Annotated in this window: 49 protein-coding genes, 2 tRNA genes, 2 rRNA genes and 1 other RNA gene (2 of these 54 only partly in view); 18 read left to right on the top strand and 36 right to left on the bottom strand. The window is 68.2% G+C overall.

Translation table 11 applies throughout. From position 1 onward, the window contains the following. The 13 genes from tkt to FHQ07_RS11100 all read right to left on the bottom strand — a co-directional run. On the bottom strand, positions 1-1,604 hold the 5' portion of the coding sequence (tkt, locus tag FHQ07_RS11160) for a transketolase (RefSeq protein WP_139716876.1). Its footprint begins 382 nt before the window's first position; the window shows 1,604 of its 1,986 coding nt (coding positions 1-1,604); the start codon lies at positions 1,602-1,604; the stop codon falls past the left edge of the window. Positions 1,605-1,695: 91 nt separating this feature from the next. Then, positions 1,696-3,033 (bottom strand): dicarboxylate/amino acid:cation symporter, encoded by a 1,338-nt coding sequence (locus FHQ07_RS11155; protein WP_139716875.1) that lies wholly within the window; start codon positions 3,031-3,033, stop codon positions 1,696-1,698. A 50-nt stretch (positions 3,034-3,083) separates the two neighbouring features. Continuing rightward, on the bottom strand, positions 3,084-4,712 hold the full coding sequence (locus tag FHQ07_RS11150; RefSeq protein WP_240703476.1) for a BatD family protein: 1,629 nt from the start codon (positions 4,710-4,712) through the stop codon (positions 3,084-3,086). Further along, positions 4,709-6,499, bottom strand: a complete 1,791-nt coding sequence (locus FHQ07_RS11145) for a VWA domain-containing protein (RefSeq protein WP_139716874.1) — start codon at positions 6,497-6,499, stop codon at positions 4,709-4,711. Before FHQ07_RS11145 ends, FHQ07_RS11150 begins: the two co-directional genes overlap by 4 nt. Continuing rightward, positions 6,496-7,497 carry a vWA domain-containing protein gene (locus tag FHQ07_RS11140; protein ID WP_139716873.1) on the bottom strand — a complete coding sequence of 334 codons (1,002 nt, stop codon included), beginning with the start codon at positions 7,495-7,497 and terminating at the stop codon, positions 6,496-6,498. Before FHQ07_RS11140 ends, FHQ07_RS11145 begins: the two co-directional genes overlap by 4 nt. Beyond that, positions 7,494-7,946, bottom strand: a complete 453-nt coding sequence (locus tag FHQ07_RS14585; protein WP_139716872.1) for a DUF4381 domain-containing protein — start codon at positions 7,944-7,946, stop codon at positions 7,494-7,496. The genes FHQ07_RS11140 and FHQ07_RS14585 overlap by 4 nt, the downstream gene beginning before the upstream one ends. Next, positions 7,943-8,866: a DUF58 domain-containing protein gene (locus FHQ07_RS11130; protein ID WP_139716871.1), complete on the bottom strand. Its 924-nt coding sequence runs from the start codon at positions 8,864-8,866 to the stop codon at positions 7,943-7,945. The genes FHQ07_RS14585 and FHQ07_RS11130 overlap by 4 nt, the downstream gene beginning before the upstream one ends. A gap of 8 nt (positions 8,867-8,874) precedes the next feature. Continuing rightward, positions 8,875-9,882: an AAA family ATPase gene (locus FHQ07_RS11125; RefSeq protein WP_139716870.1), complete on the bottom strand. Its 1,008-nt coding sequence runs from the start codon at positions 9,880-9,882 to the stop codon at positions 8,875-8,877. A 152-nt stretch (positions 9,883-10,034) separates the two neighbouring features. Continuing rightward, positions 10,035-12,005: a type IV pilus secretin PilQ gene (locus FHQ07_RS11120; protein WP_139716869.1), complete on the bottom strand. Its 1,971-nt coding sequence runs from the start codon at positions 12,003-12,005 to the stop codon at positions 10,035-10,037. A gap of 15 nt (positions 12,006-12,020) precedes the next feature. Further along, the gene (locus FHQ07_RS11115) at positions 12,021-12,494 is read right to left on the bottom strand and encodes a pilus assembly protein PilP (RefSeq protein WP_425476968.1); all 474 of its coding nucleotides are present in this window, start codon (positions 12,492-12,494) and stop codon (positions 12,021-12,023) included. A gap of 46 nt (positions 12,495-12,540) precedes the next feature. Then, complete coding sequence (locus FHQ07_RS11110) at positions 12,541-13,251, bottom strand: type IV pilus inner membrane component PilO (RefSeq protein ID WP_139716867.1); 711 nt, start codon at positions 13,249-13,251, stop codon at positions 12,541-12,543. Further along, positions 13,248-13,868: a PilN domain-containing protein gene (locus FHQ07_RS11105; RefSeq protein ID WP_139716866.1), complete on the bottom strand. Its 621-nt coding sequence runs from the start codon at positions 13,866-13,868 to the stop codon at positions 13,248-13,250. The genes FHQ07_RS11110 and FHQ07_RS11105 overlap by 4 nt, the downstream gene beginning before the upstream one ends. Then, positions 13,868-14,926, bottom strand: a complete 1,059-nt coding sequence (locus tag FHQ07_RS11100) for a pilus assembly protein PilM (protein WP_139716865.1) — start codon at positions 14,924-14,926, stop codon at positions 13,868-13,870. Before FHQ07_RS11100 ends, FHQ07_RS11105 begins: the two co-directional genes overlap by 1 nt. A 238-nt stretch (positions 14,927-15,164) precedes the next feature. Here FHQ07_RS11100 and FHQ07_RS11095 point away from each other — a divergent pair, with 238 nt between their 5' ends. Next, complete coding sequence (locus tag FHQ07_RS11095) at positions 15,165-17,633, top strand: penicillin-binding protein 1A (protein WP_139716864.1); 2,469 nt, start codon at positions 15,165-15,167, stop codon at positions 17,631-17,633. An 85-nt stretch (positions 17,634-17,718) separates the two neighbouring features. Then, entirely contained in the window at positions 17,719-18,408 is a 690-nt protein-coding gene (locus FHQ07_RS11090; RefSeq protein ID WP_139716863.1) for a hypothetical protein, read from the top strand. Here FHQ07_RS11090 and FHQ07_RS11085 read toward each other — a convergent pair. The 11 genes from FHQ07_RS11085 to FHQ07_RS11035 form a co-directional block, all read right to left on the bottom strand. Next, positions 18,387-19,757 carry a sensor histidine kinase gene (locus FHQ07_RS11085; protein ID WP_139716862.1) on the bottom strand — a complete coding sequence of 457 codons (1,371 nt, stop codon included), beginning with the start codon at positions 19,755-19,757 and terminating at the stop codon, positions 18,387-18,389. The two genes, FHQ07_RS11090 and FHQ07_RS11085, sit on opposite strands and share 22 nt — an antisense overlap. A gap of 2 nt (positions 19,758-19,759) precedes the next feature. Beyond that, on the bottom strand, positions 19,760-20,434 hold the full coding sequence (locus FHQ07_RS11080; protein WP_139716861.1) for a response regulator transcription factor: 675 nt from the start codon (positions 20,432-20,434) through the stop codon (positions 19,760-19,762). 133 nt (positions 20,435-20,567) lie between these two features. Beyond that, positions 20,568-20,768 (bottom strand): hypothetical protein, encoded by a 201-nt coding sequence (locus tag FHQ07_RS11075; protein ID WP_139716860.1) that lies wholly within the window; start codon positions 20,766-20,768, stop codon positions 20,568-20,570. Positions 20,769-20,831: 63 nt separating this feature from the next. After that, positions 20,832-21,101 (bottom strand): hypothetical protein, encoded by a 270-nt coding sequence (locus FHQ07_RS11070; protein WP_139716859.1) that lies wholly within the window; start codon positions 21,099-21,101, stop codon positions 20,832-20,834. A gap of 196 nt (positions 21,102-21,297) precedes the next feature. Beyond that, positions 21,298-22,587, bottom strand: coding sequence for a citrate synthase (locus FHQ07_RS11065; RefSeq protein ID WP_139716858.1), 1,290 nt, complete (start codon positions 22,585-22,587; stop codon positions 21,298-21,300). A 203-nt stretch (positions 22,588-22,790) separates the two neighbouring features. Then, positions 22,791-23,033 carry a type B 50S ribosomal protein L31 gene (locus FHQ07_RS11060; protein WP_139716857.1) on the bottom strand — a complete coding sequence of 81 codons (243 nt, stop codon included), beginning with the start codon at positions 23,031-23,033 and terminating at the stop codon, positions 22,791-22,793. Positions 23,034-23,105: 72 nt separating this feature from the next. Then, entirely contained in the window at positions 23,106-24,044 is a 939-nt protein-coding gene (locus FHQ07_RS11055; RefSeq protein ID WP_139716856.1) for a nucleoside hydrolase, read from the bottom strand. A gap of 17 nt (positions 24,045-24,061) precedes the next feature. Then, complete coding sequence (gene recG / locus FHQ07_RS11050) at positions 24,062-26,161, bottom strand: ATP-dependent DNA helicase RecG (RefSeq protein WP_139716855.1); 2,100 nt, start codon at positions 26,159-26,161, stop codon at positions 24,062-24,064. Positions 26,162-26,255: 94 nt separating this feature from the next. Further along, positions 26,256-28,718, bottom strand: a complete 2,463-nt coding sequence (locus FHQ07_RS11045) for a TonB-dependent receptor (protein ID WP_139716854.1) — start codon at positions 28,716-28,718, stop codon at positions 26,256-26,258. Between the two features lie 42 nt (positions 28,719-28,760). After that, a complete protein-coding gene (locus tag FHQ07_RS11040; protein ID WP_139716853.1) occupies positions 28,761-29,930 on the bottom strand; it encodes an SO2930 family diheme c-type cytochrome in 1,170 nt (389 codons plus the stop codon). Beyond that, entirely contained in the window at positions 29,930-31,150 is a 1,221-nt protein-coding gene (locus FHQ07_RS11035) for a parallel beta-helix domain-containing protein (protein WP_139716852.1), read from the bottom strand. The genes FHQ07_RS11040 and FHQ07_RS11035 overlap by 1 nt, the downstream gene beginning before the upstream one ends. Positions 31,151-31,290: 140 nt before the next feature. On the opposite strand from FHQ07_RS11035, the gene FHQ07_RS11030 reads away from it, so the two are divergent. Further along, on the top strand, positions 31,291-32,319 hold the full coding sequence (locus FHQ07_RS11030; protein WP_168191547.1) for an AraC family transcriptional regulator: 1,029 nt from the start codon (positions 31,291-31,293) through the stop codon (positions 32,317-32,319). A 6-nt stretch (positions 32,320-32,325) separates the two neighbouring features. Here the strand turns inward: FHQ07_RS11030 and FHQ07_RS11025 are convergent, their stop codons facing one another. The 5 genes from FHQ07_RS11025 to FHQ07_RS11005 form a co-directional block, all read right to left on the bottom strand. Next, positions 32,326-32,709, bottom strand: coding sequence for a RidA family protein (locus FHQ07_RS11025; protein ID WP_139716850.1), 384 nt, complete (start codon positions 32,707-32,709; stop codon positions 32,326-32,328). 74 nt (positions 32,710-32,783) lie between these two features. After that, complete coding sequence (locus tag FHQ07_RS11020; protein ID WP_139716849.1) at positions 32,784-34,958, bottom strand: RelA/SpoT family protein; 2,175 nt, start codon at positions 34,956-34,958, stop codon at positions 32,784-32,786. A gap of 109 nt (positions 34,959-35,067) precedes the next feature. Then, the gene (rpoZ, locus tag FHQ07_RS11015) at positions 35,068-35,367 is read right to left on the bottom strand and encodes a DNA-directed RNA polymerase subunit omega (protein ID WP_139716848.1); all 300 of its coding nucleotides are present in this window, start codon (positions 35,365-35,367) and stop codon (positions 35,068-35,070) included. A gap of 109 nt (positions 35,368-35,476) precedes the next feature. After that, on the bottom strand, positions 35,477-36,109 hold the full coding sequence (gene gmk / locus FHQ07_RS11010; RefSeq protein WP_139716847.1) for a guanylate kinase: 633 nt from the start codon (positions 36,107-36,109) through the stop codon (positions 35,477-35,479). A gap of 18 nt (positions 36,110-36,127) precedes the next feature. After that, entirely contained in the window at positions 36,128-36,988 is an 861-nt protein-coding gene (locus tag FHQ07_RS11005; RefSeq protein WP_139716846.1) for a YicC/YloC family endoribonuclease, read from the bottom strand. 79 nt (positions 36,989-37,067) lie between these two features. Here FHQ07_RS11005 and rph point away from each other — a divergent pair, with 79 nt between their 5' ends. From rph to pepQ, 7 genes are all read left to right on the top strand, one after another. After that, entirely contained in the window at positions 37,068-37,793 is a 726-nt protein-coding gene (gene rph, locus FHQ07_RS11000) for a ribonuclease PH (RefSeq protein WP_139716845.1), read from the top strand. A gap of 29 nt (positions 37,794-37,822) precedes the next feature. After that, positions 37,823-38,203: a VOC family protein gene (locus FHQ07_RS10995; protein ID WP_139716844.1), complete on the top strand. Its 381-nt coding sequence runs from the start codon at positions 37,823-37,825 to the stop codon at positions 38,201-38,203. Continuing rightward, entirely contained in the window at positions 38,194-38,778 is a 585-nt protein-coding gene (gene rdgB / locus FHQ07_RS10990) for an RdgB/HAM1 family non-canonical purine NTP pyrophosphatase (RefSeq protein ID WP_139716843.1), read from the top strand. The genes FHQ07_RS10995 and rdgB overlap by 10 nt, the downstream gene beginning before the upstream one ends. Before the next feature lie 8 nt (positions 38,779-38,786). Then, the gene (hemW, locus tag FHQ07_RS10985) at positions 38,787-39,938 is read left to right on the top strand and encodes a radical SAM family heme chaperone HemW (RefSeq protein WP_139716842.1); all 1,152 of its coding nucleotides are present in this window, start codon (positions 38,787-38,789) and stop codon (positions 39,936-39,938) included. Positions 39,939-40,009: 71 nt separating this feature from the next. Next, positions 40,010-42,253, top strand: a complete 2,244-nt coding sequence (locus tag FHQ07_RS10980; RefSeq protein ID WP_139716841.1) for a DUF1631 family protein — start codon at positions 40,010-40,012, stop codon at positions 42,251-42,253. A gap of 1 nt (position 42,254) precedes the next feature. Beyond that, positions 42,255-42,605 (top strand): PilZ domain-containing protein, encoded by a 351-nt coding sequence (locus tag FHQ07_RS10975; protein ID WP_139716840.1) that lies wholly within the window; start codon positions 42,255-42,257, stop codon positions 42,603-42,605. A 68-nt stretch (positions 42,606-42,673) separates the two neighbouring features. Further along, complete coding sequence (gene pepQ / locus FHQ07_RS10970; RefSeq protein ID WP_139716839.1) at positions 42,674-44,008, top strand: Xaa-Pro dipeptidase; 1,335 nt, start codon at positions 42,674-42,676, stop codon at positions 44,006-44,008. Between the two features lie 3 nt (positions 44,009-44,011). Here the strand turns inward: pepQ and FHQ07_RS10965 are convergent, their stop codons facing one another. After that, positions 44,012-45,331 carry an aminopeptidase P N-terminal domain-containing protein gene (locus tag FHQ07_RS10965; protein ID WP_139716838.1) on the bottom strand — a complete coding sequence of 440 codons (1,320 nt, stop codon included), beginning with the start codon at positions 45,329-45,331 and terminating at the stop codon, positions 44,012-44,014. A 3-nt stretch (positions 45,332-45,334) separates the two neighbouring features. Continuing rightward, a complete protein-coding gene (locus FHQ07_RS10960; protein WP_240703475.1) occupies positions 45,335-45,877 on the bottom strand; it encodes a UPF0149 family protein in 543 nt (180 codons plus the stop codon). A 90-nt stretch (positions 45,878-45,967) separates the two neighbouring features. On the opposite strand from FHQ07_RS10960, the gene FHQ07_RS10955 reads away from it, so the two are divergent. From FHQ07_RS10955 to rpiA, 7 genes are all read left to right on the top strand, one after another. Continuing rightward, the gene (locus FHQ07_RS10955; protein WP_139716836.1) at positions 45,968-48,196 is read left to right on the top strand and encodes a putative bifunctional diguanylate cyclase/phosphodiesterase; all 2,229 of its coding nucleotides are present in this window, start codon (positions 45,968-45,970) and stop codon (positions 48,194-48,196) included. A gap of 32 nt (positions 48,197-48,228) precedes the next feature. Next, positions 48,229-48,450 (top strand): TIGR02449 family protein, encoded by a 222-nt coding sequence (locus FHQ07_RS10950; protein WP_139716835.1) that lies wholly within the window; start codon positions 48,229-48,231, stop codon positions 48,448-48,450. Beyond that, positions 48,447-48,758: a cell division protein ZapA gene (locus FHQ07_RS10945; RefSeq protein ID WP_139716834.1), complete on the top strand. Its 312-nt coding sequence runs from the start codon at positions 48,447-48,449 to the stop codon at positions 48,756-48,758. The genes FHQ07_RS10950 and FHQ07_RS10945 overlap by 4 nt, the downstream gene beginning before the upstream one ends. Positions 48,759-48,833: 75 nt before the next feature. Continuing rightward, positions 48,834-49,018, top strand: a non-coding RNA gene (gene ssrS, locus FHQ07_RS10940) — 6S RNA. Between the two features lie 26 nt (positions 49,019-49,044). Beyond that, on the top strand, positions 49,045-49,638 hold the full coding sequence (locus FHQ07_RS10935; protein WP_139716833.1) for a 5-formyltetrahydrofolate cyclo-ligase: 594 nt from the start codon (positions 49,045-49,047) through the stop codon (positions 49,636-49,638). Next, entirely contained in the window at positions 49,635-50,105 is a 471-nt protein-coding gene (locus FHQ07_RS10930; protein WP_139716832.1) for an EVE domain-containing protein, read from the top strand. The genes FHQ07_RS10935 and FHQ07_RS10930 overlap by 4 nt, the downstream gene beginning before the upstream one ends. A 58-nt stretch (positions 50,106-50,163) precedes the next feature. Continuing rightward, the gene (gene rpiA / locus FHQ07_RS10925) at positions 50,164-50,811 is read left to right on the top strand and encodes a ribose-5-phosphate isomerase RpiA (protein WP_139716831.1); all 648 of its coding nucleotides are present in this window, start codon (positions 50,164-50,166) and stop codon (positions 50,809-50,811) included. Between the two features lie 23 nt (positions 50,812-50,834). On the opposite strand, the gene FHQ07_RS10920 is transcribed toward rpiA, so the two are convergent. Beyond that, the gene (locus FHQ07_RS10920; RefSeq protein WP_139716830.1) at positions 50,835-51,656 is read right to left on the bottom strand and encodes a hypothetical protein; all 822 of its coding nucleotides are present in this window, start codon (positions 51,654-51,656) and stop codon (positions 50,835-50,837) included. 211 nt (positions 51,657-51,867) lie between these two features. Between FHQ07_RS10920 and FHQ07_RS10915 the strand changes: the two genes are divergently transcribed. Beyond that, positions 51,868-53,319 carry a DNA polymerase Y family protein gene (locus FHQ07_RS10915; protein ID WP_139716829.1) on the top strand — a complete coding sequence of 484 codons (1,452 nt, stop codon included), beginning with the start codon at positions 51,868-51,870 and terminating at the stop codon, positions 53,317-53,319. Positions 53,320-53,688: 369 nt separating this feature from the next. Here FHQ07_RS10915 and rrf read toward each other — a convergent pair. The 4 genes from rrf to FHQ07_RS10895 form a co-directional block, all read right to left on the bottom strand. Continuing rightward, positions 53,689-53,803 (bottom strand): 5S ribosomal RNA (gene rrf / locus FHQ07_RS10910). Between the two features lie 142 nt (positions 53,804-53,945). After that, positions 53,946-56,809 (bottom strand): 23S ribosomal RNA (locus FHQ07_RS10905). A gap of 217 nt (positions 56,810-57,026) precedes the next feature. Continuing rightward, positions 57,027-57,103 (bottom strand) — tRNA-Ile (locus tag FHQ07_RS10900). A gap of 15 nt (positions 57,104-57,118) precedes the next feature. Beyond that, positions 57,119-57,135 (bottom strand) — tRNA-Ala (locus FHQ07_RS10895); it runs 59 nt beyond the window's last position.

Here is a 57,135-nt window from a genome sequence, read left to right as displayed (position 1 = left end):
ACCTGCGCGTCGTTGCGTGCCTGGTGCGGCAGGTTCTGGCGGCTGAACACCAGGCAGCTCGGGCCGTCGGCACGCTCGATCGCGGCCTTCCAGCTGACCGCGGATTCCACCGCGTCGCAGGGACGCCAGACGTCGTTGTCGGGGATGTAGCGCAGCGAGGCGAGGTGTTCGATCGGCTGGTGGGTCGGGCCGTCCTCGCCCAGGCCGATCGAGTCGTGGGTGTACACGTGGATCGCGCGCACGCCCATCAGCGCGCTCATGCGCACCGCGTTGCGCGCGTAGTCGCTGAACACCAGGAAGGTGGCGTCGTACGGGATGAAGCCGCCGTGCAGGGCCAGGCCGTTGCTGATCGCGGTCATGCCGAATTCGCGCACGCCGGAATAGATGTAGTTGGCGTTCGGGTCGTTGCTCGCCACCGACTTGCTGCCCTTCCACAGGGTCAGGTTGGAATGCGCAAGATCCGCCGAGCCGCCGACCAGCTCCGGCAGCAGCGGCGCGAAGGCCTCGATCGCCATCTGCGAAGCCTTGCGGCTGGCGACGGTCGGGCCGTCGGCCTGCAACTTCGCGATGTAGGCGTCCGCGTCGGCGTCGAACGCGGCCGGCAGTTCGCCCGCCATGCGCCGCTCGAATTCGGCGGCGGCCTGCGGGTGCGCGGCCTTGTAGGCGGCGAAGCGCGCATCCCACGCCGATTCGGCGGCGGCCAGGTCGCGCGCGCGCCAGCCCGCGTAGATCTCCTGCGGCACCTCGAACGCGCCATGCGTCCAGCCCAGCGCCTCGCGCGTGGCCTGCACTTCGTCCTTGCCCAGCGGCGCGCCGTGGCTGGATTCCTTGCCGGCCTTGTTCGGCGAACCAAAACCAATCGTGGTGCGGCAGCAGATCAGGGTCGGCTTGTCTTGCGACTTCAGCGCGGTTTCGATCGCGGTCCTGATCTCGACCGGATCGTGGCCGTCGACGCCGCGCACCACGTTCCAGCCGTAGGCCTCGAAACGCTTCGGCGTGTCGTCGGTGAACCAGCCGTCGGTGTTGCCGTCGATGCTGATGTGGTTGTCGTCCCAGAACGCGACCAGCTTGCCCAGGCCCCAGGTGCCGGCCAGCGAGGCGGCTTCGTGGCTGATGCCTTCCATCAGGCAGCCATCGCCCATGAACACCCAGGTGCGATGGTCGACGATGTCGAGGCCGTCGCGGTTGTAGCGCTGCGCCAGCAGCTTCTCCGCCAGCGCGAAGCCGACCGCATTGGCCAGGCCCTGGCCCAGCGGACCGGTGGTGGTCTCGATGCCGGGTGTCATGAAGTTTTCCGGATGGCCGGGCGTCTTGGAATCGAGCTGGCGGAATGCCTTCAGGTCGTCGATCGACAGGTCGTAGCCGCTCAGGTGCAGCAGCGCGTACTGCAGCATCGAACCGTGTCCATTGCTGAGCACGAAGCGGTCGCGGTCCGCCCACTGCGGGTTGCCGGGGTTGTGCTGGTAGAAATCGTTCCACAGCACTTCGGCGATGTCGGCCATGCCCATCGGCATGCCGGGGTGGCCGGAGTTGGCGGCCTGCACCGCATCGATGGCGAGGAAACGGATCGCGTTGGCGAGATCGCGGCGGGTAGGCGTCGTCATGGGGCGTCGAGGGGAGGCGCCCGGCGGCGTGCGGGCCGCCCATTGTCCCATCCCGGCACGGGCCGCCGCCAGCGCGGCCGGCAAACCCGCGTCAGCGCACGATTTCGTCGAGGTGCTCGATCGCCTCGTCGGGCAGGTCCTTCTCGCCGCTGCGGTGCGAGACCACCACCGCGGTGGCCAGGTCGCCGGTGACGTTCAGCGAGGTCCGGCACATGTCGAGGAAGGTGTTGACGCCGAGGATGATGCCGATGCCCTCCGGCTTGATGCCGATGATCCCGCAGATCATCGCGATCACCGGCAGCGAGCCCGAGGGGATGCCGGCGGTGCCGATGCCGCCGAGGATGCACAGGATCAGCACCAGCAGCTGCTGCCCGATCGGCATGTGCAGGCCGTAGACCTGGGCCAGGAACAGCACCGTGATGCCCTCGAACAGGGCGGTGCCGTGGTGGTTGGCGGAGGCGCCCACGGTCAGCACGAAACGGCTGACCTTGCGCGGCAACTTGAGGTTCTCCTCGGCCACGCGCAGGGTCACCGGCAGGGTCGCGGTCGAGGATGCGGTGGCGAACGCGGTCAGCGAGGCCTCCTGGGTGCCGCGGAAGAACGCCAGCGGCGACATCCCGCCCATGATCCGCACCCACAACGGCAGCACCACGAAACCGTGCAGCGCCAGCGCCACCAGCACCGTGACCACGAACCACAACAGGCTGCGGATCACGTCCCAGCCCAGCTGCGAGGTCAGGTTGAACATGAACGCCGCCACCGCGAACGGCGCCAGCTTGATGAACATGCCGATCAGGTGCATGCAGATCTCGAACAGGCCGTGCAGCGCCGACTTGAACGCGCGCGTGCCGGGGGTCGGCTTCATCACCAGGCCGATGCCGATCATCAGCGCGAAGAACACGATCCCCAGCTTCTGCTTGTCGTCGGCCATCGCGCCGACGATGTTGTGCGGCACGATGTTGACCAGCAGGTCCATCAGCCGCAGCTCGTTGCCCTTGCTGACGATCTCGCCGGCCTTGGCGTTGCTCATCGCCTGTTCGACCAGCGCCGGGTCCATGTGGGTGCCGGGCTGGAACAGGTTGGCGCAGAGCAGGCCGATGCCGACCGCCATCGCGGTGACCACCGCGGTATAGATCAGGGTCTTCCAGCCCAGCCGGCCGAGCGAGGCGATGTCGCCGAGTTCGGCCACGCCCAGCACCAGCGCCGAGAACATCAGCGGCACCACCAGCATGAACAGCAGGTTGAGGAACACCTGCCCGAACGGGCGGGTGCCGTATTCGATCAGCCCCTGCACCCAGCCCGCATCGGTCGCGGTGGCATGCACCACCAGGCCCAGCACCGTGCCCAGCATGAAGCCGACCATGACCTTGACGTGCAGCGGCATGCCCTTGCCGCCGACGGCGGATGGCGTGGGATCGGTGGAATGCATGGCGACGCTCGCGTTGCGGACAAGGCCGCGAGCTTAGCAAAGACGCCCCATCACTCCGGATACAGCGGCGGCAGCAGGGCTTCGGCCTTGCGCGCCGATGCGCGCCAGCGCGGACCTTTCGCGAAGGCGCTGCGCAGCGCGGCCAATGCGCCCTGCGCATCGCCGCCGCCCCAGCGCGCCGCCTGCAGGCGTCCGACCGCTTCCGCTTGCGCGGGATCGGCAAGCCGGTTGCGCAACGCATCCAGGTCGTCGCCTCGCGATCCGCCCGCCGCGCACAGCGCGTGCGCGATGGCGGCAAGGTCGCCCTGCTTCAACGCATCCGCCACGGCCGGTGCGGACGGCGCCGCCAGCGCGGCACTCCCGGCATCCGCATCCGCAGCCGCCGGCGGCGAACGCGAACGCCACCACGCGAACGAGGCCGCCACTCCGGCCAGCAAGAGCAGCCATGGCGCGAAACGCTTCAGCGCATCGGCCGCGGCCGGATCGCCCGCATCGGCCACCGCGGCTTGCGCCGCCGGCGGCGCCGACTCCGGCGGCGCAGGCGCATCCGCGCCCGGCGCGACCTGCAACTGCAATGGCGGCAGGGTCGCCGTGCGCGCCACGCCCCGGGCCGCGTCCCACCACTCGATGCGCGGTCCCGGCAAGCTCAGCGTACCGGCGCGCAACGGCACGATGGCGATGCGCCGGCGCAACGTCGTCCGCGGGCGGCCTTCGACGAACTGCTCGTCGGACTGCGCCGGATCGGCGAACACCTGCGCCTGCGCGCTGTCCGGCATGGTCAGCGGCGGCAACTGGCTGGCACTGGCGCCATCGGCGATCGCCTCCAGCTCGATGGTGGCCGCTTCGCCTGCGCGCGCGTTGCGCGGGGCCTGCACGTAGCGCAACGCGAGGTCGCGCAACGGCAACCAAGGCTGCGGCGCATTCGCGGGGATCGGCTGCACCTGCAGGCGCTTGGCCGGGGCCGCCGCGGACAATGGCTTGCGTCCATCGTCGAACACGTCGTCGAACAAACCGCCCACCGCCTGCCCGTTGAAGCGCGCACCGGGAATCAGCAACGGCCCGCTGCGCTCCGGGATCAGCAGGTAGCGGCGCTCGACCACGTTGTAGCGCCTGCCGCCGATCTCGCGCTGGTACTGGAGGTCCTCGCCCACGCGCTGCAGGCTGGCGCCCGGCACGTCGTCCTGGTCGAGCTGGCCGGACAGCAGCGGCACCGCCACGTGCAGCCGCACCACCATCCCCACCGCCTGCTGCACATAGGGCTGCGCGGCATCCAGCACGGTCTCGACGAAGGCATCGCTACCGCCGCCCGCGGCTTGCACCGCTGGCGGCAACACCGTCAGCCGCAACGGCGGCGTGCTGGAATTTCCCACGCGCAATGCCGGCACGCCGATCACGCCCGGCCCGCGCGGGCGGATGCCGACCGCGAACAGCGACTTCGTGCTGGCGCGTTCGTTCACCAGTTCGTAGCTGCGGCGCACGGTCTGCCCGGCGATGTCGAACTGCGCGGCCAGCGGGCTGTAGTCGATCAGCCGCACGGAGGCCGATGTTTCGATGTTGAGGGTGGCGGTCTCGCCATAAGTGATCTGCGCGCGGTCCAGCCATGCGCGCGTCTGCGCCAGCGCCGGCAACGCGCACAGCGCGAGCAGCAAGCCCAGCATGCGGGCGAACCGGCGGATCATGGCCCGCGGCCCTGCCGGCGTTCGTATTCCAAGCGGAACCTGGTGCGCAGCAGCGCGCCCGGATCGTCCGGGACGCGTTGCAGCTGCGCCTGGTTGGCGATGCGCCGCTCGCGCTGTTCCGCGGTCTCCTTCGCCTGCTGCGGCTTGCCTGGGGCTTGCTGCTGTCCTTGCCGCTTGCGCAGGGCTTCCTGCATGCGCTGTCGCTGTGCGGCATCGGCCTGCGCCTGTTGCTGCGCATCACGGGGTTGCGACGGCTGCGGCGATTGCTGCTGCTGCGATTGCTGCTGCGATTGCTGCTGCGATTGCTGTTGCTGTCCCTGTTGCGATTGCTGCTGCGATTGCTGTTGCTGTCCCTGTCGCGATTTGTCGCGCGCTTCGCCTTGCCCGTCTTGCGGCTTCTGCCGGTTGCCCGCTTGCTGCTTCGGATCCTGCTTCTGCTGCGCTCCGCCCGCTGGCGGCTTGCGCTTGCGCGCGGCCTCGACGACCGCGCGGTTCTTCGCCGCATCCGGCATGCCAGGCTGTCGCTCCAAGGCGCGATCGTAGGCGGCGATCGCTTCGTCGTAGCGCCCGGCCTTGGCCAGCGCATTGCCCAGGTTGTACTGGCCATCGGCGGTGGGATTGCCTGCGAATTTGTCGATGGCCTCGTCGTACCGTTGCCGGCGATATGCGGCGACGCCTTCCTGCATGCGCGCATACGCCTGCTGGTCGGCGCGCCGCCACAGCCCCCCCGCGACCGGTGGCCGGGCAGATTGCGCCTGTGCCTGCGCGCGCGGCACCGGCAGCATCAGCGCCAATGCCAGCATCGCCGCGAATGCGCCGCCGCGCCGGAACAACGGCAACGCCAGCAGCAACGCCAGCGGCAGCAGCCAGTATCCATCGTCGCGCCAGTCCGCCGCCTTTTCGCCGCGCGATGCCGCGCCGTCGCCCGCCTTCGGATCGAGCACGCCGAGCGCGCGCAGGTCGGCATCGCCCGCCGCCAACGGTCGATACGCGCCGCCGCCGCTGGCGGCGAGCCGCTGCAGGCCCGCCGCATCCAGGCGGGCATTTCCCAACCCGCCCTGGATGTCGAACACGCCGCCCCGCCCGGTTCCGAGCCCAAGCGCGGACACCCGGTAGCCCGCCATGCGCGCCTGCGCCGCTTCCGCGACATCGGCGGCATCCGCGCGATCGGTCAGCAACAGGATGTCGCCGCGGTCGAAGCCGGCACTGCGCAACAACCGTTGCGACCAGGCGATCGCGCGATCGGCGCGATGCCCGTCTTCCGGCATCACCTCCGGCGCCAATGCATCGAGGAACAGGGCGACGTTCGCGGCGTCCTCGGTGAGCGGCGCGACCGTGTAGGCGTCGTCGGCGAAGGCGACCAGCGCCACCTGGCCGCCGGCGCGTTCGCGCAGCAGGGTCGCGATCTTCGCCCGCGCCTGCGCAAGCCGCGATGGCGGCAGGTCGCGCGCAAGGGTCGCGCTGGAGAGGTCCAGCGCGACCACCAGCGGGGCTTTCGCCTGCCACAGCGGAAGCTCGACCTTGCGGAAACTCGGGCCGGCCATCGCCAGCACGGCCAGCGCGGCCGCGAGCGTTGCGAACCAACCCGTCCACCGCCGCCGCGACGGCCCGCCGGACGCATCCAGCAGGTGCGGCAGCAAGTGCGCATCGACCGCGTCCTGCCACACGCTGCGCCGCGGCGCGTGCGCGCGCCACCACCAGGCCAGCGGCGGCAAGGCCAGCAAGCCGAGCAGCCACAACGGCCGCAGGAAATGCAGTTGCGCGAGCGCGGCGGCCATCCCGCTCATGCGCGCCTCCGCGATGCGAACGCGAGCAGGCCGGCTGCAAGCGCAAGCCCCAGCGGCAACGGATAGCGTTCGATCTTCGGCCGCACCGCCCGCCCTTGCCGCTGCACCGGCTCCAGCTTGTCGATCTCGGCATAGATGCCCGCCAATGCCTCGGTGTCGCGCGCGCGGAAGAAGCGCCCGCCGGTGAGCGCGGCAATGCGCTGCAGGCCGGCCTCATCCACTTCGTCGCCGCTCATCGGCAGCTGGAAACCGAACACCGACAAGCCGCCGCCATCGCCGCCGAAGGCGATCGCATGGATGCGCACGCGGTTGTCGCGGGCGATCTGCGCGGCCTTTTCGGGCTCCAGCGCGCCCGCGGTATTGACGCCGTCCGTCAGCAGGATCAGCACGCGCTGGCCCGCGGGTTGCTTCTGCAATCGCTTGGTCGCCAGGCCGATCGCATCGCCGATGGCGGTGGCGCGCCCGGCCAGTCCGACTACGCTGCCGTCGAGTTGTTCGCGCACGCTGTCGCGATCGAGCGTCAGCGGCGTCAATGCGTACGCGCGTTCGCCGAACACCACCAGGCCGACGCGGTCGCCGGCGCGGCGGTCGAGGAAATCCGCCAGCACCGCCTTGGCCGCGGTGAGCCGATCGACGAGGCGACCGCCGAGTTGCATGTCTTCCTCGCCCATGCTCGCGGACAAGTCGACCGCCAGCATCAGGTCGCGCCCGGCCTGCGGCGGCGCGATCGCCGGCCCGAGTTGTTGCGGACGCGCGGCGGCGATGCAGAGCAGGCACCATGCGAGGAACAGCAGCCATGGGAAGCGCCGCGGCTTCGCCGCGAGCGCATCCGCGCTGGCGATGCGTTGCAGGCGTTCGCCCCAGGGCACGCGCAGGGCCGCCTGGTTGCCGCTGCGCGCAGCGGCCGATGCATGCACCAGCAGCGGCAGCGGGATCGCCAGCAGCAGCCACTGCCATGCGAAGCCGTGCAGCGCCAGCAATTCGCGCAGCGCGTTCATGCGCCCCGCATCCAGCTGAGGTAGCGCTGCCGGGCGATCGCACGCAAGGCATCGGCCTGCTCCACCGCCACGTCGCTGCGGAACCCGCCATCGAGCAGCAGCCTGCCGGCGCCGGCACCGAACACCGCCCGCGGCATGCCGTCGTCGAGGAAACGCAGCCAGTCCTCGCCTTCCAGCATGGCCGCCGCGGCATCCTTGCGGCGTGCCGCTCGCCGCAGCAGTTCCGAGATCGCCGCCACCTGCTCCGCCGGGCTGCCGGCGCGCTCCACCGCGGCATCGAACAGGCGCAGCAGCGCGGCCTGACGCTGGCGACGGCGCAGCGCCCGCCAAGACAGCACCGCGATGACGACGGCGATCGCCGCCAGCACCAGCCACCAGCCCGGAGCGAGCGGCCACCACGCGGGCGCGATGCCTTGGTGGACATCCCGCAATTGCAATGCCGGCGTCATCGCGGCCGCACCGCGCGCTCGAGCAAGGGCAGCCAGGCATCGCTCGGATCCGCGCTGGAGAGTTCCATCGCGCGGATGCCGCGGGCACGCAGCGATTCCAGCGTCGCCTCGAGCGGAACGCTGAACTCCTGGTGCCAGCGCCGGCGCGTCGCCGCGCCTTCGAGGGCGAGCTCGACGCGCCCGCCCGTGGCCGTCGCGAATGGCAAGCTGGCGGCCAGCGGCATGCGCTCCAGCGGATCGGTCAACAGCAGCACGACGAGCTCGTGGTGCGCGGCCAGGCCGAACCAACGTTCCGGCGGGATCGCGGCGATGCTGCCGGGATCCGCGGGCACGACCAGGCGCGAACCGGGGCGCAGCAGGCGACGCGCATGCTCGAGCGCGGCCAGCAGTCCGGCATCGTCCCGCTGCGGCTGCGCATACCAGCGCACCAGCGCATCCAGCACGCGCAGCGCACCGCGCGGCCCCGCGGCCGGGGCGACCGGCGCTTCGCCGTCCGTCCCGCGCAGCGCCGCGATCCGGTCGCCGTCGCGCACCGCGACCCAGGCCGCGAGGGCGGCGGCGCGCGCGGCCTGCACCGACTTGAAGCGAATGCGGGTTCCGAAATACAGCGACGGCGAGGTATCCGCCACCACCAAGGTCAGGCGCTCGCGCTCGGCCTGGAACAACTTGGTATGCGTGCGCCCGCTGCGCGCGGTCAGCCGCCAATCGATATGGCGCGCATCGTCGCCCTGCGCATATTCGCGCGACTCGGCGTATTCCATCCCGCGCCCGCGCAGGTTGGACAAGGCATGGCCCTGCACGCCGTGGCGTCCTCGCCGCGCGCCGCGCCGGCCCTGCACCAAGGCACGCAGGGCGATGAGTTCGGGCAGGGTCGGCACGATCCCGGCCCCGTCGCTCGCGGCGGTTTCGACCTGCGGCATCGCCGTGCTCAGGGCAGCGGCACCCGCTGCAGCAATTCGGCCACCAGGCGGTCGCCGTCCCAACCTTCCGCGGTGGCCTCGTAGCTCGGCAACACGCGATGGCGCAGCACATCCGGCGCGACCGCGCGCACGTCTTCCGGCGTCACGAAGTCGCGACCGGCAAGCCAGGCGCGGGCGCGGGCGCAACGCTCCAGCGCGATCGAACCGCGCGGGCTCGCGCCCCAGGCGATCCGCCTGGCCAACGCCGCGTCGTAGCGCGCGGCGTTGCGCGACGCCAGCACCAGCTCGACCAGGTAGCGCTCCAACGCGGGTGCGACATGCAGGTCGAGCACGGCCTTGCGCGCGGCGAACACGTCGGCCATCGGCATCCGCGCCGAACCCGATGCCGGCGCCTGCAACGCATCGCGGGCGCGTTCACGCGCAAGCCGCAGGATTTCGCTTTCCGCATCGGCTTCCGGATACCCGATGCGCACGTACATGAGGAAGCGATCGAGCTGCGCTTCCGGCAGCGGGAAGGTGCCCTCCTGTTCGATCGGGTTCTGCGTCGCCATCACCAGGAACAGCGGCGGCAACGAATATGTTTGCCTGCCGACCGTGACCTGGCGTTCGCCCATCGCCTCCAGCAATGCGGATTGCACCTTGGCCGGCGCGCGGTTGATCTCGTCCGCCAGCAGGATCGGATGGAAGATCGGGCCTGGCTGGAATTCGAAACGGCCGTCCTGCGGCCGCCAGACCTCGGTACCGGTCAGATCCGCCGGCAGCAGGTCCGGGGTGAACTGCACGCGGGCGAAATCGGCTTCCAGCCTGGACGCAAGCGCGCGGATCGCGCTGGTCTTGGCCAGGCCGGGCGCGCCTTCGACCAGCAGGTGACCATCCGCCAGCAGGGCGATCAACAGGCGTTCGATCAGCGCTGCCTGGCCGACGATCTCCGCCGAAAGCCCGACTCGCAGGCTGCGGAAGGCATCGTGCAGGCGCGCGATGTCCGGAGCGGATCCGGTATTGCTCGGAATATCCATGGCGTCCTCGTGGTGCAGGCCCGTTCGACCGGCAACCCGGCCAAAGGTTCGCAGGCACCGGCAACGTCCCGATGAACGGCCTCGACTCGGGCCTCAAACGGAACGGGAGCCTTGCGGCTCCCGTTGCGTCGCATGATCCGGCGTGAAGCCGATCAGTTGCGCTGGGCGACGCGCATGACCTTCGGCGTCACGAACACCAGCAATTCGGCCTTTTCCTTGCTGCGGCTCTTGTTGCGGAACAGGTTGCCGAGGAAGGGGATATCGCCGAGGAACGGCACCTTGGCGATGTCGGTGCGGTCGCTGAATTCGTACACGCCACCGATCACGACGGTCTGGCCGTCGTCGACCAGTACCGCGGTGTTGACCTCGCGCTTGGCGATCTGCGGCACGTCGCCGAAGCTGCCGGCGCTGACGAAGCCATCCAGCTCATCCTTCTTGACACCCAAGTTCAGGAATACCCGGCCATCATTGGTAATGGTGGGAGTGACCTTCAACTCAAGCAGGGCTTCCTTGAAGTTGACGGTGGGAGTCAGGGCTGCGCCTGTGCCCGTGATAGTGAGGTAGCCGATCTCCTTGCCTTGCTTGATCACCGATTCCTTCTGGTTGCTGGTGACGATGCGGGGGTTGGAGATCACTTCGCCACGGCCTTGCTCCTGGATGGCCGAAAGCTCGACATCCAGCGCATATCCTGCATTCAGAATGGAGAGCGCCAATGAGCCCGCTGGATTCTCCAATGCTGCCGGCAAGTTCGACATCAGGCCTCGACTGATCGAAGGCAACACAGCCGGGCTGGGCGGAGGCGTAGTGCTGTTCTGATTAGCCGCGTTGACGAACGAGTTTTGCGTCGCGATATTGTGCGCGATCGTGTCGCTGAAGTAGGCCTTGCCGTCGCGCGCCGATCCGGAGATGCCGAACTTCGCGCCCAACTCGCGCGCGACGTTCTCGCTGGCAATCACGATCCGCGCCTCGATCACCACCTGATCCACCGGCTTGTCGAGCTGTTGGACAAGGTTCCGGATATTGGCGACGCGCTGCGGGATATCGATCACCAGCAACGTGTTGGTGCGCTTGTCGAAGCTGATGCTGCCCCGCGAGGACAGGAAGCCGCGATCCTGACTGTTCTGACCGCCGCCTTGGCCACCACCCCCGCCCTGGGCATTGCCTTTGCTCTCCTCGGTCAGCAGCTTGGCGATGTCTTCTGCATTGCCGTAGTTGATCGGGATGTATTCGGTGACTTTTTCCGCACGCTCTTCCAGGCTGATGCGAGCATCTTCCTTGTCCTGTTCGAACTTGGCGATCTCCGCCTGCGGCGCCACCCACACCACGTTGCCGCTGCGGCGCTTGTCCAGCGACTTGGCCTGCAACACGATGTCCAGCGCCTGGTCCCAGGGCACGTTGATCAGGCGCAGGGTGACATTGCCCTGGACGGTGTCGGCGGCAACGATGTTGAGGTTGGACTCCTCGGCGATCAACTGCAGGACGGTGCGTACCGGCACGTCCTGGAAGTTGAAGGTCACCGGCTTGCCGTTGTAGCGAACCGCGGAATTGCTGCTGGTCGCGCCCATCGCGGCCGCGCCCATCGCCGGGGCCGCCGGCTGCGCCTTGGCGGCGACCGGGGTCGCGCGCGGCACGATTTCGACGATGTAGTCGTTGCCGCTCTGGTAGGCCATCGATTCGAAGGCGCCCTGGGTGCCCAGCACCAGTTGCGCACCGCTGCTGGTGGCACGGGCATCGATGCGCTGCACCGGGGTGGCGAAATCGGAAACATTGATCGGACGCTGCAGCGACGCGGGAAGCTGCGCATTGCCGATGTCGACGACCACGCTGGACCCCATGTTGCGCAGGTCGGGCGCGGCGCCTTCGCCATTGAAACGCAGGATCAGCTTGCCGGAGCCGCCGTCGCCGCGCTTGAAATCGATCGCCGACACGCTGACTGCGTTGGGCGCGCGCTTGGCGGGATCCGCCATCGCGCCGGTGGCCGATTGCGCCATCGTCGCGGCGGCGACCACGGGCAGCGCAGCTGCGCTCGCGGCATACAAGCCCACGGCCAGCCCGACTGCGCAGGCGCCGAGGGATGAGGGGCGCCGGACAGGCCGCTGTTGCTTGACGTTGGTGACGGTCATCGGTCTATCCCCTAATCAATTGTCTTCGAGCGCGATGGTCGCCGGCCGTTCCAGCCAGCCGCCTGCGCCATCGGGAACCAGTTCGACCAGTTCGATCCGGTCTTCGTACACGGCGGTCACCCGCCCATCGCTTTGCCCCAAGTAGGCACCTGGGCGCACGCGGTAGGTCACCTTGTCCGGTGCCAGCAACAGCGCGATCACGCCGGGGCCCCTGCCGATGGTGCCGACCATGTCCAGGCTGTCCAGCGGGAACTGTTCCAGCGTCTGCTTGCGGCGGCCCGGATCCGGGCGTGGGCCGCTGCCAGCGCCGCCACTGAAGGCTTCGCTGAAGGGATCGCGCAGGTTTTGCGAAGCGTATTCGAAGGTCTCGAACTGCTGCATCACCGGCAGCGGATCAAGCGGCGGCGCCGGCCTGGCCTTGACTTCGGCGACCCATTTTTCGAGATCACCCCGGCCACCACCGCATGCGGCGAGTGCAACCGCCAGCATGACGACGCCGGTCAAGCGGAAATTGCGGATGCCATTCGCGGGCATGTCAGGCCCCTCCCTTGGCAGGCGTTGCAGGCGGGGCGCCGGCGGCGGCCGGTGCTGCCGGAGTCGCCGCGGCGGCCTGCGCCGCGGTCTCGTCCTCGTCCAGATAGCGGTAGGTCTTCACCGTGCCGGCGAGCTCCAGCGCGCTGTTCGGGCCGATCTTCGCATTCGGGTCGGTCTTCGCGTTCTTCGGCTGCAACGAGATGTCATGCATGGTCATGATCACCACGCGCGGCAACGAGGCGACGCCACTCACGAACGCGCCGAACTGGTGGTAGGTCCCCACCATCCGCAAGGCGATCGGCTTTTCCGCGTAGAACTCCTTGGGCGCTTCCGGGCCGGGCTGGAACAACTCGTTCTGGATGCCGGTCGCCAGTGCGGTCTGCGAGATATCGACGATCAGGTCGGGCATCTCGGTCTTGCTCGGCAGCTGCCGCAGCATCTGCTGCAACTGCTGCTCCATCTGCGCGAGCTGCTGCTTGAGCGGCTCGAGGTTGGCGGCGCGCCCCTGCTTGGTCTCGAATTCCGTGCGCAGCTCGGTTTCCTTGGCCTGCAGGCCTTCGAGTTCGGTCCCCTTGTCGCGCACGAACAGCAACCACGCAAGGAGCAGGATCAGCAGCGCGATGATCGCGCAGAAGCCGATCTTGGCGTTCTGCGGCCATTGCCCGATGTTGTTGAAATCGAGTTCACGAAGACTCAGCTGCTTCTTGCTCACGATGCGGACCCTCCTGCTGCTGGCGCTGCTGGCGCTGCGGCAGGCGCAGTGCCTTCCTCGCCATCCTTGGGTGCGTTCGGGTTGGCCAGCTTCACCTTGAGGTTGAATTCATAGGGCAGGCCCGCGTTGCCTTCCTTCGCCTCGATGATGTTGAGGTCGGGGTTGGTCATCCAGCCCGAACCCTCGAGGTTGCGCATGTAGGTCGATACCCGCGCATTCGACTGCGAACGGCCCGTCAGGGTCAGGATATCCCCTTCCTGCTTGATCGCGCTGAGGCTGACCCCATCCGGAATGGTGCGCACCAGAGAATCGAACAGGTGCACCATCTGCGAACGGTTGGCCTGCAACTGCTCGATGACTTCCTTGCGGGCCAGCAGCTTGCTCTTCTTCTTGTCGAGCTCCTCGATCTCCTTGATCTGGGTATCGACCTTGGTGATCTCGCCCTGCAGGTATTCGTTGCGTGAATTCTGGTTGCTGATGCGGCCGTTGTACCAACCCACCACCAGGAAGGACGCCAGCACGCCCGCCGCGACGGCCAGCGCCAGCATCCCCATGAAATCCTTCTGGCGCAGCTTGCGGCGCTCGACGCGCCACGGGAGGAGATTGATCCTGGCCATCAGTCGAAGCTCCTCAATGCGAGCCCGCAGGCGATCATCAGGGCCGGGGCATCCTGCGCGAGGGCATGCGCCTGCACGCGCGGACCCAGGGTCATGTTCGCAAGCGGATTGGCGACCGCGGTGGGAACGCCCAGCTGCTCCTCGACCATGCCGGCGATGCCGGGGATCGAGGCGCAACCGCCGGCGAGCACGACCTGGTCGACGCGGTTGAACTCGCTGCCCGCATAGAAGAACTGCAGGAGGCGGCTGACCTGCTGCACCATCGCTTCCTTGAACGGATCCAGCACTTCGATCTCGTAGCTTTCCGGCAACCCGCCCTGGCGCTTGGCCAGGCCGGCTTCCTCGTAGCTCAGGCTGTAGCGGCGCATGACCTCGTCGGTCAGCTGCTTGCCGCCGAACACCTGCTCGCGGGTATAGACGCTGCGGCCGCCGCGGAGCACGTTGAGCGTGGTCATCGTCGCGCCGACGTCGACCAGGGCGACCAGCCCGTCGCGCTGCACGTTAAGGCTGCCGGCCATCAGCGCGTAGGCGTTCTCGATGGCGAACGCCTCGACATCGATCACCTTCGCGGTCAAGCCGCCCAGTTCCAGCGCCGATGCGCGGACTTCCACGTTCTCGGAACGGGATGCCGCCAGCAGCACCTGCACCATTTCGCTGTTGCCGGGCATCGGCCCGAGCACCTCGAAATCGAGGTTCACTTCCTCGACCGGATACGGCACGTAGTTCACCGCCTCCAGCTCGATCTGCGACTCCATGTCGTCCTCGTCGAGGTCGGCCGGCATCGGGATCAGCTTGGTGATCGCCGAGGAACCGGGCACCGCGGCAGCGGCGAACTTGGTGCGCGCCCCGGAGCGCGCGACCGCGCGGCGGATCGCCTCGCCGACGGCCTCGACTTCGACCAGGTTCTTCTCGACCACCGCGCTTGGCGGCAATGGTTCGACCGCGTAGTGCTCGACGCGGTAACGGTCGCCCGCACGCGAAAGCTGCAGGAGCTTGACCGCGGTCGAACTGATATCGACGCCGATCAACGGCGATTGCGTTTTCGTCCCCAGTCCCACTGGTATCTCCCCTTCCCACGGGCGCTTACGCGCACTTGGTGCTCCAGTACATGAATAACGGACTTTTCACGCAAAGGCAACCGGTCGCCCTGTTGCCACCGCCCAAAACCCCCGTCCCACGACCTGATCATCCCTACGGACATTCCGGGGAAAACCGGCCGCCCCCCTGCAGCCAAGTCATCACGGACGCCTACTCTATACTCCGCGACCACGAAACCCGCAATCGGAATCTGTGTCGATGCCCCGCCTCCCCCGCACCCTGCGCCTCGTTCTGCTGGGCGGCGTCACGCTTGCAGTGCTCGGCGCGATCGCCGTCGCGATCCTGGTGATGTCGCTGTCCTCGCGCCTGCCGGACGTGCAGACCCTGCGCACCACCGAGCTGCAGGAACCGATGTACGTCTACGCCCGCGATGGCCGGCTGATGGGGCTGTTCGGCGAGATGCGCCGCTACCCGGTGGACATCAAGGATGTGCCGGCCCGGGTCAAACAAGCCTTCCTCGCGGCCGAGGACGCCCGCTTCTACCAGCACCACGGCGTCGACTACAAAGGCGTGGCCCGGGCGATCTGGCTGCTCGCCACCACCAACGACAAGCGCGTGCCCGGCGGCTCCACCATCACCCAGCAGGTGGCGCGCCAGTACTTCCTCGACTCCGAATACAGCTACACCCGCAAGCTGCGCGAAATGCTGCTGGCGATGAAAATGGAACGCGAGCTGGGCAAGGACGAGATCCTCGGCCTGTACCTCAACAAGAGTTTCTTCGGCAACCGCGCCTACGGCGTGGCCGCGGCGGCCGAGTTCTACTACGGCAAGAAGCTCGACCAGCTGACCCTGGACGAAGCCGCCACCCTGGCCGGCACGCCCAAGTTCCCGTCCACCGGCAACCCGCTGGACAACCCGGACCGCAACCGCGAGCGCCGCGACCACTACATCCTGCCGCGCATGGCCCAGCTCGGTTACGTCAGCGCCGCCGAGGCCGAGGCCGCCAAGGCCGCGCCGATGCACGCGACCCCGCACGAGCGCCACATCGAAGTGAATGCGCCTTACGTCGCGGAAATGGTGCGCCAGGAAATGATCGCCCGTTATGGCGAGCAGGTGCTGACCAAGGGCTACCACGTCACCACGACCATCGATCCGGTGCTGCAGGCCGCGGCGGACAAGGCGGTGATCGATGGCATGCGGGTGTACGACCATCGCCACGGCTGGCGCAAGCCGGAGCAGCAGGTGCAGATCCCGGCCGGCGCCGACGCCAGGGCCATTGCCCGCCTGTTGCGCGGCATCCCCGCGCAGGGCGGCCTGCTGCCTGCGGTGGTGACCGGCAGCAACGGCAGCGGCCTGCAGGTGGTGCTGGCCGATGCCAGCGAGCTGACGCTCGGCGGCAGCGCTACCAGTTGGACCGGCAAGAGCGGCCCGGCGCTGGCCGCGCGCGGCGACGTGGTGCGCGTGCGCCGCAGCAACGCCGAGCAGCCGGAGGCCGCGCCCGCCTGGGTCATCGACCAGGTGCCGCGCGCGCAAACCGCGCTGGTCTCGCTGGATGCGGACAACGGCGCGCTGCGCGCCCTGGTGGGCGGCTACAGCTATGCCGGCAACAAGTTCAACCGCGCCACCCAGGCACGCCGCCAGCCCGGCTCCAGCTTCAAGCCGTTCGTGTATGCGGCGGCGTTCGAACGCGGGTTCAACCCGGCCTCGATCGTGCTGGACGCGCCGGTGGTGTTCAAGGATCGCGCCGGCCACATGTGGCGGCCGCAGAACGACAGCGGCAACTTCGCCGGCCCGATGCGCGTGCGCGAAGCGCTGGTGCAATCGCGCAACCTGGTTTCGGTGCGCCTGCTCGATGCCATCGGCGTCGACTATGCGCGCCGCTACATCAGCCATTTCGGCTTCGACGAAGCCAAGCTCCCGCCGAACCTGTCGATGTCGCTCGGCACCGCCTCGCTGACCCCCTTGTCGGTGGCGCGCGGCTACACGGCATTCGCCAATGGCGGCTTCCTGACCACCCCCTGGTTCATCGACAGCGTGCGCGACCGCAGCGGCAAGGAGTTGTTCAAGGAGAAGCCGCCGACCGCCTGCAGCTGGTGCGCCGTCGTGCAGGCCCCGGGCCAGGCGGCGACCGCCACGGTCGCACAGACCAAGGTCGATGGCTTCGATCTCAGCCCGACCGGCAGCGAGCCCGCGGATTCGGCCACCAAGCCGGCGCAGGCCGCCGTGTCCAAGCCGAAACCCGCCAAGCCCGTCGACCCGACCATGGTCGTCGCCCCGCGCGCGCTGGATCCGCGCGTGGCCTGGCAGCTGCAGTCGATGATGCGCGACGTGGTCAAGCGCGGCACCGCCACCGATGCCCGCGTGCTCGGCCGCGAGGACGTGGGCGGCAAGACCGGCTCCACCAACGACCACCGCGACGCCTGGTTCTCCGGCTTCGGCGGCCAGTACGTCACCACCGTCTGGGTCGGGCGCGACGACTTCAAGTCGCTGGGCTACCGCGAATACGGCGGCAAGGCGGCGCTGCCGATCTGGATCAACTACATGAAGGTGGCGCTGAAGGACCAGCCCGAACGCGATCTCGACCCGCCGGCGGGCATGGTCCAGGTCAAGGCCAACGGCGTGGTCGAATGGCTGAAGGCGGAGGACGAGGAACGCATGCAGAGCGAACTCGACAGCCTGCCCGAACAGGATGCGCAGCCCGACGAGGAAGCGTTCGACATCTTCTGACTCCGTTGCATCAACGCGACGCCGCGTTGATGCGCGGGTCGTCGCAGTCCGGTACAGTCCCTGCAGGCCGTACCGGGGATCCGCGATGCCGAACAGCCGCCAGCACGCCAAGCTCCACGCGCACACGCATGCGCAGACCCGCACCCGCGAACGCCGCCAGCACCTCGCCTTCGAGGCCGCACGGCTGATGGCCGAAGGCGGCATCCGCGACTACCACCAGGCCAAGCTCAAGGCCGCGCAGCGGCTCGGCATCCACGACGACGCCTCGCTGCCGCGCAACCGCGAGATCGAGGACGCGCTGCGCGAATACCAGCGCCTGTTCCTCGGCAGCGACCAGGCCGCGGAAGTGCGCCGCCGCCGCGAAGCCGCGCAGCGCGCGCTGGAGTTCTTCCGCGAGTTCGAGCCGCGTCTGGTCGGCCCGGTGCTGGACGGCACCGCCGACGCCAACAGCGCGGTCGCCCTGCACCTGCACAGCGACGATGCCGATGCGGTGCCGCGCCATTTCGAGGAACACGGCGTGCCTGCGCTCGCGCGCAGCCGCCACCTGCGCCTGGACCGCGAGCGCGAAGGCGACTTCCCGGTCTGGCTGTTCTCCGCCGAGGACCTGAGTTTCGACGTCACCGTGCTGCCGGCCGACGTGCTGCGGCAGGCGCCGCTGTCCGGCATCGACGAGAAGCCGATGCGGCGCGCGTCGGCCTCGCAATTGCGCGAACTGCTGGCGGCGGAGGAGATCTCCCGCTACGAGCAGGCCGGCTACGAAGAAACAGGCGGCTGATCGCCGCCCGCCAGCGGGAAGCGCAGGAGCACGCGCAGCCCGGGCCGGTTGTCCTGCAGCTCGATCCGCCCGCCGTGGCGGATCACGATCGCGCGCACCAGGCTCAGCCCGAGGCCGCTGCCCGGCGTGCCTCGATCCGGTTGCAGGCGTTCGAAGCGGTCGAATACCCGGCTGCGGTCGGCCTCCGCGATGCCGGGACCGCGGTCGGCCACCTCGAGCACGACTCCGTCGGCATCGGCCATGGTGGACACCACGACATCGCCGCCCGCCTGCGCATGCCGCAACGCGTTGTCGAGCAGGTTCACCACCGCCTGGAACAGCTGGTCGGCATCGCCGCGCATCGGCGCTGGCGTGCTGCGGTCGAGCAGGCGCATCCCCTCGGCACCGGCCGAGGGCGCGTACAGCTCCACCGCATCCGCGGCGATGCGCCCCAGGTCGAGTTCCGGCATGGCTTCGGTGCTTGCCTGCACCTCGATCCGCGACAAGCGCAGCAATGCGGCGAAGGTCTGCAGCAAGCGGTCCGACTCCAGCAACGCGGCGTCCAGCGCATCGCGGCCCGCGGTGTCGACATCGGCCGCATCGCGCAGCTCTTCAAGCCGGTTGCGCATGCGCGCCAGCGGCGTGCGCAGGTCGTGCGCGATGTGGTCGGTGGCATGGCGGACGCCGTCGACCAGCGCATCGATCCGATCCAGCATCGCGTTGAGGCGCGCGCCGACGCGGTCGAACGGATCGCCGCTGCCGTCGGCGGGAACCCGCAATCCCAGCTCGCCGCCGGCGATCCGACGCGCGGTATCGTCCAGCCGCGCCAGTTTCGCCCCGACCCAGCGCGAGGTCAGCCAACCCACCAGCAAGCCGCAGGCGGCGGCCAACACCAGCGCCAGCAGCGCCGCGCGCTGCATCGCGGCGAGGAAGCCATCCTCGGCGCGGGTGCGCATGCCTGCGAGCAGGCGCCCGCCGTCGTCGAGCGCGACCACCCGGGCGATGACCCGCGGCCGATCGGCGACGCTGGCATCGCGAAACGAGGTCCAGCCGTTGCGCCGCGGCAGGTGCGGCACGGGCTTGCCCGCCATGCGCCGCCCGTCGCGATCGAACACCGCGTACAGCAAGTCGTCCTGGTCCGGATCGCGGCTGCGCGCATCGACCTCGTCGAGCAACGCGCGAGCGCCCGCATCGCGCCGCAGGGCCAGCAGGTCGGCGGCATCGGAACGCACGAACTCGCGGGTATCGCGGTCGAGGCTGGCCAGCACGCGGCTGTACACGCCCGCGCCGAGCAACAGGAACGCGGCGAGGAAGGCCAGCGCGACCGCCAGCACCAGCCGCGCGCTGGTCGAATGCAGGCGCTGCAGCATCGCTAGTCCCCGAGCCGGTAGCCGACGCCGCGCACGGTATGCAGCAAGGGCCGGTCGAAGCCCTGGTCGATCTTCTGCCGCAACCGGCTGACGTGCACGTCGATGACGTTGGTCTGCGGGTCGAAGTGGTAGTCCCACACCGCCTCCAGCAGCATGGTCCGGGTCACCGCGCGGCCCTTGTGCCGCATCAGGTATTCGAGCAGGCGGAATTCGCGCGGCTGCAGGGCGATCCGGCGCCCGCCGCGGAGCGCGTCGCGGCGCTCCAGGTCCAGTGTCAGGTCGGCGACCTCCAGCCGTCCGGGCGCCGTCCCGGGCACCGCGCCGCGGCGAACGATCCCGTCCAGGCGCGCGCTCAGCTCGGCATAGGCGAAGGGTTTGGCCAGGTAGTCGTCGCTGCCCGCGCGCAGGCCTTCCACCCGATGGTCGACATCGGCCAGCGCGGTCAGCAGCAGCACCGGGGTGGTGTTGCCGGCGCCGCGCAGGGTGCGCAACACGGCCAGCCCGTCCAATCCGGGCAGCATGCGATCCAGCACCACCGCGTCGTAGGACTCGGTGCTGGCTAGGAACAGGCCGTCGCGGCCGTTGCTCGCGTGGTCGACGGCATGGCCGTCTTCCTGCAATGCCTTGCGCAGGTAGGCGGCGGTTTGCTGGTCATCCTCGACGATCAGCACGCGCATGCGGCTTTCCCGTGTTCAACCATGCGCGGAGTCTCGCGCAATCGATGCCGGTGCGCACGGCAAAAAACGCACCCGCCCCGCCAGACAGGCAACGGGACGGGCACGACGGGGAGCGAACCAGCGGTTTGCGCGATCAGCTGCTCTTGGCGGGCGCGGCGGCGTCCGACTTCGCCGCCTTGGCGGCGGGCTTGGCCGCGGCGTGGTGCCAGGCATGGTGCTTGGCCTTGGCCGGCGCCTTGGTCGCGGCGGCGGGCTTGGCGGCGGTGTCCTGGGCGGACGCGAGACCGGTGGCGGACAGCAGGGCAAGGGACAGCAGGGCGATGGACGTCTTCATGGGCGGGCCTCGTTTCTGGTGGGGATGGATCGAGCGGGGAACGGATGCAGCGGGTGCAACGACTCAGCTCTTGCAGGAGGCGAAGCGCCCCTTGCTGTCGCGGCAGGTCGGTTTCTTCGCCGATGCGGCGCAGGGCTCGAACTTGCCCTTGGCGTCGCGGCAGCGGGTGGTGGCGGCCGCGGTCGCGACCGGCTTGCCGGCGGTCGCGGGCATGGCCGGCCGCTTCGCCGCCTGGCTTGCCGGCGCCGGCGGCGCGGCCTGCGGGGCGGCGGCGAACGCGGACAGGCTCGCCAACGCCAGGCTCAATGCGATCGGTGCAATCAGTTTGCGCATGGGATGTTCCTCCAGTTCCGGGGCGCGACCGGATCGGTCCCGCCTTCGTGGAGCACATCCTGGCAGCCGCCACCTTGCGGCCAGCCTTCCGCAACATTGCCGATCGGCCATGTTGGCGGCGCACCGGGATCTTCCGCCGCAAACGAAAACGCCCCGCGATGCGGGGCGTTTCGCTGGTCGAGCGGTGCGCGCGGGATCAGCGCGCGCCGATCCCGACGAAGTCGCGGGTGGCGGCGCCTGTATAGATCTGGCGCGGCCGGCCGATGCGGTTCTCCGGGTCGTTCTGCTGTTCCAGCCAGTGGCTGACCCAGCCGGCGGTGCGGGCGATCGCGAACATCACCGTGAACATCTCCACCGGGATGCCCAGCGCCTTGTAGATGATGCCGCTGTAGAAGTCGACGTTCGGATAGAGCTTGCGCTGCACGAAGTAATCGTCCTTCAGCGCCGCCTCTTCCAGCTTCAGCGCCACTTCCAGCAACGGGTCGTTGACCCCGAGCTCGCCCAGCACCTTGTGGGTCATGGCGCGGATGATCTTCGCGCGCGGGTCGAAGTTCTTGTACACGCGGTGGCCGAAGCCCATCAGGCGGAAGCCGGATTCCTTGTCCTTGGCCTTGTCGACCGCCGACTGCACGTTCTCCGGGCGGCCGATCTCGGCCAGCATCTTCAGCACCGCCTCGTTGGCGCCGCCGTGCGCCGGGCCCCACAGCGCGGCCACGCCGGCGGCGACGCTGACGTACGGGTTGGCGCCGGTGGAACCGACCAGGCGCACGGTCGAGGTCGAGGCGTTCTGCTCGTGGTCGGCGTGCAGGATGAACAGCAGGTCCATCGCCTTGGCGGCGACCGGATTGAGTTCCAGCGGCTCGCTCGGCACCTCGTTCATCATGTGCAGGAAGCGCGTGGTGTACTCGAGGTTGTTGCGCGGGTAGCGGATCGGCCAGCCGATCGAATAGCGGTGGCAGGCGGCGGCGATCGTCGGCATCTTCGCGATCAGGCGGATCGCGGCCAGCCGGCGCTGCTCCGGATCCTCGATGTTGAGGCTGTTGTGGTAGAAGGCCGACAGCGAGCCGAGCATGCCGGTCATCATCGCCATCGGGTGCGCGTCGTGGCGGAAGCCGTACAGGAAGGTGCGGAACGCCTCGTGCATCATCGAGTGGTGCGTGACCTCGTGCTCGAACCTGGCGAACTCGCCGCTGGTCGGCAGCTCGCCGTTCATCAGCAGGTAGGCTACTTCCAGGAAGTTCGACTTCTCGGCCAGCTGCTCGATCGGATAGCCGCGGTACAGCAGCACGCCGGCATCGCCATCGATGTAGGTGATCGCCGACTTGCACGACGCGGTGGCGCCGAAGCCGGGGTCGTAGGTGAAGCAGCCGGTTTCCTTCGGCAGCTTGGCGATGTCGATGCAGGGCTGGCCCAGGGTGGGCTGCAGCACGGGCATGGCGACGGACTTGTCGCCGGCGGTGAGGCTGATCTGATCGAATTGCGACACGACGCGCTCCTGTGGGGAACCGCGCGGCGCCACGGCCCGCAGGCCATGCGCCAGCGCATGGGAAGCGGAAATTATCGCACAGGCGAAACCGAGCCCGGACTCGGCATCGGCGGACGCGCGCCGGCCGAAGCGCTGGCCCGCGATGCCCGGAAAACGAAACGGCCACCGCAAGGGTGGCCGTCCGGGAACGCGGTTGCGGGCGCTTACTTGGCGTAGCGCTTGCGGAACTTGTCGACGCGACCGCTGGTGTCGATCAACTTGTTCTGACCGGTGTAGAACGGGTGCGAGGACGACGACACTTCGATCTTGACCAGCGGGTATTCGTTGCCGTCTTCCCACTTCACCGTCTCCTTGGAGGAGAGGGTCGAACGGGTCAGGATCTTGAAGTCCGAGGTCACGTCCTGGAAGACGACGTCGCGGTATTCGGGATGGATGCCGGCTTTCATGGCTTGAACCTGGTCTGGAGCGGGACTGAGCCGCGCATTATAGCGACCTGATCCCGCCCCTTGCAAGCCGGGTCAGCCCGCCGCCAGCGCCCGCTCCAGCAGCCCCTCGAACCGGGCCTGGTCGTAGCGCATCAGGATCGCGGCGTTGTCCGGCCGGCCATGGCGGCGGTTCCAGTCGACGATGGTGGCGCCGCGGCTGTGGCGGCCGTCCAGCTCCACCGCCAGCGGGCGCTCCAGCACCTCCAGCGCGCCCTCCGGTTCCAGCGCAAAGGCCATCGCCAGCGCGTCGGCGGCATGCCAGCGCTCGCCGCGGCCAGCCCGCGACCAGGCCCGGGTATGCGCCGAGATCCCGGCATAGAACCCGGCCCGCGGCGACTCCGCCGCCAGCCAGCGCTCGGCGTCGGTGTGCAGGAAGCCGTGGGCGATCACCGCCTCCCAGTCCGCCACGTCGATCTTCGGGAACGCGCTGAACACGATATGCGCGGCCTCCGGGTCGAAGGCGATGTTGAATTCGGCGGCGGCGGTGATGTTGCCGTGGGCGCTGACCGCCCCGCCCATCACCAGACAGCGGGCGACCCGCTGCGGCAGGGTCGGGTCCAGCTTCAGCGCCAGCGCGACATTGGTCAGCGGGCCCAACGCGACCAGCAGCAACTTGCCGGCGTGTTCATGCGACAGGCGGAGGATGGCGAGCGCGGCATGTTCCGCCTCGGCGGTGCGCGTGGCCGGCGCGTAGCCGGTATCGCCGAAACCGTCGCGGCCGTGCACGAAGGCGGCGTCCTCGGCCGGGTGCAGCAGCGGCTCGGCGGTGCCGGCGAACACCGGCACGTCGACCTTGCAGACTTCGCACAACTTCAGCGCGTTGGCGACGGTGTGCTCAAGGCCCACGTTGCCGGCGGCGATGGTCAGGCCGACCACCTCGTGGCGGGCGTCGTTGAAGGCCATCAGCAGGGCCAGCGCGTCGTCCACGCCGGGGTCGGTATCGATCAGCAGGGGAATGCGTTCATTGCTCATCGCCCGATTATGGCCTGTCACGCCGATGCATAGCGCGCGGCGCCGCCAACCCAGCGACGGACGATGGCATCGGCGACACCGGGCGATTCCTGCAGCAGCCGGTCCGCCAAGGCATGCACGCGCGGCAGCAGATCGGCATCGCGCGCCAGGTCGGCCAAACGGAACGCGGCCAGCCCGGTCTGGCGCGTGCCCAGCAGTTCGCCCGGGCCGCGCAGCTGCAGGTCCTTTTCCGCGATCTCGAAACCATCGTTGGTCCGGCGGAGCGTGTCCAGCCGCTCGCGCGCCATCGCCGACAGCGGCGACTGGTACAGCAAGACGCAGCTCGAAGCCGCGCTGCCGCGCCCCACCCGCCCGCGCAATTGATGCAACTGCGCGAGGCCTAGCCGCTCCGCGTTCTCGATCACCATCAGCGAGGCATTCGGCACGTCCACCCCGACCTCGATCACCGTGGTCGCCACCAGCAGGCCGAGTTCGCCCTGCTTGAACGCGCGCATCGTCGCCTGCTTCTCCGCGGCCTTCTGCCGACCGTGCACCAGCCCGATCCGCACCTCCGGCAGTGCCAGCGTCAGCGCTTCGAAAGTCGATTGCGCGGCCTGCGCGACGACTTCGTCGGAGTCGTCGATGAGCGTGCACACCCAATACGCCTGCCGGCCTTCGGCGCAGGCCTTGCTGATGCGCTCGATCAGTTCGGGGCGGCGTTCGGCGGCAAGCGCGATCGTGGTGACCGGCGTGCGGCCGGGCGGCAATTCGTCGATGGCCGAGACGTCGAGGTCGGCATACGCGCTCATCGCCAGCGTGCGCGGGATCGGCGTGGCGGTCATCACCAACTGGTGCGGCACCGCGTCGTGCTGGCCCTTGTCGCGCAAGGCCAGGCGCTGGTGCACGCCGAAGCGGTGTTGTTCATCGATGATGGCCAGCGCGAGGTCGTGGAAGGCCACACCTTCCTGCATCAAGGCATGGGTACCGACGACGACCTGCGCTTCGCCCGAAGCCACTTCGTCCAGCGCCTTCGCCCGCGCCCTGCCGGTGACCTTGCCGGCCAGCCAGCACACGCGCACGTCGAGCGGCTCCAGCCAGGCCTTCAAGTTATTGAGATGTTGCTCCGCCAGCAGTTCGGTCGGCGCCATCAGCGCCGCCTGCTTGTCGGCCTCGACCGCCAGCAATGCAGCCATCGCCGCGACCACGGTCTTGCCGCTGCCGACGTCGCCCTGCACCAGCCGCAGCATCGGCTTGGGCTGCGACAGGTCTTCGCGCACCTGCGCATATACCCGCTCCTGCGCGCCTGTCAGCGCGAACGGCAGCGACTTGCGCAGGCGCTCGACCAGCCTGCCCTTGCCGCGCAAGGCGCGCGCGCCCTGTTGCTGGAGGGCGATGCGCTGGCGACGCAGGCTCAACTGGTGCGCCAGCAGCTCTTCCAGCGCGAGCCGGCGCTGCGCGGGATGGACGCCCGTTTGCAGGGCGACGACATCGGCGTCGCGCGGCGGGCGGTGCAGGGTCAGCAACGCCTCGCGCAAGGATGGCAAGCGCAAGGCAGCGCGCGCATCGGCCGGCAGCAATTCCAGCGCTTCCGCATCCGGCAATCGTTCCAGCGCCAAGCCGATCAACTTGCGCAGGTTGGCCGGGCCGATGCCCTCGATCTCCGGATACACCGGATCCAGCGCATCGCCCAGCGCATGCTCGCCTTCGCCGAGGATGCGATAGCTCGGATGCACCATCTCCAACCCGTGCTGGCCGGGACGCGGCGTGCCGTAGGCGCGCACGCGCGCGCCCGGTGCGAACTGCGCCACCTGTTGCGCGCGGAAATGGAAGAAGCGCAGCACGAGGGTGCCGCGCGCTTCGTCTGAAATCGCGACCCGCAGCATCGGCCGGTAACGGAAGCCGCGTTCGACCGCCTCGACCTTGCCCTCGACCTGGGCGGCGACGCCGGGCTGCAGCGCGCGGATCGCGGTCAGCGCGGTGCGGTCCTCGTACTGCCGCGGCAGGTGCAGCCACAGGTCCTGCAGGGTCAGCAGGCCGCGCGCGGCGAGTTTCTCCGCCATCGACGGACCGACCCCGCGCAGGCTGGCAAGCGGTTGCTGGTTGAGGTCGACGGCGACGCCGCCGGATCGCTTCGGCATGCGCCAAGCATGACCGCATCGGCGCGAAAGCAAAACCCGGAAAGAAGACGGGCGCACCGGCGGTGCCGATGCGCCCGCATGTTCCGCGCAAGGCTCAGTACTTCAGCGTCACTTCCAGTCCATAGGTACGCGGCGGGGTCACGCCGGCGCCGACCACGCCCAGCACCGCGGCGCCGTAGGTATTCAGGCCGGTGACGTAGCGGTTGTCGAACACGTTGTTGCCGTAGGCCGCGACCGTCCAGCGGTCCTGCGGCGAACTCCACGACACCCGCAGGTCGGTGCGCTGCCGCGATTCGCCGATGCGGAACAGCGGGTACTGGCCGCAATCGCCCTGCGAACCGGAGGCGTCGTTGCAACGGGTCGCCCCGCGATAGGCGTGGCGCGCGGAGAAGCGCAGCCGCCCGCTGTCGCCGAGGTCGGCGACATAGGCCGCGCCCAACGACGCGCTGAAGTGGGGTTCGCCGGTCGGCTGCCCGTCCAGATCGACACCATCGGGAGTGATGTAGTTCTTGTAGGTGGAATCGATCCACGCCAGCGCGCCGTTGAGCGAGAACGCCTCGCTGACCTGCCACTGCGCATCGGCTTCCAGGCCCCAGGCCTCGAGGTCGCCGGTGTCGACCACGAAGCGCGGGATGTCGGTCGGGTTGTTCGGGTCGGGATCGATCAGGCGCACCGCCTGCCGGTTGTCGTAGTTGTAGCGGTAGAGCGAGGCGTTGTAGGCGAAGTCGCCGAACGACTGCTTGACGCCGGCCTCGAGGTTCCACACGTCCTCGTTGTCGAAGGTCGGGCCGATCTGCAGCGCGTTGTAGCCGCCCGCCTTGTAGCCATGCGCCAGCGAGGCGAACACCATGCCGGTGTCGTTGAAGTGGTAGTCCAGCACCAGGCGCGGGCTCCAGTCGCTCCAGCTCTTCTTGGCGCGGTTGGTGATGCCCTTGTTGGCGATCGCCGGCGGATCGATGAAGGCCATGTCGAAGATGAAGCTCTGCTTGGTGATCGGGATGTTCATCTGCGCCAGCGCGGCGAAGAACCCGACCTGCTCCAGGGTGTTCAAGGCCGCGTCCAGCTCCGGCGCGCTGCGCGGGTTGTTGAGCCAGCTGAACTTCTTCTCGTCGCGGGTGTAGCGCAGGCCGAAGGTCAGGTTGGTCTTGTCGGTGGCGTGCCAGATCACGTCGCCGAAGACGGCGTAGGCGGTGGTGCCGAGGGTGTTGATGAAGCGTTCGTTCCAGTGGTGGCCGAGCAACGACACCGGGATGTGGAATTGCTGCGCCACCGCGCTGAAATAGCCGAACAGGCTGCCGTCCGGGGTCGGCGCGATGCCGAGGTTGCGCACGATGTTGTCGACCGCGGTGGTATTCGTGTTGACCTCGCTGGTCTGGTACGCGTCTTCCTTGAAATAACTCGCGCCGACCACCCAGTCGAACTTGTCGTTGAAGCCGCGCAGCTTCAGTTCCTGGTACCAGGTCTCGTTGCTCTCGGTGTTCTGCGAATCGATGTAGAGGTCGGCGCGATTGGTGCCGTCCTCCTCGGTCCAGTTGTTGGAGTCGTACTGCCGCCACGAGGTGGTGGAGGTCAGCGTGCCCCAGCCGGTGTCGTGGTCGATGATCAGGTTGACGCCGTCGAACAGGCGCGCCTCGTCGCTGACGTCGGTGTCGCTGAAGGTGTCGAGCTTGCGCGGGTCGAGGTAGGTGTCCGGGTCGGCCGGCGCGGTCGGCCGTTGCGGATATGCCGGCAGCGGCACGATGCCGGTGCTGACGCGGCCGTTCTGGTCCAGGTCCTCGTGGTCCCAGCTCAGCAGGATGGTGGTGTCGTCGCCGGCGTGCAGTTGCCAGGCCGCGCGCGTGGCCCACACGTTGTCGCCATTGAGGTCCTTGCCGGTGGCGCCGTCCTGGATCCAGCCGTCGCTCTTGTTGCTCAGCGCATTGATGCGCAACGCGGAGCGCGCGCCGGTCGGGATGTTGAGCATGCCGTCGATGTAGCGCTTGCCGTAGTTGCCGACGCGCACGGATGCGCGCGCCTCGAATTCGGGCTGCGGGCGACGGGTGATCAGCGAGATCGCGCCGGCCGCGGTATTGCGCCCGAACAGGGTGCCCTGCGGCCCCTTCAGCACTTCGATGCGCTCCACGTCGACGAACGGCAGCAGCACGCCACCGCCGCGGCCGCCGTACACGCCGTCGACGAACACCCCGACCGCGGGATCGGTGCCGATGCCGAAGTCGTCGGTGGCGATGCCGCGCAGCTTGAAGCCCGGCTGGGTGGGCTGCACCGCGTCGACCTCGAGCCCGGGCACGAACGCGTCGATGTCCCCCAGGTCCTCCGCCGCCACGTCGTTGAGCAGCTCGGAATTCACCACCTGCAACGCGATCGGCACGTCCTGCAGTTCCTGTTCGCGGCTCTGCGCGGTGACCGTGACCGTGTCCAGCGTCTTCGCGTCCTTGTCCTGCGGCGCGGGCTGCGGCGCGTCCTGCGCGAACGCCACGCCGGTGGCGGACAGGGCGCCGGCGGCGAGGATCGCGCGGCGCAGGCCGGTGGCGAGTGTGCGTGGCTTGGTGAACGTCATCTGGCGGCTCCCCTTTCGCTAGGCGTCTTGGATTGAATGCTTCTACATCGCTGCAACATGCCGCGATGGCGCGTCCGCGGTCGTTGGCGCATCCGTGTCGCAGCTCCCCTGCATCGCCGCGATCCAGTCCCGGATGAGTTGTACCCCTTCGTCGTGGACCACGCTACGGCCGAGCTCCGGCATCATCGCCGAAGGGTCTTCGCTGACCATGCGGTAGGTCAGGATCGAGGCATCCGGCTGGCCGGGCACGATGTCGTGGCGGCGATCGCCGGTGCCCTTGCCGGCCGCGATCGGCAGCTTGCAGCGGCCCAGCCGCAACGGTTCGCGCGTCGCCGCATCCAGCCACAGGCCGGAAGTGTTGCCCGGCCCTTTCGGGTTGTGGCAATGGCCGCAGTTGATGTCGAGGTAGGCGCGCGCACGCGCATCCAGCGGCTGTTTCGCGTCGAGCCAGTTCGCGTTGCGCGGCGCGGCATCCGCTGCCGGCGCACCGCGCAGATAGCCCGCTTGCGTCCAGCGCGCGAGCTGGTTGGCGCTGCCGTCCGCGTAGGCGAAGTCGCGATTGAGGTGGCGCGCCTTCGGGCCCAGCGGATGCAGCGCGCGGGTTTTCATGTCGTTGCCGTGGCAACCCGCGCACTGGTTCTGGTCGGGCACCGCATACTCCGCCTGTTCGCGGCTGCCATCGGCGGCGACCAGGCTCAGCGGCACCAGTTCGCCGCCGCGCATCAGGACGGCTTCGGTCTGCGCCGCGTTCCATACATAGGGCAAGGCGACCCAGCCGTCCTTGCGCCGCACCAGCAAGCGGGTCTCGACCAGGCGCACCTTCGCCAGTTCGAGTCCGCCAGCGCGCAGATCCGGACCCGCGTCGGCGCTGCGCAGCACCGCATCGCCTTCGCCCCGCGGGTAGTAGAACGTCTTGCTGAGGATGGTGCCGACCGGGAACTCGAACTCTTCGCCAGCGTCGTAGCGCGCGGCCTGTCCCTTCGGCATCCACACCGTGCGCAGCTTGTGCGCGTAGTCGGTGAACAGCGGCGTGTTGAGGTCATAGGGCAGCACGCCTGCGTTGGGCACCAGCTTGCCGTCGCGCAGCTCGACCACATGCCAGTCGGCCAGCGACTGCGGCTGGCCATCGGCGAAGAACTGCACCGGCTCAGGCGTGCGGGCGCAGGCCGCCATGCACAGGACGGCGACGACCGCGATGAGGCGACGCGCCATCAACCGCGCTTGAGGTCGATCGCCGGCAACTTCGGCAAGTCGCAGGCGTAGGGCCTGGCGTCCTTCACCGCGTTCTTGTAGCCGCCGGGGCCATCCGCGTTGACCACGCCGGAGACGTCGCGCAGGCAGATCTGCGGCCCCTCCTTGCGCGCCTTGTTGACGTAGCCGTCGAACAGCACGTCGGGGAAACTGCCGTTGAGGCCGTACAGCGCGACCTTGAGCGTCTTCAGGTCGAGTCCATCCGGCGAATCGCCGCCGCCGGACAGGCGGTTGCCGTAGACGTTGATGCGCTCCGGGTACGGGTCGAATTCGCTGGCCGCCTTGTCGTCCTTGTAGCCGGTGGAATACACGCTGGAGACGATGATGTTGGCGGTCTTGTTGCCGGCGATGTCGTTGTCGAAGATCTCGACGTCGTCGTTGGAATTGACCACGACCCCGCTGCCGGCCGGCACGCTGGAGACCGGCGTGCCCTTGGCGCCGAAGTTCTCCGTGTTGTTATCCACCACCTTGTTGCGGAACATGCGCACCGCGCCGCCCTGCTGCGACAGCGCCGGCATGTTGAACACCAGGATGCCGCCGGTGTTGTGGGTGGCGGTGTTGCCGTAGACGTCGGCGTTGATGGTGTTCTCGATCTCGATGCCGGCCACGTTGAACTCGGCGCGGCTGTTGCGCACCACCACGTCGCGCGACTGGCCGACGTAGATGCCGGCATCCGACGCGCCGATCGCCACCGCGTCCTCGATCAGCACGTTGCGGGTCTTCACCGGGTACAGGCCGTAGGCGCCGTTGCCGGGGTTCGGCCCGCCGGTCCACTCCACCCGCACGTTGCGGATGGTGACGTTCTCGGCCTCGTTGACCTTGAGCCCGTCGCCCTTGCTGTCCTCGATCGCGATGTTCTCCAGGGTGAAGCCGTTGGCATTGACCAGCAGGCCTTCCGCACCGGCCTTCTGGCCCTTGAAGCTCAGCACCGACTTGTCCGGCCCGGCGCCGCGGATGGTCACCCCGTCCACGCGCAGGCTCAGGCTGCGGTCGAAGCTGTGCTTGCCCGGCGGCACCTCGATCACGTCGCCCGGCTTGGCATCCAGCAGCTGCTCGCGGAATTTCGCGGCGAACGCGGCATCGCCGGCGGCGACCTCCGGGCCGGCCACGTGGCGGGCCTGTTCGCCCCGCCCGCAGCCTGCGGCCAGCACCGCAAGGGCAAGGACGGATGCGTGCTTCATCGATGCCATGGACTCCCCTCCCGGCCGCGGCGCAGCCGCAATGTGCCGCCGAGTCTCCCGCCTGCCGGCCGACACGACGAGGGCGAATGCGGCACACTAGGGGGGATTTCCGGCCAACCCGCTCGAGGTCGCAACCCGCGATGACGCTGCGTCCCACTGCCAGGCCGGCCGCTTCGACCCTCTCCCCGTTCCTGCTGCTGGGCCTGTTCGCCGCCGCCGATGCGCTCGGCGCCGCCTCGACCTCGTGGCTGTCCGGTACCGGGCTGCAACGCCGCGACCTGGAGGCCCCCGACGTCCGCCTGCCGGCGGAATTGGCGGCGGCGATCATCGAACGCGCGCTCCCCGCGCTGCCGGCCGACATCGGCCTGGAACTCGGGCGCAGCCAGCACATCGGCAATTTCGGCCTGGTCGGGTTGGCGATGAGCACCGCCGCGAGCTTCGGCGAAGCCTTGCAGATCGGCCTGCGCTTCACCCCGGTGGTCGGCAGCCTGATGCATTTCGTCGAATTGCCTTCGCCCGTACCCGGCGTGCTCGCGCTGGGGGCCGAACGCATCGCCGGCAGCGCCGCGATCGAACCCTTCGTGGCCGAGGAATTCATCAGCAGCTGCCTGGCGCTGGGCAGCGGCCTGCTCGGCGCACCGCTGCGCCCGCTCGGGCTCGACTTCGCGTATCCGGCGCCCGCGCATGTCGCGCGTTACCGCGAGGTGTTCGATTGCCCGCTCGCGTTCGACCAGCCGCACAACCGCTTGCTGCTCGATGCGCAGGTGCTGGCGACCCCGTTGCGCACCCACAACCCGACCGCATCCTGGCAGGTGCTGGCGCTGTGCGAGGCGCAGATGCCGCAACCGGACACCCGCGGCGCGGTCGGCACCGCCGTGGCCCGCCTGCTCGGCGAGGCGCTGGCCGAGGATCCGAAACTGGCCGGCATCGCCGCGCGCCTGCACGTCAGCGAACGCACCCTGCGCCGCCAGCTCAGCCAGGAAGGCACCAGCTTCCACGCCATCCACGACCGCCTGCGCATCGAGCGCGCGCTGGCGCTGCTGCAGGAACCGTCGCTCAGCATTGCTGCGGTCGGCGCGCAGGTCGGCTTCCGCGATCCGCGCGAATTCCGCCGCGCGTTCAAGCGCTGGACCGGCGCCCCCCCGAGCGCCGCGCGCACGCGGCGCTGAGCGCGCTCAGCCGAGCACCATCACCGCGTCGACCTCGAACACCGCGCCTTTCGGCAGCGCGGGCACCTCGATGGTGGAACGCGCCGGATACGGCTGCGCGAAGTATTCGCCCATCACCGCATTGACCGCGGCGAACTGCGAGAGGTCGGTGAGGTACAGGCCGACGCGGGCGATGTCGTCCATCGTCCCGCCCGCGGCTTCGCAGACCGCCTTCAGGTTGTCGAAGGCGCGCCGCGCCTGGGCGGCGATGTCGCCTTCGACCAGGTTGCCGGTGGCCGGATCCAGCGGGATCTGACCGCTGAAGAACACCAGGTTGCCGGCGCGGGTGGCCTGCGAATACGGGCCGATGGCGACGGGAGCGTGGTCGCTGTGGATGGCGGTGCGGGGCATGGCGGACTCCGTCGAAAATCCCATTGTAGGTGCGCGGCCAGTTGCGCACGCCGCATGCGCGGCGGGCTTCGCGCTTACAGCCGCTGCACCCCGTGGACCACGCTCAGGCGGCGGATGCGGCGGATCACTTCCGCCAGGTGCTTGCGATCCGCCACCTCGATGGCGAAGCGGATCGCGGCGATGCGGGTGTCGCGCTCCAGGTATTCGACGCGGTCGATGTTGGATTCCGCATGCGCGATCGCCGCGGCGACCTGCGCCAGCACCCCGGGACGGTTCTCCACTTCGATGCGCAGCGCGGCATCGAAATCGCCGCTGACCTGGCGGTCCCAGCCGATCGGCACCCAGCGTTCCGGCGACTTGCGGTATTCGGCCACGTTCGGGCATTCGAGGCGATGCACCACGATGCCCTTGCCGGCGCTGTGGTAGCCCATGATCTCGTCGCCCGGGATCGGCAGGCAGCACTGCGCGAAGCTGATCACCCCGCGTTCGGCGCCGGTGATCAGGATGCGTTCCTGCGGCACGAGCTGCGCCGGCTTCAGCAGGTCGGGCGCCTGTTCCTGCGCGGACAAGGACTGCGCCACCTGCGCCGGCATGCGGTTGCCGAGGGCGATGTCGGCCAGCAGCGCTTCCAGCCGCGGATAGCGGTTCTCGGCGAGATAGGCATCCAGCCGCGCCGCCGGCAGGCGGTCGAGCGAGGTGTCCTGCGTGCCCAGCGCGCGGTCGAGCATGCGATGGCCCAGCTGCACCGCGTCCTCGTGTTCGAGGTGCTTGAGCTGGTGGCGGATCGCGGTGCGCGCCTTGCCGGAGACCACGAATTCCAGCCACTGCGCGCTCGGCGCCGCCGACTTGGCGGTGATGATCTCCACGCTCTGGCCGCTGGCCAGCTTGGCGCGCAGCGGCGCCAGCTTCTTGTCCACCCGCGCGGCCACCGCGTGGTTGCCGACGTCGGTATGCACCGCGTAGGCGAAGTCGAGCGCGGTGGAGTTGCGCGGCAAGGCCAGGATGTCGCCCTTCGGGGTGAACAGGTAGACCTCGTCCGGGAACAGGTCGACCTTGACGTTCTCCAGGAATTCCAGCGAGGAGCCGGTGCCGCGCTGGCTTTCGACCAGGTTGGCGATCCACGCCGAGGCGCGGCTCTGCGCGCTGTTGCCCGGATCCTCGCCGTGCTTGTAGGCCCAATGCGCGGCCACGCCGCGCTCGGCCACCAGGTCCATCTCGCGGGTGCGGATCTGCACCTCGATCGGCGACCCGTACGGCCCGAACAGGACCGTGTGCAACGACTGGTAACCGTTGGCCTTGGGGATCGCGATGAAGTCGCGGAAGCGCCCGTCCAGCGGCTTGTACACCGAATGCGCGACGCCCAGCGCGTGGTAGCACTCGGCCACCGAGTTCGCCACCACGCGGAACCCGAACACGTCCATCACCTGGGCGAAGCTGCGGTGCTCGGCGCGCATCTTGGTGTAGATGCTCCACGGGGTCTTGATCCGCCCGACCAGGCGATGCTCGACCTTTTCCATCGCCAGCTTCTGCGCCAGCTGCGCCTCGATCTTGGCCAGCGCCTCGCGCCGCACCAGCGGCTGGCTGCGGATGCGCTTCTCGATCACCGCGTGCCGCCACGGATGCAGGGCGCGGAACCCGAGGTCCTGCAGTTCCGACTTGATCAGGTTCATGCCCAGCCGCTGGGCGATGGGCGCGTAGATGTCGAGGGTCTCGTTGGCGATCCGCCGGCGCGCCTCGACCGATTGCGCGCCCAGCGTGCGCATGTTGTGCAGGCGGTCGGCCAGCTTGATCAGGATCACCCGCAGGTCGCGCGACATCGCCAGCAGCATCTTGCGGAAACTTTCCGCGGCGGCCTCCTGGCGGTCGGCGAAATGCAGCTTGTCCAGCTTGGTGACGCCATCGACCAGCTCGGCCACGGTCTCGCCGAACTGCTGGGCGATGTCGCCGCGCGAGAGCGGGGTGTCCTCGATGGTGTCGTGCAGGATCGCCGCGACCAGGGTCTCGACGTCCAGTCCCTGCTCCGCCAGCACCTGCGCCACCGCCACCGGATGGGTGATGTAGGGCTCGCCGGACTTGCGGGTCTGCCCGGCGTGCGCGGCGGCGCCGACCGCCCATGCGCGCCTGAGCTGCGCGCGCTGCGCCTCCGGCAGGTAGTCCGCGGCCCGCTCCAGCGCCTGCACGTACTCCGGCACCGCGTCCTCATCGGGCGCGGGGAACGGCATGGCAAGCGCGGGGTCTCCGGGACTCATGGCCCGAGCCTAACCCCGCGCCGGCAAGCTCGCAAACGAAATCCGGACAAAAAGAAACGGCCCCGCGGGGCCGTTTCATGCAATCGATCGAAGCGATCGAGCCGGGCGATCAGTCGTCGCCCTTCATGTCGTCGTCGCCGGCCACCACTTCGGCAGCGGCCCATTCCAGCGCCTCGCGCTCCTTGCGCTCGCGCTCGGACTTTTCGACGGCATCGATGTAGCCGGTGTCGATCGCGCGCGCGGCGATCTCGCGCAGGGCCAGCACGGTGGGCTTGTCGTTGGCTTCGCTGTTGTCCAGCTTCGGCTCCACGCCGCCGGCCAGCTGGCGGGCGCGCTTGGCAGCCATCATCACGAGATCGAAGCGGTTATCGACCACTTCCAGGCAATCTTCGACGGTAATACGGGCCATATCTGTCCTGCGACCTGCTGGCCGCCGAGTGGTTCAAGGGGGCGGCAAGTCTAGCCACAAACGGCCTGAATCGCAAGGCCAAGCCTTGAAAATCAAAAACTTAGGCCGTTCAACCCGGCTGGTCAGGGTCATCGACCAGCAACGACGTGATCAGCCGGGAATGCCGCGCCACCTGCGCATCCTTGCGCAGCCGGCTGGCGGTGAAGATGCTGCACATCTCGCCGACCGCGGTCTCGAAGTCCTCGTTGACGATCACGTAGTCGAATTCGCCGTAGTGGCTCATCTCCTCGCGCGCGGCGGCCAGGCGCCTGGCGATGACCGCCTCGCTGTCCTGCCCGCGCTTGCGCATGCGCTGCTCCAGCGCGATCCGCGAGGGCGGCAGGATGAACACGCTGACCGCATCCGGGATCCGCGCGCGCACCTGGCGCGCGCCCTGCCAGTCGATCTCCAGCAGCACGTCGCGGCCGGCCATCAGCTGCGGCTCCACCGACTGCCGCGCGGTGCCCTTCCAGTCGCCGTGCACCAGCGCATGCTCGAAGAAGTCGCCGGCGGCAACCATCGCCTCGAACTCGGGGGCGCTGACGAAGTTGTAGTGCTCGGCATGGCGCTCGCCCGGCCGCGGCTGGCGCGAGGTGAACGAGATCGACAGGCAGATGTTCGGGTCGCGCGCCAGCACCGCGTTGACGATGCTGGACTTTCCAGCGCCCGAAGGCGCGGCGACGATGTACAGGGTTCCGCGCATGGGATGCTCGCTGCTCCGCTACTCGATGTTCTGGATCTGTTCGCGGACCTGGTCGATCAGCACCTTCAGCTCGACCGCCGCGTTGCTGGTGCGCGCGTCCACCGACTTGCTGCCCAGGGTATTCGCCTCGCGGTTGAATTCCTGCAGGAGGAAATCCAGGCGCCGGCCCGCCGGCTCCTTCTGCCCGAGCACCCGGCGCAGTTCGGACAGGTGGCTGTCGAGGCGGTCGAGTTCCTCGTCGACGTCGAGCTTCTGCAGCCAGATCACCAGTTCCTGCTCGAGGCGGCCGGGATCGGCGGGTTGCGACAGGTCGGCGAGGCGCGCTTCCAGCTTCTGCCGCTGGCCGGCGCGGATCAGCGGCACCAGCGTGCGCACCTCGCCCGCGATCCTCGCGATGGCCGCGGCGCGTTCGCCGATCACCAGCGCCAGCTTGTCGCCCTCGCGTTCGCGCGCGGCGAGGAAATCGTCGAGCACCGCATCCAGCAGGGCCAGCACCTCGCGCTGCATCGCCTCGACGTCGACGCCGCGGCCCTGCACCACGCCCGGGTACTGCAGCAGTTCGGTCAGGCTGGTGCGCAGGCCGGGGAACTTCGTCGCCAGGTCGAGGTTCAGCCGCGCCAGCTCGTCGACCATCGCCTGGTTCAGATGCATGCCGGCATGCGATTCCGGCGCGCGCAGGCGCATGGCCAGGTCCAGCTTGCCGCGGGAGATGCGCGCGGCGACGCGCTCGCGCAGCATCGGTTCGTAGGCGCGCAGTTCCTCGGGCAGGCGCAGGCCGAGTTCGAGGAAACGGTGGTTCACCGAGCGCAGTTCGCAGCCCAGCACGCCCCATTCGGTGGCGCGTTCGCCGGCGGCGAAGGCGGTCATGCTGCGGATCATGCGGAATCCAGGGCCTGCGGGAGGCGAATGGTAATCTAGCGCCCCGCCGATTGCCGCGTCTTCTAGGCAGAACGCCTGCATGTCCTTTTCCCGCCCCAGCGGCCGCAGCCCCGAGCAACTGCGCGCCGTTTCGATCACCCGCGGCTATACCCGCCATGCCGAAGGCTCGGTGCTGGTGGCGTTCGGCGACACCCGCGTGCTGTGCACCGCCAGCGTGGAGAACCGCGTCCCCGGCTTCCTGCGCGGCAAGGGCGAAGGCTGGGTCACCGCCGAATACGGCATGTTGCCGCGCTCGACCAACACCCGTAACGACCGCGAAGCCGCGCGCGGCAAGCAGGGCGGGCGCACGCTGGAGATCCAGCGCCTGATCGGCCGCTCGCTGCGCGCCTGCGTCGACCGCGGCGCGCTCGGCGAACGCACCATCACCCTGGACTGCGACGTGCTGCAGGCCGACGGCGGCACCCGCACCGCGGCGATCACCGGCGCCTACGTCGCCCTGGTCGATGCGGTGCGCTGGCTGCAGGCGCGGAAGGAGATCGCGAAGAACCCGGTGTTCGGCGCAGTCGCCGCCGTGTCGGCCGGCATCTACCGCGGCACCCCGGTGCTCGACCTCGACTACGCCGAGGACAGCGACTGCGACACCGACATGAACGTGGTGATGAACGACGGCGGCGGCTTCATCGAGCTGCAGGGCACCGCCGAAGGCCACGCCTTCCGCCGCGACGAACTCGATGCCCTGCTCGCCTTGGCGGAAAAGGGCTGCGGCGAACTGTTCGCCGCGCAACAGGCGGCACTGGCTTCGTGACCCTACCCGCGTTTGCACCCCATGTCGCGATGGTCGCGCTGGTCGTGCGCGACTACGACGAGGCGATCGCCTGGTATCGCGATACGCTGGGTTTCGAATTGCTGGAAGACACCGACCGCGGCGGCGGCAAGCGCTGGGTGCGGATGGCGCCTGCGGGCAACGCGCGCTTCAGCCTGTTGCTTGCCGAGGCGGCGACGCCGGTGCAGGCAGCCGTGGTCGGCGACCAGCACGGCGGCCGGGTCGGCTTCTTCCTGCACACCGACGACTTCGCCCGCGACCACGCACGACTGGCCGCTGCGGGCGCGCACTTCGAAGAACCGCCGCGCCATGAAGACTATGGCAACGTGGTCGTGTTCCGCGACCTGTACGGCAACCGTTGGGACCTGATCGAGCCGCGCGCATGCAATTGATCCTTGCCTCTTCCAATGCCGGCAAGCTGGCGGAGCTGCGCGAACTGCTCGGCGAGCGGTTCGAGCTGCACGTGCAGTCGGAATTCGGGGTGGAGGATGCCGAGGAAACCGGCCTGTCCTTCGTCGAGAACGCGATCCTGAAAGCGCGCCATGCATCGCGCGCAACCGGCCTGCCCGCGCTGGGCGACGATTCCGGCCTGTGCGTGGATGCGTTGCGCGGCGCGCCCGGCCTGTATTCGGCGCGCTACTCCGGCGTGCATGGCAACAGCGAGGCGAACATCGACAAGCTGCTCCGCGAACTCGACGGCGTCGACGATGCGCGGCGCGGCGCGCATTTCGTCTGCGTGCTGGCCCTGGTCCGCGATGCCGACGACCCGATGCCGATCCTCGCCGAAGGCCTCTGGCATGGCCGCGTCTTGCACGCACGCCGCGGCGGCAACGGCTTCGGCTACGACCCGGTGTTCTTCTCGCCTGCGCACGACTGCAGCGCGGCGGAACTGCCGGCCGCCGTGAAGAGTCGCGACAGCCACCGCGGCCAGGCGCTGGCGAAGCTGCGCGAGCTGCTGCGCAGCTGAAACCGGCGATGCTCGTCACCCCGCCGCTGTCGCTGTACGTGCACCTGCCGTGGTGCGTGCGCAAATGCCCGTACTGCGACTTCAATTCGCACGAGCAACGCGGCGCGCTGCAGTTCGACGCTTATGTCGACGCCCTGATCGCCGACCTCGACTTCGACCTACCGCTGGCCTGGGGCCGCACCGTCCACAGCGTGTTCTTCGGCGGCGGCACGCCTTCGCTGTTCCCGCCGGCCAGCATCGACCGCTTCCTGCAGCTGGCCAGCGCGCGCCTGCGCTTCGCGCCGAATGCGGAGATCACCCTCGAGACGAACCCGGGCACGGTCGAGCACGGCCCGTTCGCCGGCTATCGCAAGGCCGGGGTGAACCGGCTCAGCTTCGGCGTGCAGAGCTTCGACGACGGCTGCCTGCAGCGCCTGGGCCGCATCCATTCCAGCGGCGATGCCGAGCGCGCGGTGAAGGCGGCGCAGGATGCCGGCTTCGACAACTTCAACCTCGACCTGATGTACGCCTTGCCGGAACAGACCCTGGCGATGGCGGAGCACGACATCGAACGCGCGGTCGCCCTGCAGCCGACGCACATCAGCCACTACCAGCTGACGCTGGAGCCGAACACGGTATTCGCCGCGCGCCCGCCCGCGGGCATTCCCGACGAAGACAGCGCATGGGACATGCAGGACGCCTGCCAGGCACGATTGGCCGAAGCCGGTTTCGCCCAGTACGAAGTCAGCGCCTACGCGCGCGAAGGCCGGCAATGCGCACACAACCTGAACTACTGGAAATTCGGCGACTACCTCGGCATCGGCGCCGGCGCGCACGGCAAGCTCACCCTGGGCGCGCAGCAGCAGGTGCTGCGCCGCTGGAAGGTGAAGCATCCGAGCGAGTACCTGCTGAAGGCCGGCACCGCCTCGGCGATCGGCGGCGACGAGGTTCTCTCGACGGAACGCTTGCCGTTCGACTTCATGCTGAACGCGCTGCGCCTCAACCAAGGCGTGCCGATGGCGATGTTCGAGGCACGCACCGGCCTGCCCCGCGCCGCCATCGCGGCGCAGGTCGCCATCGCCCGCGAACGCGGTTGGCTGGACGCCGACGAGGACTGGCTGCGCCCGACCGAACTCGGCCGTCGCTTCGCCAACGACGCGATTGGCCTGTTCCTGGACTGAATTGCGTGGATTGAGGCAACGCCGTTCCACGCATACCATTGGTGGAATTGCCGACGCGTTGGGGGACGCCGATGGCCGCAAACGGTTCGACGCAACACAGCCACCGCCCGAAGACGCTGACCGCGGCCAGCTTCCCGCGCCGGGTGAAGCGCGCGCTGGAAAACATGCTGACCATCGCCAGCGCGGACCTGCATCGGCAGATGCAGACCGTGTTGCTGGAAACGGAGCATGACCTCGCGAGGCAGAGCGAGCGGGCGCAGAACCCGCAGATGCGCGACCTCTACAACATGGCCCTGCGCAAGCTGCGCGACAACGCCGCGCGCTTCACGCCCGAACTGCTGGGCGTGATCGAGGCCAACCTGGCCGGCCTGCACCCGCAATTGCAGCGCCCGGAAATCGCCTCCCTGCATGCCCCCAGCCAGGGGCTGAGCCTGGTCGACGACGAGCACGCGGACGAATACGCCGTGCTGTTCGACCTCTCCGCGCGCCACGAGGTGCGCAACAGCCTGGCCCTGCAATTGATGGGGCAGCGCTTCGGCGTGCTCGCCGGCTCGCCGGCCTTCGACGCGGAACACCTGCCGTTCGGCCCGCATGCGATGGGCGATGCACTACACCTCGCCTGCGTCGCGCTGTCGCTGCCGCTGGAAGCGCGCCTGTCGATCTACCATTTCTACGACAAGACCGCGATGGCCTACTACAGCACCCTGCTGGAGGCGCTCAACGCACGGCTTGCCGACGACGGCGTCCTGCCGCACCTGAGCTTCGTGCCGGTGCGCGTGCGCCCGGCGAGTACGCCGGGGGCGCCGGTGCTGCCCGCAACGACCAAGCCCCCCGCCGGTGCAGGCGCAGGCGGCAGCGGCGCCAGCACGCCGGCCGGCGGCCCGATCGCCGCAGCCGGGGGCGCCAGCGGTTTCGCCGCCGCCGCGCGCAGCGGCTTCGCCGCATTGCAGGGGCTGCTGGCCAAGCGCCGCACCTTGCTGGCCAAGCTGCGCCCGGGCGGTGCCGACGAGCGCGCGCGCGAAGCCCTGCCCGGCAGCGACGTGCTCAGCGCCCTCAAGCGCCTGCGCAGCGCCAACCCGAAGCAGAACGCGGTGGCCGAAATCCGCCAGAACCTGCTGGCCCAGGCCCGGCAGTCGCACGGACACGGCGTGAAGCTGGTGGAGGACGACGACGACAGCTTCGAGCTGCTGGACATGTTCCATACCCAGCTCAACCGCGACCTGCGCCCGGGCACGCCCGGCGATGCCCTGGTGCAGCGGCTGCGGATGCCCTTGCTGCAGCTGGCGCTGCGCGACCACAACTTCTTCGTCGACCCCGCGCATCCGGCGCGGATGCTGCTCGACGCGGTATCGGTCGCCGGCGCGCGCTGGTCGGCGGACGACGATTTCGACGCGCCGATGCTGGACCTGCTGCGGCAAACGGTCGAAACCGTGCAGCAGGACGCGGATGCCAGCCCGGAAACCTTCATCGCCGCCAACAACGCGCTGCAGACCGGGCTGCAATCGCAGGCGCGCAAGATCGAGATCGCCGAACGGCGGCAGATCGATGCCGCGCGCGGGCGCGACAAGCTGGAACTGGCGCGCCTGCAGGCCAATGCGGAAATCGCCGGGATCGTCGGCGCGCGCAGCCTGCCGCGCTTCAGCGCCACCCTGTTCGACCAGGCCTGGGCGGACGCGATGACCCTGTCGCTGCTGCGCAACGGCGAGGATTCGGACGTGTGGCGCAAGCAGCGCGCGATCACCGCGCGGCTGGTCGATGCCTGCACCAGCGGCGGCAGCGACGATCCGGATCCCGATTTGCTGGCAAGCGTGCAGGAGACGCTCGGCCAGGTCGGCTACCACGACGACGACGCGGCGACGATCGCGCGCATGCTGGCCAGCGGCCGCAGCGACGACAACGCGCTGGTCTCGCGCACCGAACTCATCATGCAGATGAAGTCGCACGCACGGCTGGGCGAACAGAGTTCCGGGCAATCCGCACCGCAGCGCGCACCGCGCTCGGACGCCGAGCAGGCCGCATGGGAACGCCTGTGCAACCTGCCCGAAGGCAGCTGGATCGAGATCGTGGATGCGGCGGACAACAGCGTGCGCCGGGTCAAGCTGGCCTGGCTCAGCGCGAAGACCGGCCAGACCCTGCTGCTCAACCGGCGCGGCCAGCGGGTGAACGGCGGCGACCTCGACACGCTCGCGCGCCAGTACGCGCGCGGCGGCCTGCGCGTGGTCGACGACAGTACCGGTCCTGCGGAAGCCGCCTGGCAAGGCATGCTGGCGAACCTGCACCGGATCGCCGGCAGCGAACCCGGACGGAGCAACTGACATGGGCAGGGAATCGCGACGCGCCACCCGCCGCCCGATGAGCGGCACGGTCCTGGTCACCGACACCATGACCGAGGAAGTCATCGGCCGCATCGGCAATCTCTCGGCCAGCGGCGTGCTGCTGATCGCCAGCAAGCCGCTGGTGGAGGATGCGCTGTACCAGTTCCGCTTCGCCTTGCCCGACAACAATGGCGCGCAGACCGTCGAAGTGGGCTCGCACGTGCTCTGGATCGACGGCGCCAGCGCGCCGGGCCAATCCTGGGTGGGCCTGCGCTTCCTCGGCCTGTCCACCGAGACCACGCAGCGTTTGCGGCGCTGGGCGGAAGCCGCAGCCAGCCCCGCCCCGAAGTAGGCGTCCGCGGCCGCGCGGAGACCGCGCGGAATGGGTCAAAATCGCGTTTTCCCGCCCTGGAACGCGCCATGTCCGCCGCGACCCCCGAAAACCCGGCTCTTGCCGGTTTGTACCCGCAGCACCTCGAAACCCTGCAGGCGCGCGCCGCCGAGGCATTGCAGCGCGGCGGTTTCGACCACCTGCTGGTGCCCAGCGGCACCCTGCACTACCAGTTCTTCGACGACCGCGACTATCCCTATGCGGTGAACCCGCAGTTCAAGGCCTGGCTGCCGGTCACCCGGGCGCCGGGCAGCTGGCTGGTGATCACGCCCGGGATCAAGCCGAAGCTGGTGTTCCTGCAGCCGCACGACTACTGGCACGTGGTGCCGGCGATGCCCAGCGGTTACTGGGTGGAACACTTCGACATCGCCATCATCCGCACCGCCGAAGAAGCCGCGCAGCATTTGCCGAAGGACGCCGCGCGCTGCGCGATCCTCGGCGAACCGCAGAGCGCGATCGCCGGCTACGCGCCGAACAACCCGCAGCCGGTGGTCGCCTACCTCGAGTACCACCGTGCGTTCAAGACGCCCTACGAAATCGCGATGATGCGCGAAGCCAGCCGCATCGGCGTGCGCGCGCACCGCGCCGCCGAGCGCGCGTTCCGCGCCGGCAGCAGCGAGTTCGGCATCCACCTGGCCTATTGCCAGGCCGCCGGGCAGGACGCCAACGACCTGCCCTACGGCAACATCGTCTGCCTCAACGAACACGCCGCGGTGCTGCACTACACCGATCGCGACCGCCTGCCGCCGAAGCAGTCGCGCAGCTTCCTGATCGATGCCGGCGCCAGCTTCGGCGGCTACGCCAGCGACATCACCCGCACCTATTCGGCGCAGGCCGACGAGTTCGCCGCGATGATCGACGCGGTCGACGCCGCGCAGCTGACGATGTGCGACGCGGTGCGCGCCGGCACCGACTACAGGCAGGTCCACCTCGATGCGCACCTCGCGCTGGCGGCCATCCTCAAGGATTTCGGCGTGATCACCGTGAGCCCGGAAGCGGCGGTGCAGACCGGCGTGAGCGGCGCGTTCTTCCCGCACGGCATCGGCCACGGCATCGGCCTGCAGGTGCACGACGTGGCCGGCTTCGCCGAATCCGACCGCGGCGGCAGCATCGCCAGGCCGGACGGCCATCCCTACCTGCGCCTCACCCGGGTACTGCAGCCGGGCATGGTGGTGACCATCGAACCCGGCATCTATTTCATCGACATGTTGCTCGACGAGCTGAAGCAGAAGGGCCTGGCCGATGCCGTCGACTGGGCGCGGGTGGACGCGTTCAAGCCCTACGGCGGCATCCGCATCGAGGACGACGTCGTCTGCACCGCGGCCGTGCCGCTGAACCTCACCCGCGAGGCGTTCGCGGCGTAAGCCCTAGCGTGCCATCAGCGCTTCGGTTTGATCCGCGCTGCGCTCGAGCGCGCCGGTCAACACCTGGTGGCCGGCGCGGGTGACCAGCACGTCGTCCTCGATGCGGATGCCGATGCCGCGCCACTTCGCCGGCACGCTGGCATCGTCGGCGGGAATGTACAGGCCGGGCTCGATGGTGAAGACCATGCCCGGCTCGAGCAGGCGCGAGTCGCCGTCGATGCGGTATTCGCCGACGTCGTGCACGTCCAGGCCCAGCCAGTGCCCGGTCTTGTGCCGGTAGTAGCGCTTGTAGTCGCCGTTCGCCAGCACGCTCTCCAGCGAGCCCTTCAGCAAGCCCAGCGACAGCAGTCCGTCGGCCAGGGTTGCCACCGCCGCGTCGTGGCCGGCCTCGTACGCCACGCCCGGCTTCGCCTGCGCCAGGGCGGCGGCCTGCGCGGCGCAGACCAGGTCGTGCAGCGCGCGCTGCTCCCTGCCGAAGCGGCCGTTGACCGGGAACGTGCGGGTGATGTCGGACGCGTAGCCGCGGTATTCCGCGCCGGCGTCGATCAGCACCAGCTCGCCGTCGCGCGACTTCGCGCCGTTGTCGCGGTAATGCAGCACGCAGGCATTGGCGCCGGCGCCGACGATGCTGGCGTAGGCCGGCTGCGCGCCGTGCATGCGGAACACGCGCTCGACCTCGGCCTGCAGTTCGTATTCGTGGATGCCGGCGCGCGCGGCGCGCATCGCCGCGCGGTGGGCTTCGACGCTGATGTCGGCGGCGCGCTGCATCAGCTTCACTTCGTCGGCCGACTTGAACAGCCGCATCTCGTCCAGCAGGTGGCCGAGCTCGAGGAATTCCTGCGGCGGTTGCGCGCCCTGCCGCGCCTGCGCGCGCACGCGGTTCAGCCAGCCGATCAGCTTGAGGTCGAAGTCGGCGTCGCGGCCGAGGTGGTAGTGCACGCGGCGGCGGCCTTCCAGCAGGCCGGGCAGGATGTCGTCGATGTCCGAGATCGGATAGGCGTCGTCCATGCCCAGCCGTTCGACCGCGCCGTCGGGGCCGAGCCGCGGGCCGTCCCAGCCTTCGCGTTCCGGATCGCGCTCGCGGCAGAACAGGATCGCCTCGCCGTGCTTGCGGCCGGGCACCAGCACCAGCACCGCTTCCGGCTCGTTGCAGCCGGTGAGGTACCAGAAGTCGGAATCCTGCCGGTACGGGTAGTGGGTATCGCGGCTGCGGATGCGTTCCGGCGCCGCCGGCAGGACCAGGATCGCGCCGTCGCCGGCCGCCTGCATCAGTTGCTTGCGGCGCCGCGCCAGTGCCTTGCGTTCGCTGGCCTGGAGGATCATCGCTCAGTGCAGGCGTTGCCGGTGCCTGGGCCCCATCGCGCAATCGGCATGCAGCAGCAATACCGCCATGCGCACGTATTCCTCGATCTCGGTCAGCGATTCCTCGTCGCCCTCGGGATCCACGTCGTCCACCCGCGCAGCGGCGAGGTTGGCGATGTCGCCCAGCGCTTCCTCGCCTTCGTCGGACAGCTTCTTCTCGCCTACCGACAGGCCGAAGCCGCCGAGGAAGGCGCGGCACCAGGCGAACATCCCGCCGGCGCGCTCGATCACCTGGCCTTCGTCCGGCAGCAGCAGTTCGAACCCGAAGTCGGTATCGGCCAGTTGCGCCGCGCTCGCGGTGCGCAACCGGTCCAGCGCGTCGCCGTTGGCGGGCGCCGGCAGCAGGGGGTCGGCCAGCACCAGCGCCGGCCACGAACGCGAATCGCCGCCACCGCCAGCCAGCCAGCCACACAGTCCGCCATGCAACTCGGCGGGCGTACTGGCCAGGCCCAGCTGGTCCGCGGCGGCCGCGACATCGTCCCAGCCCGGCAGGTCGGTTTCGCTCACGCATGCGCTCTCGATACGGGAAGCGCAGTGTAGCAATCGCGCCGGCCGCGATGCTTGTTGAGCCCCCGCCCGCTTGCCTACACTGGCCGGATGCCGTCTTCGCACTACATGGCCCTGTTGCTCGCACTGCTGGTGCTGTTGCTGGCCGGCGTGCTGCTGGCCGGGCATCGCCGCCGCGAACGCGACCAGCGCGAGCACCTGCGGGCGATGCGCGAACGCGAGGAAAAGCTCCGGCTGTCGCTGTGGGCCTCCAACGAGCTCTACTGGCAATACGACCTGGAGCGCCACGAACTGGAGAAAGTCCAGATCGAGCCGGGCCGCAGCGACGACCTCGACGTGCAGGTCGACCTGGACACCGACCACCAGATCCATCCGGACGATGTCCAACCGGTGCTGCAGCGCTTGCGCGCCTACGTCACCGGCCACGCCCCGATGTTCCTGTCCGAGCACCGCATCCACGACGAACAGGGCGGGTGGCAGTGGGTGCGCGCGCGCGGCCGCGCGGTGGCGCGCGACGACAACGGGCGCATCACCAAGATCGCCGGCACCGCGCGCAACGTCACCGCCAACCGCGCGCAGGAACGCGAACGCCGCATCGCCACCGAAGTCACCCGGCACATGGTCGAGGCGGTGGTGGTGCTGGACGAGGAATTCCACTTCGTCACCGTCAACCCCGCCTTCACCCGCATGAGCGGTTACGAAGCGGAGGACGTGGTCGGCAAGGACGCCTCGCTGACCAACAGCGAGCAGCACGACGCGGCGTTCTACGAACAGTCGCGCAAGGCGATGCGCGAGGAAGGGCACTGGGACAGCGAGATGTGGCAGCGGCGCAAGGACGGCCGCGAATTCCTGTGCGCGGTGCGCACCCACGCGATCCTCGAGCCCGGCACCCAGCGCCGGCTGTACGTGCTGGTCGCCACCGACATCACCGACCGCCGCCGCATCGAGCAGGAACTGCGCTACCTCGCCAACTACGACACCCTGACCAACCTGCCCAACCGCACCCTGCTGGCGGAACGCCTGTCGCGGGCGATCGTGCGGGCGCGCCGGCAGGGCACCTGCGTGGCGCTGCTGTTCCTCGACCTCGACCGCTTCAAGGACATCAACGATTCGCTCGGCCACGCCACCGGCGACCGCATCCTGCGCATGGCCGCGCAGCGCCTGCAGCAGGCCGCCGGCGCAACGCACACGGTGGCCCGGATCGGCGGCGACGAATTCACCGTGGTGCTGGAGGACCTGGCCCACGCCGGCGAAGCCGATGCCTGCGCGCAACGCGTGATCGACGCCTTCGACGAGCCGATGCTGATCGACGATCGCCAGGAAATCGTGATCACGCCGTCGATCGGCATCAGCCTGTATCCCGACCATGCGCAGGTGCCGACCGACCTGCTCAAGCATGCCGACACCGCGATGTACCAGGCCAAGGCCGCGGGCCGGCATACCTTCATGCGCTACACCGAGTCGATGGACAGCAACAGCCGACGCCGCGCCGGCCTCGTCGCCTCCTTGCGGCGCGCGATCGAACGCGACGAATTGCGCCTGGCCTACCAGCCGCAGCTGTCCTTGGCCGATGGCCGCATCCGCTGCGTCGAAGCCCTGCTGCGCTGGCACAGCAGCGAACACGGCGAGGTGCCGCCGGCGCAGTTCATCCCGCTCGCCGAGGAAAGCGGGATGATCGTCGCCATCGGCGAATGGGTGCTGCGCGAAGCCTGCAACACCCTCTCCGACTGGCAGCGCCAGGGGCTCGACGACATCAGCATCGCGGTCAACGTGTCGGCGACCCAGCTGCTGCACAGCGACTTGCCGCGCACGGTGGAACGCATCCTGCGCGAGACCGGGGTCGATCCCGGCCAGCTCGAACTCGAGCTCACCGAGAGCGTGCTGATGGCCAAGGCCGACCTCGCCGCCGAACGGCTGCAGTTCTTCCGCCGCATCGGCGTGTCGATCGCGGTGGACGATTTCGGCACCGGCTATTCCTCGCTGGCCTACCTGCGCCGCCTGCCGATCACCACGCTCAAGATCGACAAGGCCTTCATCGACGACCTCGGCAGGCCGGGCGACACCGAAGACGCGGCGATCACCACCACGGTGATCGCGATGGCGCGCTCGCTGGGCCTGAACGTGGTCGCCGAAGGCGTGGAAACCGCCGAGCAGCTGGCCTTCCTGCGCCAGCACCGCTGCGACGTGGTGCAGGGCTACTGGCTGTCGCCGCCGCTGCAGGCGCGGCAGTGCCTGGAGTTCGTGCACGGCTGGCCGGAACGGGAAGGATCCGCCATGCGCGCGGCGGCGGAAGAAGGCGCCACCCACGCCACGCCTTGACCCTGCCGCTCGGCTGCGCCCATCATGCCGGCATGGACAACCGCGACCTGGCCGCCGAACTGCAACGCCTGCTGGCGCGCATCGACCAGCTGGCTGCGTCGATGCAACGCATGCAGGACGAGAACCGCAGCCTGCGCCAGCAACACGAACAGATGGCGGCCGAACGCGCGCAGCTGCTGGCCAAGCAGGAGCAGGCGCGTTCGCGCGTCGAGGCGATGATCAGCCGCCTGAAGTCGCTGGAGCAGCACACGTGAGCAGCAACGAGCCCGCCAAGAGCGAACCGGTCACCGTCCGCATCCTCGACCGCGAATACACCGTCGGCGTCAGCGAGGCAGAACGCGCCAGCCTGACCTCCGCCGCGCGCATGCTCGACCTGCGCATGCGCGAGATCCGCGGCGGCAACAAACTGGTCGCACCCGATCGCCTGGCCGTGCTGACCGCGCTCAACCTGGCGCACGAACTGCAGCAGCTGCGCGACGAACGCGGCGGCAACGAAGCCGCCTTCAAGCTGCTCGATGCCGCCAACGCCAAGCTGGATGCGCTGCTCGGACCCACGGGCTGAATCGCGCCCATCACGCGGCATCGCGCGATCCGACAAACGGGCATCGACATTCCGCGGCGCGCGCTATACTGATCGCGTCCTCTGCTGTGCGCGACGGCGTGTGCAAACATTCGCCTTGTCCCTTAATGACGACCACGGGGGCGCATTGGTAGCCGGGCGTGCAAGTCCGCCCTGAGCGGGAAGCCCGAAGGCCGCCACGCGTTCCCACTTGAACCCCGGGTTCAAGGTCGTTTCGCACGCATCGCCACGGCGGAGACATTTTTCTTTTGGCCACGATGCGCATCGCGTGAGTTCACAGACGGATCGACACGCACTGCGTCGTGGATTGCGCGAACGTCGTCGCGCCCTTCCCGCTTCCACCCGCATCGCCGCCGCCGAAGCGCTGGCGGATCGGCTGCTGGCATTGCCATTCCTGCCGACTTCGGGCCTCGTCGCCGGCTACTGGGCGATGGACGGCGAGATCGGCCTGCATGCGTTCCAGTTGCGCCTGCCGGCCCCGCTCACCTATTGCCTGCCCCTGCTGCACGACGACGGCACGCTGCGCTTCGCGCCGTGGAAGCCGGGCGATGCGCTGGTCACCAATCGTTACGGCATTCCCGAGCCCGATGTCGCATCCGCCGGCGCGTCGAAAGCCGGAGACATGGCCTTGATCGTGTTGCCGCTGGTGGGTTTCGACGCACACGGCCATCGGCTCGGCATGGGCGGCGGCTGGTACGATCGCAGCCTCGCGTTCCGCCAGGCGCAGGCCGCGCCGCCGTGGCTGGCCGGCGCCGGGTTCGATGCGCAGCGCGTCGACGCCGTCGCCGTCGAGGACTGGGACGTGCGCCTCGATGCCGTCTGCAGCGAACGCGCCAGCTACCTCGCCGAGGACATCGCATGAGCAAGGCCAAGCGCTACTGGATGATGAAGTCGGAGCCCGACGCATTCGGCATCGACGATCTCGAGCGCGTCGGCACCGAGCCGTGGAACGGCGTGCGCAACTACCAGGCGCGCAACTTCATGCGCGACGGGATGCGCGTCGGCGACGGGGTGATGATCTACCACTCCAACTGCAAGGTGCCGGGGATCGCCGGGCTGGCCCGCGTCGCCAGCATCGCCTACCCGGACGAGACCCAGTTCGACCCGAAGTCGAAGTACTTCGACGAGAAGGCGACGCGCGAACAGCCGCGCTGGTTCCTGGTCGACGTCGCCTTCGAGCGCAAGCTCAAGCGGGTGATCCCGCTGGAGGAAATCAGGGGCTACACCGACGCACTCGGCGAAGGCTTCGCATTGACCGCGAAGGGCAGCCGGCTTTCGGTGTTCCCGGTCACCGCGGCGCAATGGAAGCTGCTGCTCTCACTGGAATGACCGCGCAATCGCGCCGGTCGCGGCCGAAGCCGCCCCCACGGACACACAGGAACCTGCAATGAGCGAAATGAAGCGACTCGCCGCCGAGAGAGCCATCGACTACGTCGAGGACGGCATGATCGTCGGCGTCGGCACCGGTTCCACCGTGGCCTATTTCATCGATGCATTGGCCGCATGGAAGGACCGCATCGCCGGCGCCGTGTCCAGCTCCGAGCAGAGCACGGCGCGGCTGCAGTCGCACGGCATCGAAGTGATCGACCTCAATGCCGCAGGCCCCTTGTCGCTGTACGTCGACGGCGCCGACGAATGCGACCCGCACAAGCGCCTGATCAAGGGCGGCGGCGCGGCGCTGACCCGCGAGAAGATCATCGCCGAGGCCAGCAAGACCTTCGTCTGCATCGTCGACCCGAGCAAGCAGGTACCGGTGCTCGGCAGGTTCCCGCTGCCGGTGGAAGTGATCCCGATGGCGCGCAGCCTGGTCGCGCGCGAACTGGTGCGGCTCAGCGGCGGCCAGCCGGTGTGGCGCGACGGCGTGGTCACCGACAACGGCAACCTGATCCTCGACGTGCACAACCTGTCGATCGTCGACCCGGTGGCGCTGGAGCGCGAGATCAACCAGATCCCCGGCGTGGTCAGCGTCGGCCTGTTCGCGCGGCGCCCGGCCGACGTGGTGATCGTCGGCGGGGAGCCTCCGCAGGTCTTCTGACCGGCGCGATCAGCGGCGATCCTTCAACGGATGTTGCCGATCGAGTTCTTGGCGGTGTCGTGCTTGGTCTTCAGCACGCCCGCCTCCACGCTGAAGCCGACCACGATCCGCACCTGTTGCGGCGCCGTGGTGCGCACATTGGTCTTCAGCGTGTCTTTCAGCCCGCTGGTGGCCTTCTCGACCACCAGCGTCAGCGCGTAATCGCCATCCTGCAGCGGATCGAGCACGTCGATCCGGCCATCGTCGGCATTGCTGCTGCGCAACGGCGCAGGCGCGCCTTCCGCTTGCGGCGAGCGCGCATACGAAGCGGCGGCCGCGCCACCGGGTTTGTCCATCCCGCCGACCGACGCCGCCGCCGGTGCCGCGCGTCCAGTTGCCGCATAGCTGGCCGCGGCCGCACCACTGCCCCCGCCCGCCAACGCGCCCACCGACGAGACTGCGGCGGAAACGATCGCGCCGCCGGGCAACGCACCGCCCAGCAACGACGCGCCTTGCCCCAGCGATCCCGTGCGCAACGCCTGCGCCTGCGCCTGCGACAACGGCTGCAGGGTCATCCGCGTGGTGTCCGCGCGATAACCATCGCCATCCGGGAACGCGATGGCACACGCCGCCTGCCCGCATTCGACGACCAAGGAGAGCGACGCGCCCTGCGCGACCGCACTGCCCGCGGCCTGCAAGCCGCTGCTCACCTTTTCGCCGAAGCTCGCGCCCTGGGTCTGCTTGGGCACCGTAACGTTCATCGAGATCCGGTTCGGCATCCCGTTGTTGATGCCGTTGATGCCGCTCGCGCCGGCGCCGCCCGCCGCCAGCAAGCCCGTTGCCGCCACCACCGCCAAGATCGACACGACGCCTTTCATTCCGCACCCCCGCTGCTTCGAATGACGCGATCCTACGCCTGCGCCGGGGAACTGCACGCTGAACGGTGATCGGGCATGCCGGCGCGACCCATCGCATGCCCTGCGACGCCCCGCCGGCATCGTTAGTCGAATCGTGAAGCTTCGCACCCCCGGTTGCGACGCACGCGGCCGATACTGCCTTGCCCAGCGGATTCCAACGATGACCCTGCGCTGCCTGTTCGTGGATTTCGATTCGTTCTTCGCCTCGGTCGAGCAGAACGACGCGCCGCACCTGCGCGGCCGCCCGGTCGCGGTGATCCCGGTCGCCAGCACCACCACCTGCTGCATCGCCGCCAGCAAGGAGGCCAAGCGCGACTTCGGCATCAAGACCGGCACCGGCGTGGCGGAAGCGCTCGAACGCTGCCCCGACATCGCGTTGCAGATCGCGCGGCCGGCGCGCTACGTGCGGGTGCACCACCAGTTCCTCGCGGCCATCCAGACCTGCATCCCGCACGGCAAGGCGGCCTCGGTGGACGAAGTGCCGTGCTGGCTGATCGGCCGCGAGCGGCGCCGCGACAACGCCGTCGCCATCGCCCGCAACATCAAGCGGGCGCTGCGCGATACCGGCTTCAGCGACAGCCTGACCTGTTCGATCGGCATCGCCCCGAACAAATTCCTGGCCAAGACCGCATCCGACATGAACAAGCCGGACGGGCTGACGGTGATCGAACAGGCCGACCTGCCGCATGCCTTGCACGGGCTGGAATTGCGCGACCTGTGCGGCATCGGCCCGTCGATGGAAGCGCGGCTGCAGCGCGCCGGCATCGGGACGGTCGAACGGCTGTGCGCCGCCTCGCGCGACCAGTTGCGCCGCGCCTGGGGCAGCATCGAGGGCGAGCGCTTCTGGCTGCAGTTGCGCGGCTTCGAGCTGCCGGAGCGCGAGACCCAACGCGCCTCGGTCGGGCATTCGCATGTGCTTGGCCCGGAGCTGCGCGATGCCGCCGGCATGCGCTCGGTGTTGTTCAAGCTGCTGGCGAAGGCGGCGATGCGGCTGCGCGACGAAGCCCTGCTGGCGGGCGGGATGGCGATCCGCATCCGTTTCGTCGGCATGGACGCGCGCTTCGAACGCGACCTGCGCTTCGCCCCGCTCGACGACACGCCTGCGCTGCTGCAACTGCTTGGTCGCCACCTGCGGGGATTGGAACGCGCGGCGACGGACGGACGCTGGAACCAGAAACGCCACCCGCCGCTCTCGGTGGCGGTCACCCTGGTCGACTTGTCGCCACGCACCGCCATCTGCGGCGAGCTGATGGCCGAGCGCCAACGCGCGCATGCCGCCAGCCTGCTGCTCGACAAGGTGAACCGCAGATACGGCAACAGCGCTCTGTATCTCGGTTCGATGGCCAAGGCCATCGACAAGAACGCCGCCCCGATGCGGATTCCCTTCCAGCAGATTCCGAAACCGGCGCTGGAGGAGGAAACCGGCCTGCACGGCATCGAGCAGGCGCCCACCAGCGCTGCCGACCTGCTGCAGGTGCGGATGAACCAATTCAAGGTCTTGGCGGAGAAAACCCACCGGGAACGGGATGCCAGACGACACCGTCCGTCCGGTGCCGGCGGTTGGGGCGAGATGAAGCCGGCTCCAGCCTCGCCGCAGGCGGTGCTGTTCTGATCGACGGGCGCTGATTTCGCCCTGTTCCGCCACGCCTACCGTTTGATTCCGTTTCAATGCCGCGAGAAAACCGGCATTCGCCGGTTTCCAGGCGAAGAGCGAATCCCGCACGCAAGCGCGGGCTCATCGTCCGCCCCCCCGGCGCTGCCGGAGGTTTTATTTGTGCGCACGGTTAGGACGGGTTAGAGGCCGCCGATTTAGTTCTAAAGCCGGTTCAGCCGTTTTCTGGATTCCATTCGCCCAAAGAAAAACCCCGCATCGAGTGATGCGGGGTTTTGGGATAAGGCCCTGGCGATGACCTGTTGTGGGTCGTGCCTACGGCACAAAAGGCGACGGGCTGACCCCGAAGGATCAGCCCGTCTAATAAGGCCCTGGCGATGACCTACTCTTGCATGGCTTGAGCCACACTACCATCGGCGCAGCTGTGTTTCACTTCCGAGTTCGGGATGGGATCGGGTGGTACCACAGCGCTGTTGTCACCAGGGAGAGGGTGGAGGGTCGCCGGCTTCGGTGAAGCAGCGCCACGCTCTCAGAGGGAGGGAAGAAGAGTTTACGAGCGTTCGTGCAAGCCATCAACGTGTTGAGGCCAAGGGTTTCGTCGCCTTCGCGAAGAAACTTGAGGTGATATGGTCAAGCCACACGGATCATTAGTACAGGTAAGCTCAACGCATTACTGCGCTTACACACCCTGCCTATCAACGACCTAGTCTTGATCGTTCCTTCAGGGGGCTTGTGCCCCGGGAGATCTCATCTTGAGGCGCGCTTCCCGCTTAGATGCTTTCAGCGGTTATCGCTTCCGAACATAGCTACCCGGCAATGCCACTGGCGTGACAACCGGAACACCAGGGGTTCGTCCACTCCGGTCCTCTCGTACTAGGAGCAGCCCCTCTCAAATCTCCAACGCCCACGACAGATAGGGACCGAACTGTCTCACGACGTTCTGAACCCAGCTCGCGTACCACTTTAAATGGCGAACAGCCATACCCTTGGGACCGACTACAGCCCCAGGATGTGATGAGCCGACATCGAGGTGCCAAACACCGCCGTCGATATGAACTCTTGGGCGGTATCAGCCTGTTATCCCCGGAGTACCTTTTATCCGTTGAGCGATGGCCCTTCCATACAGAACCACCGGATCACTAAGTCCTAGTTTCCTACCTGCTTGATCCGTCGATCTTGCAGTCAAGCACGCTTATGCCTTTGCACACAGTGCGCGATGTCCGACCGCGCTGAGCGTACCTTCGAGCTCCTCCGTTACACTTTGGGAGGAGACCGCCCCAGTCAAACTACCCACCATACACGGTCCCCGACCCGGATTACGGGCCCAGGTTAGAACGTCAAGCACATCAGGGTGGTATTTCAAGGATGGCTCCATGCCAGCTAGCGCCGACACTTCACAGCCTCCCACCTATCCTACACAGACGAACTCAACGTTCAGTGTAAAGCTATAGTAAAGGTTCACGGGGTCTTTCCGTCTTGCCGCGGGAACGCTGCATCTTCACAGCGATTTCAATTTCACTGAGTCTCGGGTGGAGACAGCGCCGCTGTCGTTACGCCATTCGTGCAGGTCGGAACTTACCCGACAAGGAATTTCGCTACCTTAGGACCGTTATAGTTACGGCCGCCGTTTACCGGGGCTTCGATCAAGAGCTTCGCCTTGCGGCTGACCCCATCAATTAACCTTCCGGCACCGGGCAGGCGTCACACCCTATACGTCCACTTTCGTGTTTGCAGAGTGCTGTGTTTTTGATAAACAGTCGCAGCGGCCTGGTCACTTCGGCCAACCTCAGCTATTCACCATGGTTGGCGCACCTTCTCCCGAAGTTACGGTGCTATTTTGCCTAGTTCCTTCACCCGAGTTCTCTCAAGCGCCTGAGAATTCTCATCCTGCCCACCTGTGTCGGTTTACGGTACGGTCTGCGTAAGCTGAAGCTTAGGGACTTTTCCTGGAAGCGTGATATCGGTGACTTTGTCCCATTGGACTCGTCCTTGACCTCAATGTTGCGCCCCCGGATTTGCCTAAGGGCACCACCTCAGTCCTCTCACCGGGACAACCAACGCCCGGCTCACCTAACCTTCTCCGTCCTCCCATCGCACTTACGCGAGGTGCTGGAATATTAACCAGCTTCCCATCGACTACGCATTTCTGCCTCGCCTTAGGGGCCGACTCACCCTGCGTCGATTAACGTTGCGCAAGGAAACCTTGGGCTTTCGGCGTGCGGGCTTTTCACCCGCATTATCGTTACTCATGTCAGCATTCGCACTTCCGATACCTCCAGCAGACTTCTCAATCCACCTTCGCAGGCCTACGGAACGCTCCTCTACCGCGCACAACAAAGTTGTGCACCCCAAGCTTCGGTTTACTGCTTAGCCCCGTTAAATCTTCCCCGCAGACCGACTCGACCAGTGAGCTATTACGCTTTCTTTAAAGGGTGGCTGCTTCTAAGCCAACCTCCTGGCTGTCTGTGCCTTTCCACATGGTTTTCCACTCAGCAGTAATTTGGGACCTTAGCTGTGGGTCTGGGTTGTTTCCCTTTTCACGACGGACGTTAGCACCCGCCGTGTGTCTCCCGTACAGTCCGTCTCGGTATTCGGAGTTTGCAATGGTTTGGTAAGTCGCAATGACCCCCTAGCCATAACAGTGCTCTACCCCCGAGAGGATACATACGAGGCGCTACCTAAATAGCTTTCGAGGAGAACCAGCTATCTCCGGGTTCGATTAGCTTTTCACTCCTAATCACACCTCATCCCCTACCTTTGCAACGGGAGTGGGTTCGGGCCTCCAGTACCTGTTACGGTACCTTCACCCTGGGCATGACTAGATCACCCGGTTTCGGGTCTACTGCCCGCGACTATGCGCCCTTATCAGACTCGGTTTCCCTTCGCCTCCCCTATACGGTTAAGCTCGCCACGAACAGTAAGTCGCTGACCCATTATACAAAAGGTACGCCGTCACTCCTTGCGGAGCTCCGACTGCTTGTACGCACACGGTTTCAGGTTCTATTTCACTCCCTTCACCAGGGTTCTTTTCGCCTTTCCCTCACGGTACTGGTTCACTATCGGTCGGTCAGGAGTATTTAGCCTTGGAGGATGGTCCCCCCATGTTCAGACAGGGTTTCACGTGCCCCGCCCTACTCAATTTCATCGATCAGGCCCTTTCGCATACGGGGCTGTCACCCGCTATGGCCACACTTTCCAGAGTGTTTTGCTAAAACAAGATCGACTTTTGGGCTAGTCCGCGTTCGCTCGTCGCTACTGACGGAATCTCGGTTGATTTCTTTTCCTCCGGTTACTTAGATATTTCAGTTCACCGGGTTCGCTTCGTGCAGCTATGTATTCACTGCACGATACCCTTGCGGGTGGGTTTCCCCATTCGGACATTGCCGGATCAAAGCTTATTGCCAGCTCCCCGACACTTTTCGCAGGCTGTCACGTCCTTCATCGCCTCTGACCGCCAAGGCATCCACCGTGTGCGCTTATTCGCTTGACCATATCACCCCAAGTTGCCTCGGAGCGACACGCATACCAGCGAACGGTACGACTTAATCACTTTGATAAAGATGGCTTACGCCATCTCGCCTCAGCCTCGACACGTTGCAAGACTTGCGTCTCAAACGCTCGTTTGACTCTTCTTCCCGATTGTCAAAGAACATGCCCCGGCCACAGTGCCGAGGCATTTCAAAGTATGTGTGCGCAATCATTCAGAGTGGTGGGTCTGGGAGGACTCGAACCACCGGCCTCACCCTTATCAGGGGTGCGCTCTAACCACCTGAGCTACAGACCCAAAAGTCGTGCTTAGTGGTGGAGCCTGTCGGG

The organism is Thermomonas aquatica, from assembly GCF_006337105.1.
In the GTDB taxonomy this organism is placed as follows: Bacteria; Pseudomonadota; Gammaproteobacteria; order Xanthomonadales; family Xanthomonadaceae; genus Thermomonas; species Thermomonas aquatica.
Note: the sequence above shows the minus strand (reverse complement) of the source record. Positions and strands in the feature narration are given on the sequence as shown.

Bases quoted from the DNA above. Each gene is read 5' to 3' on its own strand.
- FHQ07_RS11155 (WP_139716875.1), bottom strand. From the start codon at position 3,033: ATGCATTCCACCGATCCCACGCCATCCGCCGTCGGCGGCAAGGGCATG.
- FHQ07_RS11150 (WP_240703476.1), bottom strand. From the start codon at position 4,712: ATGATCCGCCGGTTCGCCCGCATGCTGGGCTTGCTGCTCGCGCTGTGC.
- FHQ07_RS11145 (WP_139716874.1), bottom strand. From the start codon at position 6,499: ATGAGCGGGATGGCCGCCGCGCTCGCGCAACTGCATTTCCTGCGGCCG.
- FHQ07_RS11140 (WP_139716873.1), bottom strand. From the start codon at position 7,497: ATGAACGCGCTGCGCGAATTGCTGGCGCTGCACGGCTTCGCATGGCAG.
- FHQ07_RS14585 (WP_139716872.1), bottom strand. From the start codon at position 7,946: ATGACGCCGGCATTGCAATTGCGGGATGTCCACCAAGGCATCGCGCCC.
- FHQ07_RS11130 (WP_139716871.1), bottom strand. From the start codon at position 8,866: ATGCCGCAGGTCGAAACCGCCGCGAGCGACGGGGCCGGGATCGTGCCG.
- FHQ07_RS11125 (WP_139716870.1), bottom strand. From the start codon at position 9,882: ATGGATATTCCGAGCAATACCGGATCCGCTCCGGACATCGCGCGCCTG.
- FHQ07_RS11120 (WP_139716869.1), bottom strand. From the start codon at position 12,005: ATGACCGTCACCAACGTCAAGCAACAGCGGCCTGTCCGGCGCCCCTCA.
- FHQ07_RS11115 (WP_425476968.1), bottom strand. From the start codon at position 12,494: ATGCTGGCGGTTGCACTCGCCGCATGCGGTGGTGGCCGGGGTGATCTC.
- FHQ07_RS11105 (WP_139716866.1), bottom strand. From the start codon at position 13,868: ATGGCCAGGATCAATCTCCTCCCGTGGCGCGTCGAGCGCCGCAAGCTG.
- FHQ07_RS11095 (WP_139716864.1), top strand. From the start codon at position 15,165: ATGCCCCGCCTCCCCCGCACCCTGCGCCTCGTTCTGCTGGGCGGCGTC.
- FHQ07_RS11090 (WP_139716863.1), top strand. From the start codon at position 17,719: ATGCCGAACAGCCGCCAGCACGCCAAGCTCCACGCGCACACGCATGCG.
- FHQ07_RS11085 (WP_139716862.1), bottom strand. From the start codon at position 19,757: ATGCTGCAGCGCCTGCATTCGACCAGCGCGCGGCTGGTGCTGGCGGTC.
- FHQ07_RS11080 (WP_139716861.1), bottom strand. From the start codon at position 20,434: ATGCGCGTGCTGATCGTCGAGGATGACCAGCAAACCGCCGCCTACCTG.
- FHQ07_RS11075 (WP_139716860.1), bottom strand. From the start codon at position 20,768: ATGAAGACGTCCATCGCCCTGCTGTCCCTTGCCCTGCTGTCCGCCACC.
- FHQ07_RS11070 (WP_139716859.1), bottom strand. From the start codon at position 21,101: ATGCGCAAACTGATTGCACCGATCGCATTGAGCCTGGCGTTGGCGAGC.
- FHQ07_RS11060 (WP_139716857.1), bottom strand. From the start codon at position 23,033: ATGAAAGCCGGCATCCATCCCGAATACCGCGACGTCGTCTTCCAGGAC.
- FHQ07_RS11055 (WP_139716856.1), bottom strand. From the start codon at position 24,044: ATGAGCAATGAACGCATTCCCCTGCTGATCGATACCGACCCCGGCGTG.
- recG (WP_139716855.1), bottom strand. From the start codon at position 26,161: ATGCCGAAGCGATCCGGCGGCGTCGCCGTCGACCTCAACCAGCAACCG.
- FHQ07_RS11045 (WP_139716854.1), bottom strand. From the start codon at position 28,718: ATGACGTTCACCAAGCCACGCACACTCGCCACCGGCCTGCGCCGCGCG.
- FHQ07_RS11040 (WP_139716853.1), bottom strand. From the start codon at position 29,930: ATGGCGCGTCGCCTCATCGCGGTCGTCGCCGTCCTGTGCATGGCGGCC.
- FHQ07_RS11035 (WP_139716852.1), bottom strand. From the start codon at position 31,150: ATGAAGCACGCATCCGTCCTTGCCCTTGCGGTGCTGGCCGCAGGCTGC.
- FHQ07_RS11030 (WP_168191547.1), top strand. From the start codon at position 31,291: ATGACGCTGCGTCCCACTGCCAGGCCGGCCGCTTCGACCCTCTCCCCG.
- FHQ07_RS11025 (WP_139716850.1), bottom strand. From the start codon at position 32,709: ATGCCCCGCACCGCCATCCACAGCGACCACGCTCCCGTCGCCATCGGC.
- FHQ07_RS11020 (WP_139716849.1), bottom strand. From the start codon at position 34,958: ATGAGTCCCGGAGACCCCGCGCTTGCCATGCCGTTCCCCGCGCCCGAT.
- rpoZ (WP_139716848.1), bottom strand. From the start codon at position 35,367: ATGGCCCGTATTACCGTCGAAGATTGCCTGGAAGTGGTCGATAACCGC.
- gmk (WP_139716847.1), bottom strand. From the start codon at position 36,109: ATGCGCGGAACCCTGTACATCGTCGCCGCGCCTTCGGGCGCTGGAAAG.
- FHQ07_RS11005 (WP_139716846.1), bottom strand. From the start codon at position 36,988: ATGATCCGCAGCATGACCGCCTTCGCCGCCGGCGAACGCGCCACCGAA.
- rph (WP_139716845.1), top strand. From the start codon at position 37,068: ATGTCCTTTTCCCGCCCCAGCGGCCGCAGCCCCGAGCAACTGCGCGCC.
- FHQ07_RS10995 (WP_139716844.1), top strand. From the start codon at position 37,823: ATGGTCGCGCTGGTCGTGCGCGACTACGACGAGGCGATCGCCTGGTAT.
- rdgB (WP_139716843.1), top strand. From the start codon at position 38,194: ATGCAATTGATCCTTGCCTCTTCCAATGCCGGCAAGCTGGCGGAGCTG.
- hemW (WP_139716842.1), top strand. From the start codon at position 38,787: ATGCTCGTCACCCCGCCGCTGTCGCTGTACGTGCACCTGCCGTGGTGC.
- FHQ07_RS10980 (WP_139716841.1), top strand. From the start codon at position 40,010: ATGGCCGCAAACGGTTCGACGCAACACAGCCACCGCCCGAAGACGCTG.
- FHQ07_RS10975 (WP_139716840.1), top strand. From the start codon at position 42,255: ATGGGCAGGGAATCGCGACGCGCCACCCGCCGCCCGATGAGCGGCACG.
- pepQ (WP_139716839.1), top strand. From the start codon at position 42,674: ATGTCCGCCGCGACCCCCGAAAACCCGGCTCTTGCCGGTTTGTACCCG.
- FHQ07_RS10965 (WP_139716838.1), bottom strand. From the start codon at position 45,331: ATGATCCTCCAGGCCAGCGAACGCAAGGCACTGGCGCGGCGCCGCAAG.
- FHQ07_RS10955 (WP_139716836.1), top strand. From the start codon at position 45,968: ATGCCGTCTTCGCACTACATGGCCCTGTTGCTCGCACTGCTGGTGCTG.
- FHQ07_RS10950 (WP_139716835.1), top strand. From the start codon at position 48,229: ATGGACAACCGCGACCTGGCCGCCGAACTGCAACGCCTGCTGGCGCGC.
- FHQ07_RS10930 (WP_139716832.1), top strand. From the start codon at position 49,635: ATGAGCAAGGCCAAGCGCTACTGGATGATGAAGTCGGAGCCCGACGCA.
- rpiA (WP_139716831.1), top strand. From the start codon at position 50,164: ATGAGCGAAATGAAGCGACTCGCCGCCGAGAGAGCCATCGACTACGTC.
- FHQ07_RS10915 (WP_139716829.1), top strand. From the start codon at position 51,868: ATGACCCTGCGCTGCCTGTTCGTGGATTTCGATTCGTTCTTCGCCTCG.